We start from the raw sequence: 57671 nt of genomic DNA, 5'->3' as shown, positions 1-57671 counted from the left end.
TCCCGAGCAGCACTCGTATCGAGCTCATCGCATAACTCGACAAATCGGTCTCTTTCCTCGCCATTGATGCGAATGACCAATTGGCTGTCCTTCTTCACCTTCTTCTTTTTTTTCGTCTCTATTCGTTGTTCGCCCATCACGGCCTCACTTCCAAGAAAAGCGTAATGCACATCAAATGATTATGCAATGTATATACATTTATCGATATTCTAGGCGAGTTCCCACCCCACCTGCATGTTCAAAAGTTCACAAAGGGTTCAGCCGCCAAATATCTCACTTAAGATTAGATAAAATACTTATCAAGAAAAATCGAAACAATTCATCCAAAAGTAAAACACATATGTAAAAACAACCAATATTAATTTTATTTCAAATATTATGAATATAAAATTTCAGTTTAATTATCAAACAACGTCTAAAACGGTCATGAAATTTTAACGATGTAATACCTCTAATTGAAGATACAGAACTATATAATCAAGGGTTTCAGTCATGAAATTGCTAAGAACCAGAAGTGTGTCTTCAAAAATATTATCTTTAGTTGCCCTTGTAAGTTTAGCAACCATATCTGTTGCGGGCATTGGCATTTTACAGATGAACAACATCGGTAAAGAACTCACTGCAATTGCTACCGACAACATCCCGCTGACGAAGGCCGTAAGCTCTGTGACAACTCACCAGTTGCAACAGGCCATTCTCGTTGAACGTATGCTCAGACTTGCCGGTGTTCCCGGTGGGAGCGACCGATCTGAACTGGACAAGACGGAGCAGCAATTTGTCCAGCTCGCACATCAGGTCGATAGAGAACTTCAGGAAAGCGAGCATCTCGCCCAATCAGCGCTGGATCACGCGCAGACAGACACCGAACGCGAAAAATTCAAGACTGTTCTGTCCAAGCTGCAGTCCATCGAAACAGAGCACCTCACTTTTGAGGATCATGTGAAAGAGATCATCGCTTTGGTCGAGGCGAATGATTATCAAAACGCGTCGGCCCTGGCGGAAAAGGTCAAGGTCGAGGAAGACAATCTCGACCATGCCATGGTCGCCCTTATGGAGGACCTTGAAGCATTCACGGCAAATTCAACCACCGTGGCCCTTGAACATGAAAAAGACGGGGTAGTTCAACTGGCCATGGTCTCAGCCGTTTCGACTGTCCTGGGGGCGCTCATCGCCTTTCTATTCGCTCAACGTGGCATCTCCCGTCCGTTACGCTCGGTCGCCTCTGCACTCACCAGCCTGGCCGGCGGAGACACCAGTGTCTCGGTTAACGTCAAGAGCCGCGACGAGATCGGTGAAGTCGCAGTGGCTTTCGAGAAATTCAAACTCGCGATGATCGAGATCAATCGCCTGCGCAAAGAAGCCGAAGAGGAAGAAGAGCGCATCGCAAATGAAAAGCGCGAAATGACCCTGCGCATGGCAGATGAGCTCGAACGGACAGTGAAAGCCGTGTCCAATGAAATTTCGGGAGCAGTACACGAGCTTGAAGGCACCGCAAATTCCCTGTCTGCAAGTGCGGTCCAGACATCAGAACGCTCAAACACAGTCGCAGCAGCAGCGACTGAGGCCACCGTCAACATCCAGACAGTGGCAGCAGCAACCGAGGAATTGTCGAGCTCAGTCCAGGAGATCAGCCGACAGGTAACCCTGGCCATGGGCGAAACCTCAACCACCCGTGACAAAGCATCCTCCTCCTCCACGTCAGTGACCAGCTTGTCCGATGCTGCCCAGCGCATCGGCAATGTGGTCCAGTTGATCAACGAGATTGCGGAGCAGACCAACCTTCTGGCTCTCAATGCGACAATCGAAGCAGCCAGAGCCGGGGAAGCTGGCAAGGGATTTGCTGTCGTCGCATCTGAAGTCAAGGCTCTTGCGACACAGACCAGCAAGGCCACGGAAGACATCAGCGATCTTGTCAATCAGCTTCAAAGCGGATCAGAGGAAACGTTCAATTCGATCCAGGCTGTTGTCACCGCGATCACCAACATCGACCAACAAGTGACCGGGATTGCCTCTGCAGTTGAAGAGCAGAACGCTGTGACCGAGGAGATCGCCCGCAACACGAACGGCGTCGCCGCTGGCAGTGAGGAAATCACGATCAGCATTACGGACGTCAGCCACGCAGCCACCCAATCCAGTGCCAGCGCCGAACAGCTCATGTCGACCGTTAGCAACCTGTCCCATCAATCCGACACACTGAACGGGGAACTGGATCGCTTCCTGACCACCATCCGCGCTGCTTGACTGCATAACCTGCGAGCCACTGGAATGACTTTGTGCGGGCTGCAGTGGTTTCAGAGGCCGACGGGGTTAAACCTTAGCCAAGGCCAGCGGTTTCGCGTTCCCGTGCGCCGTGCAGACCGTCTCGCTCGACGATATAGACAGCGCGAGATCGTGGCTGGCTGAATGCCCCTCCCCTGCGCGTCTCAGGAGCGCGCACTCGCCTGCTGTTATGCCCGCGCCTTTTTGGCCAATTCAACAAGAACCGGGCGCAGTGTTGCCATACTGGTCAGCGGAGTATCGAACCAGAGCCGTGCTGCCCGATCTCCAGCCTGCAGATCCATACCTTCCGGATCGAGGGTCGCAAGTATCCAATTGCCTTCAGGTTGGTTCAAAAGCACTTGCGCATAGAGCTTGATCGCATCGCTGTGATCTTCATTCATATGCCCTACAGCACCTTCCTCTGAACCGGCCAGATCGCTCCAGCTTTCAGGTACCAGGATCAGATCGTTCGGCTTCAGCGCATAGGCCTTTCCGAAACCGCCGTTGAGACTGGCTCGTTCAACAGCCAGACGGAAGAAGGCAAAATCTCCGAAATCGACGTAGAGCGCTGCCTTGGGATGACGTGCCAGATACCGGCGTCGGACGCGCTCATGGCTGATGCTGCCCCGCTCCAGGCGCTCAGCCCGACAAAACAGCGTCACACGCGCATGAGCCAGAGGGTCACCTTTACCAGGCTCTCCTAGGAGCAGAGAACAACGTGGGTCTGCCAGAAGGGCTGAGGTGTGACCCGAAAGTGTTGAAATCAAAATGCACGGCGTTCCATCCATATCCGTAACCGCTGCAACGCGGCTTGCCAACGGATGCCCCGTCTCTGGCTCAAGCACAGCAATCGCACCGAAACGCGCAGTGCGCATAAGACCCTTGGCGAGTCGGCGGGCCTCATCGTCAGTTTCCCGAAGCACGTCCTTTTTCTTCTCGCCACCTGTTTCCACTGTCATGGCCATTCTCCTGCGCGCCGAATCTCAATCGCCTCTTGATATCCTGCCCAAGTGCGAAGTCAAACGCCTTGCCAGCAACCTGAACGCCAGATGAACGCGAACCTCAGAACCGGTTCAGCCCCTCTTTGGCATAGTCGCATCATCAGAACACGGGGCAGCGCCAAAGGGCCACAACCCAACAGTGACGTTTAGGAGCATGACATGACCAAGACCAAGCGCATTCTCGCAATTGCCCTTTCCGGCGTAATCCTCTTGCCGTCCATCACAATGGCTGAGGCAGGCCAGCGCAACGGATGGCGTGACCACCGCGGCGGACATCACCGGGACCACCGCCCGAACCGTGGCCATCACCAGAAGAAAAAGCACAACAATGATGTCGGCATTGCCGTTGCTGCAGGTGTCATCGGCCTTGCGGCTGGCGCAATTCTGCTCGGTGCTACAAGCGGGCCAAGCCGCGCTGCACCGCCGCGCACTTACTATCCGCCGGCACCCGCTGGAGGCTACTATCCACCAGCCCCGCATCGCGGAACCATTCACGGCGCAGGTTATGGCGCACAGCCATGGAGCCCGGCCTGGTATCGCTATTGCACAAACAAGTTCCGGTCTTTCAATCCAAACACCGGCACATACACCACTTACAGCGGCGTACAGAAGTTCTGTCAGTAGAAACAGGTAAAGCCAATCAACAGAGTTCCCAAAAAGGGCTGTCCAACCGGATGGCCCTTTTTGTCGGGGCCAGTTTTTTCTTCACCTCTCACAAAATCATTGGCAAATGCGATAAGTGCATGATTTGCCGTGGCAGCCACTGTCGAAGTGGAAATGAGATTTGTGATTGGGGTCCGCATCCGGCCCAAGAACAGTTGTAAACGCTTTGCAGGCACCGGCATGAATCTGCTTCAGAAAGATAGCCTCATCACTCTGCGTTCCCCAATCCTTGTCCACAGAGATTTCTCGCCCGTCAGCCAACACAAAGGCTGTTATATCCAGCGCTTTCCCCTTGGAATGCTCTGACAGTTTCCCCGTTGGAAGATTGTTCCGGCGGCGACAGACATAACCAGGGCCAACCCTTAAGCCAGACAAATTCGCGCCCATCACGCGTCGTGCGATTCTGGCTGCCGGTCCCGCCAGAAAATCAGACAGATCATCGGCAAACTCACAGCCCAACGTTGGCGGAGGAATGAAAGCAATTTCGTCTTTTCCTACCGTTCCAATCAAAGAGACTGCTTGCGAGAACCCACAGCCAGCGTCTCGGTTTCCCTTCAAAAAACCTTCAACGGTCGGCATGGGTTTAAACTTGGCATTGCGCAACGCACACACAGAAGCATCGACGGAAACCGGGGCCTCCACCTCTCCAGGAGCGTCCTGTGGCGGCAGAGCAGCCTTCCTCTGTGGCGGCAGTGATCGCTCCGGGGCGAGCGCTGCAATCGGCTTGGGCAAAGGGACCCCCACCTTGCCGGGCATCGCAGACAAGGTCCCTGCCCCCGAAACCAACAGGCAAACCGAAACCGTGAGCCATAGGAGAACCGCGTTACCGCGCCTGCTTGCCGCTTGAAGAGACATTGTTTTCTCCCGCTTTTATTCATGATAACCTGGACGAATCTGACATGAGAGGGATTTAGGTTTCATGACCCTGGAACTTTACACTGGCTACGTGATTGCAACCATGATCGTCTTGGCAATCCCGGGACCAACAATCATGCTGGTCGTCAGTTATGCCTTGGCTCAGGGGCGAAAATCAGCCTCAGCAAGTGTTCTGGGGGTTGGGTTCGGTGATGCGACAGCCGCCACAGTTTCGCTTTTGGGTCTGGGAGCTGTGCTGGCCACATCTGCCTTGCTGTTCAGCGCTTTGAAATGGGTGGGTGCTGTCTATCTGTTCTGGATCGGCTTCAAGATGTGGCGCAGCAGGCCCGGTGCGCTGGAGCCGCATCAGGTGAGTGAAGCCCCAGCCCGCAAAGTCTTCTTGCATGCCTATGTGGTGACGGCCCTGAACCCGAAAGGCATTATTTTCTTCATGGCCTTCCTGCCGCACTTCATCGCCCCCAACGCTCCCGTGACACCCCAACTGATCCTCCTCGGAGGCACGTTCGTCATTTTGGGAGTGCTGAATGCCGGCATTTATGCATTCGCCGCTTCCGAAGTCGGCAACCGCTTCCGCTCGCCTCGCGTGATGAAAATGACCAATCGGATTGGCGGAGGCTTCCTGATGGCCGCAGCAGCAATGACGGCAACCCTTCAAAGGAATTAAGCGCTCCTAGGCTTTTTAATCCGCCTGAAGGCCCCTTTATCGTCGGGTTTGGCATGCCCGGCCTTCGTTGGGGGGGATTGACTGGATATACGCAACTTTTCCAATGACCTCTTGGCTCCAGAAAGAGGCAGAGTCGCATAACGCTGAATCGCATCAGTCAGCTCGGCGGTGGTGCTTTGAAGGTGGCGCGCCCTCATCGTCAAAATGTGTTTGAACACATCATCCGCAACACCATTTGCCTTACAAAGGATCATCAGAGGCTTGTCAGATTTGCTGTAGATCAAACGGGACACTGCCGAAATGGGAAGATCGCTGACCTTCGCCAGGAGAATGCCAAGTTCAGCTGAGCGGTCAGACTTCGCAAAATAAGAGACAGCATCATCAAGACTCTTTTTTTGATTACAGACGTCTTCAATAATTTGCAGAGTTTCCTTACGACTTGCTTCAAGCCGACTGGCACGGGTCTTGACTTCCACGGCAGCGCGTTCAGCTAAAGCATCAGCCAGAACACTATCCCCGCCAAGGGAAGTCACACGATCCATGAGTTCGTCAGTCAGAAAGCCAGCCAGATTCCGGGCAGCCTCTTCTGGTATGTCGTTACGCTCCAGGAGAGCCGCCTGGATGTCCGGAGAAGCCCTAGCTTTTTCCACTAGCCGAGCGAATGTCAAGCTGGCCATGCGCGCGTTCTTATTGGTCGCAACCCGCGTCAAAACCTGGCGGTTGCCGCGATCAACAAGAATACTCGTGATCTTCTCGTCAAGAGAATCCCGTTGGGCAATCGCGTCCAGATGCTGTTGCGATCCAACTTCGGCAATGCCCTCCAGCTCCTTCGACCCCAGAACCGGCGAATTCATCAGCACATTTTCAGCAATCGAGAACTGGTCCGAAGCGAGCTTCGTTACAAGTTTTTTCGGAGCGGCGGGGTGTGTACCAACCTGGTTTGATAACGCCAGGCGCGTTTCCTCTTCCAATTGATCGAGGACGTTCATGACTATTTCGCCAAACATAACGCTGACCTGTTCAGCTTGCTCTTGCCCTGACGAAACGAACATTTCACTCAAAGCCAATACCAAGCTTTTTCGGCCACCTTTGCTAACATCTTTGGCAAGTTCAGCTAACTTGCTCAGGTTAAGCATGCTTTGCCCTTTCAAGAGCTATTTTCGATTATAGATACGTGCAGTAAGCCAAAGGCCATGACGTAACGTTAATGTGATCAATCACACGAATGTCACTTATAGGTAAAAATAACGATAATTGTTAAAGCAAATGAAGAATTACACTCACAAGTACGTGAGTAAACCGGATCGGTTTGCATGCGTTAAATTATTTAATTACTGAATAGGTTGAAAGCAGCAAGGCATTACAGTCGAAGAAAAAAATTCCCCATAAGCACGTAAAAACGATCTCGATGAGACGTTCTGTTTGCAGTGCAGCAACATTTTCCCTTCGCTTGACCAAATCAATCGCATATAATCTAAAATGTATCGGCACGGTTAACGGGAGGCTACCATGACCTTAACGCGCAACTTGAATATGATTGCCTTTCTCATCGCTTTTGCATTCCTCGGAGCCATTGTGCTTGGCGTCGTGTAAGCGTCAGGAGTCGGTAAAATGTGTATGACGAAGCTGAGAACAGCCTAAAGGATCACCATCCTTAGTGGCCCAAGTGTTTAAACGCATCTGAAAGTTTATATCGCGTCAGCACTCATTATAAAATTCAGCCGCAAGTTCCGGAATGCGTTTCTTTTCCATCTCGGTATAACAACTGCCCTAGGCGCATCGCCACGACTACAATCACAACCACAAGAGGCGCTGCGCAAACCGGCCTGATTTAGAATGGAGCTTTGCTCTTTAAAAGGCACAAACAGTTCACACAACATCTCTTTGACCGTCCTTGTACGGGTACTATCACTTTTGACAAGGAGAAATGAAATGACAACTGTTTGGGGCGTTGTGAATGCTGACGGCAACATCAAGTCCGGAAGCCAGGACCGTGACGGAAATAACAATTTTAAAATCGTGAAGGCAGCGACGGGGACCTATCAGATCCAGTTTAATAGCAGTTTTTCAGCCATCCCGGCGATTATTGGATCTCAAGTGTTATGGGGCAATTTAAACCAAAGCACATTGGACAACATTGTGTTCCCTGATCTCAATAAAGACGGCGCGACAGCCATCGTCGGCGACGCCAGTGGCAATCCAACAGACCGCCACTTCTCGTTTATCGCCAAAGGTCCAGACAACCGCTAGGGCTAGATCTCGATCACCCCGATACTTGGATATCTTGGTAGTAAAATATACACCCTGCCGGTGGGCCGCCCGGCAGGGCTTTGACTTTTGAGACTGTCGATAAAACGTATCAGGCTGCCTTGCTCACCAGCTCGCTGATCTCTTTTGACAGAGCGGCACGCTTTTCTGCCACATCCACCATCATAAGCTGGTCCGCAGCAACAACCGTTACATCTGTGATGCCAATGAAGCCAAGCACATGGTGCATATAGCTGGTCGCCAGATCGTAGTCAGAGCCGACAGGAACACCGCCAGAAGCGAAAACAAGATAGGCTTTCTTGCCCTCCAGCAAACCGACCGGCCCATTTTCAGAGTAGCGGAATGTTTCACGGGCGCGTGCGATCTGGTCGATCCACGCCTTCAGCGAAGCAGGAATGCCGAAATTATAGATCGGTACGGAGATGACGAGAACGTCAGCGGATTTGACTTCGCTGATGAGCGTATCAGACAGCTCCAATACGGCATTCTGTTCAGCAGAACGCTCAGACGGATCAGTCATATTCGCACCGATCCAGGCTTCGTCAACGAAAGGCAGCCCTGACGCAACATCCCGGCTGATCACATTGGAACCCGCAGCCGCGTCAACCAGGCGCTCGACCAATTCAGCAGAGAGATCGCGGGTCATTGACCCATCGCGCCGCGCGGAAGCATCGACTTTCAAAATTGTTTTACCAGAGGTCGTCATCATTCTCTCCAAGGTGATGGCCCGGCCGAAGCCGAGCCAATTTCACATGCAGGAAAGAGATAAGTTACACACAGCAGTGTAACTAGGTCTATGTTGGTGAACACTGTGTCGACCAACACCGAAGACCATCACCAATTCACCGTCATCAACAACCAGATCACTCGGCAGCGACAAGCCGGCGAGGATCATAGTTGAGGATCGGAGCCAGCCAGCGTTCCGCCAGTTCGACCGTCCAGCCCTTACGCGCCGCATAGTCTTCGATCTGATCCCGTTCGATTTTGCCAACCCCAAAGTAGTGACTTTCCGGGTGGGAGAAATACAGCCCGGAGACAGAGGAGCCTGGCAACATGGCAAAGCTTTCAGTCAAGCTGATGCCGGTTGCTTTCTCTGCGTCCAGCAGCTCGAACAACGTTGCTTTTTCAGTATGGTCCGGCTGAGCCGGATATCCAGGTGCCGGGCGAATGCCCTGATATTTTTCAGCAATCAGATCCGCACTGGAAAGGGCCTCATCCGCCGCATAGCCCCAAAGCTCCTTGCGTACGATCTGATGCAATCGCTCCGCAAAGGCTTCGGCAAGGCGGTCGGCAAGAGCCTGACTGAGGATCTTGTTGTAATCATCATCAGCCTTGGCATACCGCGCAGCCAATTCCGCTTCGCCGTGACCTGCCGTCACCGCAAAGCCGCCAATCCAGTCCTGAATGCCACTGGCTACCGGGGCCACGAAATCACCAAAGGCAACATTCGCACGCCCACCGGCGGTGCGGGTCATTTGCTGACGTAGACCATGCAGGACAGTTTTCTCAGTTGTGCGGCTTTCATCCGTGTAGAGGACGATATCCTCATCTCGTCCGGCAGCTGGCCAAAAACCTGCAACACCGCGCGCGGTCAAGAGCTTCTTCTCGACAATTTCATCGAGCATGCGGCGTGCATCGTCGTAAAGCGCTGTGGCCGCAGTGCCATATCGGCTGTCTGTCAGAACCTCCGGATAGCGGCCCTTGATTTCCCAGGTTGAAAAGAACGGTGTCCAGTCGATCACCGGCACCAGATCTTCCAGCGGGAAGTCCTCAAACACCTTCGTGCCCAGGAACGACGGTTTCACCGGAGGATGGGCTGCAAAATCAGCCGTCATGCGGTTGTTGCGCGCTTTCTCGATAGAGACACGCTGGCCACCACCGCGGCTTTTGGCATGCTCTTCAGCAATCTTGACGTATTCTTCGCGCACTTCCGCAAAATATGGCGCGCGCTGACCTTCACTCATCAAACGTGATGCCACCCCGACAGCACGTCCGGCATCTGTGACGTAGATTGCCTGCCCACGGTCGTAATTCGGATCGATTTTAACGGCTGTGTGAATTCGGCTTGTCGTCGCCCCGCCAATCAACAGCGGAACATCCAGACCCTCGCGTTCCAGCTCAGCCGCCACATGGCACATTTCATCAAGAGATGGTGTGATCAGGCCGGAGAGGCCAATGATGTCGACTTTCTCTTCCTTGGCCACTTCCAGAATTTTCGCAGCCGACACCATCACCCCAAGATCGATGACCTCGAAGTTGTTGCACTGAAGCACAACGCCAACGATGTTCTTGCCGATGTCATGGACATCGCCTTTCACCGTCGCCATCAGGATTTTCCCAGCGGAAGAATGTCCAGTCAGGCCTTGCTCTTCCTTTTCCTTCTCCATGAAGGGCATCAGGTGAGCCACGCCTTTTTTCATCACACGCGCCGACTTCACCACCTGTGGCAGGAACATCTGACCCGAGCCGAACAAATCGCCGACAACATTCATGCCGTCCATCAGCGGGCCTTCAATCACATGCAAAGGCCGGTCAAAGCTGAGACGCGCTTCTTCTGTATCCTCGACAACATAGTCGTCAATGCCATTGACCAGCGCATGTTCGAGACGCTTGGCGACATCCCATGTCCGCCACGTCAGATCGACAACTCGCTTATTGCCGCCGCCCGTCTTCCAGCGTTCCGCAGCTTCAAGTAGACGATCCGTCGCCTCGGCTGATCGGTTCAGAACCACATCTTCGCACAGATCACGCAACTCGGTTTCAAGCTTGTTGTAAACCGCAAGCTGACCGGCGTTGACGATGCCCATGTCCATGCCCTTGGCAATCGCATGGAACAGGAACACCGAGTGCATGGCTTCTCGCACGCCCTCATTGCCACGGAACGAGAACGACAGGTTGGACACACCGCCCGACACATGGGCATGCGGCAAGTTCTCACGGATCCAGCCCGTCGCCTCGATAAAGTCGTTGCCGTAATTATTGTGCTCTTCAATGCCGGTCGCAACCGCAAACACATTCGGATCAAAGATGATGTCTTCCGGCGGGAATCCAACAATCTCGGTCAAGATCTTGTAGGATCTTGCGCAAATCTCGGTCTTGCGCGCGTAGGTATCGGCCTGGCCCTGCTCATCAAAGGCCATGACGACAACGGCAGCACCATAGCGACGCACAAGCTTAGCCTGCGCGATGAACGCCTCTTCGCCTTCTTTCATCGAGATGGAGTTGACGATGCCCTTGCCCTGAATGCACTTCAGGCCCGCTTCGATCACAGTCCATTTGGAACTGTCGATCATGATCGGCACTCGGGCGATGTCAGGCTCTGCCGCAATCAGATTGAGGAAGATGACCATGGCTTCGTCGGAATCCAGAAGCCCCTCATCCATATTGATGTCGATGATCTGGGCGCCGTTCTCAACCTGATCGCGCGCCACCTCAAGAGCGGTGTTGTAATCACCTGTCTTGATCAGCTTGCGGAACCGGGCCGAGCCTGTGACGTTGGTGCGCTCGCCCACATTGACGAAATTCACCTCGGGCGTCAGCGTGAATGGCTCAAGACCGGACAGCCGCATATGCCTTGGCACATCCGGCAGAACGCGAGGAGCCAGACCTTTAACGGCTTCGGCGATCGCCTTGATGTGTGCTGGCGTCGTGCCGCAGCACCCCCCAACAACATTGACCAGTCCCGCTTCAGCAAATTCCCGGATCAACCCGGCCATATGCTCCGGGCTCTCGTCGTATTCACCGAACTCGTTTGGCAGACCCGCATTCGGATAGGCACAAACAAGCGTCGCCGCCACACGCGACAGCTCGGCAATATGGCCGCGCATTTCCCTGGCACCAAGGGCGCAGTTCAAGCCGATGGTCAAAGGCTCTGAATGGCAGACCGCATTCCAGAATGCTTCCGGCGTCTGGCCAGACAACGTCCGTCCGGACAGATCCGTAATCGTGCCGGAAATCATGACCGGCAGCTTGCGCCCGACTTCCTCAAAGACTTCGTCAATTGCGAACAGCGCGGCCTTTGCGTTCAGCGTATCAAAGATCGTCTCGACCAGAATGAGATCAGCACCACCAGCGATCAGGCCGCGTACAGCCTGGGCATAAGCGATCCGGAGATCATCAAAACTGACGGCACGATAGCCCGGATTGTTCACATCAGGCGAGATTGAAGCCGTTCTGTTGGTTGGACCAAGACCACCAGCGACATAGCGTTTGCGCGACGGATCCTGTGCTTCAACAATGTCGCAAGCCTCACGAGCCAGACGCGCGCTGACTTCATTCAGCTCATAGGCCAGCTCTTCCATGCCGTAATCGGCCTGGGCAATCGTCGTAGATGAAAATGTATTGGTCGCAACGATGTCTGCGCCCGCATTCAGATAATCGACGTGGATCTGCCGGATTGCATCTGGCTGGCTGAGGCTCAGAAGATCGTTGTTGCCCTTCACATCAGACGGCCAGTTCGAAAAGCGAGAGCCACGATAGGCTGCTTCATCGAACTTGAGCTGCTGGATCTCCGTGCCCATGGCCCCATCGAGGACCAGAATTCGGGAAGCCGCCGCCTCGTTCAGACGATCAAACGCATCACTCTTTTTCAATAGAATACCCTTCCGGACCAATCAGGCAGCTTGCTGTTCTGAAACGTGATTGCCCATACCAAGCATGTGGCAGATCGCATAGGTCAAATCAGCTCGGTTCATTGTGTAAAAATGGAAATCGGAGATGCCGCGATCAACAAGGTCCATGACCTGTTCGCAGGCAATCGCCGCGCCCACTAGCTTGCGCGTATCAGGGTCGTCTTTCAGACCCGCAAAGCGCCGAGCCAGCCAATCCGGGATGGATGTGCCGCACTTGGCTGAGAACGTCATGGTCTGCTCAAAGTTATGGATTGGCACGATGCCTGGAATAACAGGGATCGAGATCCCGGCTTTCGCCAGCTTTTCCAGATAGGCTTCGAACAGGTCATTGTCGAAGAAATACTGGGTGATGATCCGATCCGCACCCGCATCAACCTTACGCTTGAGGTTGTCGAGCTCCATCTGCCAGTCGCCACTTTCAGGATGACGTTCAGGATAGCCTGAGACAGAAATATCGAAGTCACCAATTGCCTTGATGCCCGCGACCAGATCAGACGCATAGGCATACCCCTCAGGATGCGGCTTGTAGATCGCCCCGATGCCTTCCAGAGGATCTCCGCGCAAAGCCACCAAATGGCGCACGCCCATATCCCAATACTCTTTGATGATATGATCAACGTCGGCCTTTGAGGCTCCAACGCATGTCAGATGAGCGGCAGGCAGAACATCTGTTTCTTCAAGGATCCGAGCCACCGTCTTGTGGGTCCGCTCCCGCGTTGAACCACCGGCCCCATAAGTCACGGAGACAAAAGAAGGCGCCAGTGGAGCCAGCCTTTCGACTGTGGACCAAAGAGATTCCGCCATCTTCTCGGATTTTGGAGGAAAGAACTCGAAGGATGCCGTGATTGGTCCGACAGCGGACTGGCGCGACAGGCGGTTGGTCAAAGTATCGGGCATGGTCAGGCAACCTCTCGTGTGGGGTCGGCTACCGGCAGGTCCGTCACGATACGAGGGTCCCGGGCAAGCCAGAGTGTCACTGTCAAATTGGTATCGTCGTCATTTTGCGGGGCAAGGTCCGTGACCTGCTCCATCTCCAGATCGAGTGCTTCAACCCAGCGCTTCATCTGGTCGTGGCCAAACCCCAGACGGCGATGGGCGTGTGTCTCGCGCAAGAACTCCAGTTCATGCGGCGCGAAATCGATGATCATGAGACGCCCACCGGGCCGCAGCGCCCGCGCTGCCTCAGCAAGGGCTCGGGCGGGATCGTCCAGGAAATGCAGAACCTGATGGATTGCCACAACGTCAAATGAGCGCGGCGGCACATTCAACGCGTAGATATCGCCGTGCCGCACCTGGGCATTGGTCAATCCACTGCGCGCCAGATTGGCCCGCGCAACAGTCAGCATGTCGTGAGATGCATCAACGCCCAGAGCCGAGACATAGCGATCTGATAGCAATTCGAGAAGACGACCTGTGCCGGTCCCAAGATCCAGGAAGCTCTGAAATGGCCGATCTCCCAGAGATGCCAGAAGCGCCTTTTCAACGTCGCTGTCGGCTGCATGCAGGGAACGTTCGGTGTCCCAGGTCTGAGCTTTCTGCGCGAAATAGGCTGCGGCCTCTTCGGCCTTGGTCTTTCTGATTGTCTGGAACCGTTCACGGTCCGCCGCCAGGACAGGATCCTCGGCGGAAATCCGTGCAACCAGATCACGAGCAAAATCAGCAGCAGGACCATCTGCAAGGCGATAATAAACCCACGAGCCTTCCGGGAAACGCAGGATCAACCCGGCTTCAGCCAGCAGTTTCAAATGGCGGGAAATGCGAGGTTGGCTCTGCCCCAGAATGGCTGTTGCATCTTTAACAGTCAGCTCACTCTCGGCAAGAAGGGCTATCAAACGCAAGCGAGTGGCCTCACCGACGGCGCGAAGGGCCCCCAATGTGCCATCTACAGATAGGTTTTGCCTGTTCGTCATGCTCGTTTGTTCCGACCAACTTACCACTTCACGATATAAAGATATCTTTATACGAAGAATTTTGACCGCACAAGCACTATCAGCAAATGACTGTAAATGTCGTCATTCTGCACTCATCAAAGCCATACAGGCATCAATATGAACTGAAGGGGGTTAGGGATCCGTTCTCAATTCCGGAATATTTTTCATAAAGCCCTCATCGGCAAGCCAGGCGACGAAAGCCCTCACCGCACGTCGTTTGCGCCCTCGCACCGGTAAAATCACCCCGAATCCATCTGCGATCGTCAGAAATCCAAAAGGCGCCAGTAACTTGCCCTCTTGGACATCCTGCTCAACCAAACGCCATTCTGCGATTACCGCCCCCAACCCGGCGATCGCAGCCTCAAGCGACAGGAAAGTATGAGGATAGCTGATGGTCTGTTCTGCACTGACCCTGATCCCGGCTTTGTCTTCCCAGGTCTTCCAGGTGCCCCGCGATATGTCTTGCACGAAACGGGTTGGAACGTGAAATCCATCGCCCTGTTCTGTCAGCTCCATGCCTGGAGCATGGACCAATCCGAATGCAACATCGCCAACCACCTCAATGTCCTCCCGCTCGCAGAAGTCCCACTGCAGGCGATCCCATGTCAGGATGGCGTCCATTTCCCCTTCAGGCAGCAACTCGCGCCCCGTCATGCGAAAGTTCACCTGCACACCGGGTTCTCTTTGGTAAAAGCGGGCAAGCCTCGGAACAAGCCAACGCATCGCGAAAGTGGCGCTGATGCCAATATTCAGCACAGGACTTTCAGCACGCGCCTTCATGTCGCCCCAGACGGTTTCCAATCCATCAAGGCTTTGACTGACAGCGGCGGCCAATTGCTGGCCCTCGGCGGTCAACGCAACACCAACCCCGTCTTTTTCAAAAAACGGCAAGCCCAGTTCATCGGTCAAATGGGCAATCTGTTTGCTAACCGCACTGTGGGTGCGGCCCAGTTCCTGGGCCGCCAGCTTCATCGAGCCAAGGCGTGCCGTCGCCTCAAAAGCGGGCAAGGACGTCAGTGGAGGCAGTCGGCGCATGGGATCTCCTGTCTGAGCGAAAAACTCACAAAGAATTTCCAATGGCTTTTAGATCGCCCAGATGACGAGAAAATATCAGTTCCATTTTCTCACGAATTGGCGCGTATTTCTCGTTAGCTTATCGCCTCGACAACAGGCATTTCTTGTTCAAACGACAAGGAGATCAAAATGCCAGCCAAGGTCCTGTTTTTCCCTCAAGCTCACCAAGCGGCCTCATCAGAGGCACCAGCCGGTTCTCCGTTCTGGCGCCAGCTTTCAGATTTTGCGGCAACGTCTCTCAACCGACTGCCAGCCAAAATCTGGTCGGCACCCTACAGCTATCTAATACTTTGGATAAAACGCTCCCAAACCCGGAGCCAATTGCATTCCGAACTCCTGAGCGAGCCGGACAGCGTCTTCGCGGATCTGAAATTGAACCGCGCAGATATCGAACGAGAAGCGGCAAAGCCATTTTGGCGCGCCTGACGTTCAAGACTTCCTGATTCCGGGTGACGGCACAGAGGCGCCGCCACCCAAGAGACTTTTAGTTTTCAGCGTTTTCCTCATCCTCAATCATGCCTGCTGCTGCAGCTCCGGCAACGGCATGTGAGGCGGCGGCAGCTGCGCCAGCAGCTGTTGGTGTTGCGGTTTCATCCCCATCCTGAGGCGCGACCCGAACCGTCACCTGCTTGTGCGCGAATTTGATGCCCGCTTCTTCGAAGCGTTCCTGCAGGCCGACGTAGACCACCTTGCGCACTTCGAACTGCTTGCCCGGTTTGGTCATGAATTTCACCCGCGCGATCATGGCGGAATCTTCCATGGACAAAATGCCCTGGGACTTCAGCGGCTGCAGGAACATTGGTCCATAATATTCATCATCCAGCAGCAACTGGCCAAATTTCTTGATGATCTTGCGCATCTTCTCCACGTCCGTGTCGTAGGTGACACGGAACGCCAGCTTCATAATCGCCCAGTCACGGGAGAAATTCTGCACATGCTGGATTTCTCCGAACGGGATCGTCGTCAGGGCGCCACGGTGGTGCCTCAACTGCATCGACCGGATCGAGATCTTCTCAACCACACCCTTGGCGCTGCCGATATCGATGTACTCACCTTTCCGGAAGGCATCATCCATCAGATAGAAAGCGCCTGAGAAAATGTCACGGATCAACGTCTGGGCACCGAAGCCGATGGCCAGACCGACAACACCGGCACCGGCGAAGAGTGGCGCAATATTGACGCCAATCTGCGACAGGCCAATCATGACAGAAATTGCCACAATACTGATCAGCAGGAAATTGCGGAGAATGGGCAGTAGGGTCGAAATCCGGCTTTCACCAGCCCCTCCAACCTCGGCCTCTTCGTCCTTATCCTCACCCGGCCCCTGTTTTCCAATCTGGCCGTCAATCGAGACCTCGACAGCTTTATAAGCCATGTAGCCGAAAAAGGCGATCAGCAGAACCTGGACAATACCGCCCAGAGTGGAATCATCATTGGCAAGAGGCGCGCCCCAAAGCCGCGCCAGAAGGGCGACGGCCCCAAACATCACAAGGATTGTTGCACCGTGATCCAACAGATGGCGGAAAGGAGATCGAAGGGCTTCACGCTCAGCTGCCTCAGCGCGTGCCTGAGCCTCGGTTCCCTCACTGTCGAGATCTTCGCCTTCCAGATTTTCTGCGCGCCGAATGTCGTCTGCAATCACGGCCTGTGCCGAAGACGTATCAAGCCTTGGCAGCAAGACACGGTCAATCAACAGAATGAGCAGGCCATATACAACCAGAGTGATCAAAAGCGTCTCAAGCGGAGCCACAACAAGGCCTGTGGCGTCCGGAAGACCAAGAAGAATGCGGACCGAGGAAATAGCCCAAGCGATCAGGAAATAAACAACAGCAACCAAATGCCAGGACTTTGAGATGACCCTGCGCCACAGCGGCGCGGCCTCGCCTGCCCTGCCCCGTATCAAGGCACCAAGAACATTCCGATAAACAATCGCAATTCCGCAAAGGATCAAGCAAGACAGCAGTGCGGCCCCAATCAACGCCAACTTATGCGCATTGACCGGCAGGCCGAGTTTTTCCATCCACTTGCACAAGGCAAGCACAATCGCCGACACAGCAATGCCAATGAGCATGCTCCGATACAGGCCCTTCGCATGATGATCGGCCATCGGGAAAAGACGGTGGCTTGGAGAATAAGGCGCAAGCAGGTTCAAGAACACGATCCTGAGAAACAGGAACAAAGTCATCACGCCCAGAATGACAAAAGCCGTCTGTTGCCCACTCTCAGACCCCAGCTTCAAGAACAGCAGCAACAGCCCAGAAACGCAGACGAACACCACAAGGCCTGCGGTCATTAAAATGGCTCTCAGGAACAGATATCCGACCTTGTCGGCGCGCTGATGCACCTCTTGTTCATAGAGATGCGCGAATTGACGCCTTCCCCAGGATAGAACCAGACTGTAGGCCGCAAGGCCAACCGCAATGGCGATCGCCACCACCATCAAGGTTGATGACAACCAATAAAGACCGCCGTTTGCGCCCTTGGATCGCAATGTCGTTTCGATTGCATCTCCAAGACCTGGTGCGTTCCCGACGATTTCTCTCATGACATCGCGGGCGAGAAGTGCGTTCCTGCCATATTTTTCTACTGAGGCTTCAGCCGCAACAGACGCCTCTTCGAGCGTTTCCCGCTGTGCAGCCTTCTCAGGTTCAGCTGTCTCAGCCGCCGGTGCTTCCTGTGAGCGCAAAAGACCAACAATGCCTTGCGCGTCAACAGGAGCGGGTGAGATCGTCAAACAGAGGAGCAGAACCAATTGCCCAAACGTTAGAAGTGCCATTCGATTGAACGTACCTTTGGTCCACTTCAAGTGACCAATCAAATTCTGCATTAGGTTTGACTCCCCAGCCATAATCAATTTTTCAAACTACCCCTACGTATTCAAAGTCGATACTTCTATGCAAGACAAAAACGGCGATCTGATAAACAGACCGCCGTTAAGTAGACAGGCATTTTGCAAAATTCCGGAGCGAAGATCAGTTCAAAACCACATGGTTCCAATGGGCCATGCGACGTTCAGCCTCTGCAACAGTCATCATGTTGAAGGTCTCGATGGCATGGAATCTGGCTTTCGCAGAAAGGCGCACGCGCCATGCACCGATGGACAGTAGCCCGCTGATCGTGATCGAGGACAGACCAGCTGCCTTGGCCATGACAAGGAACGGCTCAGGATCCTCCCGCACCATCCAGTGGCTGACTTCTTCCACACCACAATGCGCCATCCAGGCAAAAGCCGCGACGGCTTCCGCGAAGCGATCTTCGGTCACATACCGGCGCAATGCCATCTCATTGATCATGCCGCGTTTGGCCAGCCGCAGAACCCTGTTGCGAGCGGTTTCAAAATCATACCGCCCGAGCCAATACTCGTTGGTCAGCCGCTGGGCAGCGAGTTCAGCAGCTTCCGGCAACCGATCCGCATCTGCTTTACGGCCACGTGCCATCAACACCTTGCGCACCTCTTCACTCGCCAGGGTGACGAGCTGCTTGATATGATGTTCAGCAAGATCCTCACGTTCACTTAGCGATATCTGGATCGTCGCATCGCTTGCGGCGTAATCAATCAGGTTCGCCATGGAAGCATCAGAGAACACGGCTCCGGGATTACGTGCGACCTGCCGCTTGACCATCAGGTCTCCGCAAACAACCAAAACTTCCGTAACCTCTTCGGACAAGACTTCGCGCTTCGATATGGCAAGCCGATGAGTGTCACTCTTACCACCTGCAATGCGCACCAGATCCGCATCACGCAGCACAGTCGATCGCCTCAAGATAGGCTCAGCAATCTCGATATCATCTTCAGCTAACCTGCGGATGGTTTCTTCTGGCCCTCGGCGAAGACCTGCCATCTTCTCGGCAACAAAATGGCGAACCTCGGTTTCAACCATGCCCACAAGGCGCAGGAGAACACTGTCGTATATATCGACCTGTTCATCAGAGCATCGGTCTGAAGTATACGCAAAAAGCGTTGCTACATGCCGAGCCAGCTCCGCACTTCTGGAAGTATCGCCACCATGATTAAGGTTTCGAAAATTCACCAGTTCGGTTTTCAACACTTCCGACATCACTTGCCACCTGATTAAACCACTCTACCGAGCCAAAATGACCAAGAGTTTTAAAAAAGCCCAAAACGAAACCCAGAAGAATAAAATTACATTTTATTAAAATGTGCCGACAACCAGACGACATCAGCAATTCATTCTCATATCTTATTGATTTTTAATAACTAAACAAAAAAACAACGATCAAATTCAATGAGAAAATAATCAAAAATAGTTTTCACAATACGTAATTTTATCGATGAATTTCGCCCACAATAGGAAGCCACTGGCCAACGTCTCAGATCAAATGACCGCAGACAGCACACTGCATTCCCGCGACTGAATGCCTCCCAACAATTCAGGCTTCTCCTTCATTCAGGTTTTTACTGCGCGCTGAAACAAAAAGGGCGACCTCACGGCCGCCCTTTTGCAGATATTCAACATGTCTCTAGCGGTAATTAAACCAGATCAAAACGATCCGCATTCATCACCTTGGTCCAGGCCGCTACGAAATCGCGCACGAACTTCGCTTGCGCATCGCTTTGGGCATAGACCTCAGCAACAGCACGAAGCTGGGAGTTGGATCCGAACACCAGATCGACACGAGACCCGGTCCACTTCAGATCGCCGCTCTTGCGGTCCCGACCTTCAAAGGCGTCTTCAGCTTCACTGACGGGCTTCCACTCCGTGCTCATGTCGAGCAAGTTTACGAAGAAGTCGTTGGTCAGTGTCTCTGCCTTGTCGGTAAAGACGCCATCCTTTGAGCCGCCATGGTTCGCGCCAAGAACACGCATGCCACCGACCAGAACCGTCATTTGCGGTGCAGTCAGGCCCAGGAGCTGAGCCTTGTCGATCAGCAGTTCTTCAGCAGGCACTGTGAACTTCGTCTTCAGGAAGTTGCGGAAGCCGTCAGCTGCTGGCTCCAGCATGTCATAGGATTCAACGTCGGTCTGATCCTGTGTTGCATCCATTCGTCCCGCCGTGAAGGGAACTTCAATGTCGTGACCGGCAGCTTTAGCCGCCTTTTCAACACCAACAGAACCTGCCAGCACGATCAAATCGGCAAGAGACACCTTTTTGTCACCAGACTGAGCGCTGTTGAAAGCGGACTGAACGCCTTCCAGAGCTGCCAAAGCCTTGGCCAGTTTCGCAGGTTCATTGGCTTCCCAACTTTTCGCAGGGTTCAGGCGAACACGTGCACCATTTGCACCACCGCGCTTGTCGGACCCACGGAAGCTTGCAGCGGATGCCCAGGCCGTTGAGACGAGCTCGGAGACGGAAAGACCGGTTGCGGCAATCTTTGTCTTGAGATCCGCAATATCCGCAGCATCGACCAAGGCATGATCAACAGCTGGAATCGGATCCTGCCAGAGAAGATCTTCAGCCGGAACTTCGGAGCCTAGGTAACAAGCCTTCGGCCCCATGTCGCGGTGTGTCAGCTTGAACCATGCACGGGCGAAAGCATCGGCAAATTGGTCAGGATTTTCATAAAAGCGACGGGAGATTTCGCCGTAGACAGGATCAAAGCGAAGCGCCAGATCAGACGTCAGCATCGATGGAGCGTGGCTTTTGGATGCGTCATGGGCATCTGGAACCTTGCCATCGCCAGCGCCATTTTTCGGCGTCCACTGATGTGCACCAGCCGGGCTCTTCGTCAGTTCCCACTCATAACCGAACAGGTTTTCAAAGAAGTTGTTGCTCCATTTGGTCGGCGTCTCGGTCCAGGTCACTTCCAGACCGGAGGAAATCGTGTCACCGCCCTTGCCCGAGCCGAACTTGCTGGACCAGCCAAAACCCTGCTGCGCCAGACCGGCGGCTTCAGGATCTTCACCGACAAGCCCGGCATCGCCAGCACCATGGGTCTTGCCGAATGTATGACCACCGGCGATCAAGGCGACTGTTTCTTCATCGTTCATGGCCATCCGGCCAAAGGTGTCACGGATGTCGCGGGCCGATGCCAGAGGATCCGGCGTGCCATTCGGGCCTTCCGGGTTCACATAGATCAAGCCCATCTGCACGGCAGCCAGCGGGTTTTCAAGATCACGCTCGCCGCTGTAGCGCGTGTCATCTTCCAGCCAGACGTTTTCACCGCCCCAGAAGATGTCGACTTCAGGTTCCCAGATATCAGCACGACCACCGGCAAAGCCGAATGTCTTGAAACCCATGGATTCAAGAGCAACATTGCCGGTCAGGATCATCAGATCGGCCCAGGAAATCTTGTTGCCGTATTTCTGCTTGATCGGCCAGATGAGACGGCGCGCCTTGTCCAGATTGACGTTGTCCGGCCAGCTGTTGAGCGGCGCAAAACGCTGTGATCCGGAGGTTGAACCACCACGGCCATCTGCTGTGCGGTAAGTACCGGCACTATGCCAGGCCATACGAATGAAAAAGCCACCATAGTGACCGAAATCGGCAGGCCACCAATCCTGGCTGTCCGTCATCAGCGCGGTAAGGTCCGCCTTGACGGCAGCAAGGTCGAGCTTCTTGAACTCTTCTGCATAGTCAAAATCCTCGCCCATCGGATCGCTCAGGGGCGAATTCTGATGAAGAATATTGAGGTTGAGCTGGTTCGGCCACCAGTCACTGTTGGACTGCATGCTCACATTGGTCGCACCGTGCGCCACGGGGCACATGCCTGTCTTTTCAACTTTCGCGTCCATGTTTCTCTCCATTCATTCTGTATTTTCAAGAAGGTTCCTGTCGGAACCCACAGCCTCAGGGGATAATGGCTCCGCCACGTCCCTAACTCTCCCGGCCGAACACCGCCAAACGGCTGATCAGCACCATTGATTTGCAACTTGTATATGGGGGTTCACTCGATCAGGTCCAATTGTATTGATTCTAATCTGCGATCAGTTATTCTGATCGAGCCATGATTTCATTACGCCAGCTACGTTATCTCGAAGCCCTCGCAACCCACCTGCATTTCCGCAAGGCGGCAGACGCTGTCAATGTGTCCCAACCGGCCCTGTCCATGCAGATCAAGGATATGGAGGCAGAACTGGGCGTTCAGCTGGTGGAACGACAGCCCAATATGGTGCGCCTGACCCGAGAGGGCGAAGAAGTTGTCACCCGCGCCCGCAAAATCCTGACTGATGTGCGGGATTTGATGGACTATGCCAAACAGATGTCCTCGCCTTTGTCAGGGCCGTTGCGCCTTGGCATCATTCCCTCTATCGCGCCCTATTTGTTGCCCCGCATCCTGCCTGCGCTGGCCACGTCTCATCCAGAACTGCAGCTGACCATTCGGGAGACGCTCACCGAGCCGATGACCCAGGAGCTTTTGGCAGGCGATCTGGACGCAATCATCATCGCCCTGCCCGTCTTCAATGCCGGTCTGGCCAGCGAACCGCTTTTCACTGACCGATTCTTGCTGGCACGGCAGGCTGATCCTGATCTCGATCCGCGCAAACGGGTCAGGGCAAGCGACCTGAATGCGCAAAACATGCTGCTGTTGGAAGAAGGTCACTGCCTGCGGGATCAGGCTTTGAACTATTGCCAGGGCCTTCCAGCGCCGGGCAAAAATGCCCTTGGGGCCACATCCCTGGCCACCGTCATGCAAATGGTCGCGGCCGGTTATGGCGTGACGCTGCTGCCGGAAATCTGCGCCGAAGTGGAAGTGCGCGACGAACGGGTTCTGCTGCAGCGGTTTCAGGATCCTCAGCCAGCGCGCACCGTCGGTCTCGTCTGGCGCAAGTCCTCCCCTCGAAAACAGGACTTTGAGACCCTGCTGGAAACACTGAGAACAACCGTCAGCGAAGCGGGTTGCCGGATGGTTGGGTGAGCAGTCTTAGCCTAGGGTCCGTATCCAATTGTTAGGGTCTGAACCTTAAGCCGCCTGTTTGACGCGATACACACACCGCCGTCCGCCAGACAGCAGATGTTCCACGCGGGTGAGATCAATGCCTTCACCCAGCACCTGACGAAACAGGCTCATTTCCGAACGGCAAAATCCCTGACAAGCGGTGGCAGCCGCACAGATCGAACAATGGTTCTCGATCAACAGATAACCGCCCGTGTCCGCGTCCTGCTCCACACTGGCCATATAGCCTTCGCTGGAGCGGACATCAGCCAACGCCTGCAGCTTGTCCTTCAGGGCAACCTTGCCATCCAGCGCCTTTGAATAGGTCTGTAACGAATCCGCTTCCCGATGGGCAATCAGCCGCTCGATGCCTTCCTCGCCATAAAGCGACTTCAAGCCGTCCAGCAGGCCAACGATCAGGCCGGAATGATTATCCGGAAACCTGGCATGTCCCTGAGCCGTCAAGGACCAAACCCGCTTCGGCCGCCCGACCTCGCCCTTGATATCTTCAAAGTCAACCAGCCCTTCAGACAACAAACTGTCCAGATGCTGGCGGGCGGCAACAGAGGTCACGCCCTCCCGCTTGGCAAGGTTCGCCGCAGTTTGCGGGCTCGCGGTTTTCAAGGCGTTGAGCAGCCGGGTTTTGGTTCGATCAGACATGAGCCCTTTGTATCACGAAGTCTCAATTAAAAAAAGTTTTTGCTTTTCATATTGAATTCACCGCAAAAGCGATCATAATAAAAAAAGTATTTTCTTTCTTTAAGGAGGCAGCTTATGTTCACGCAGCCAAAGACACAGTCGCAATGCACGTCGTACCAGCACCGCCTTTTGGGCTATTTGGTTAGCTGGTACAGACGCCGCCGTTACCACTCATCCATGCGAAGAATTCCTGATGAATTGTTGAGTGACGTCATTGGGAACCGCGAGAAACTGTCGCGTGAGATGTCCAAGCGTCAGGACATCGACAGGAGACATGATTGGCTCAAGCGATGAACCGCTCTAAGCTATGACCATCAAAGTGAGGATCGACAAAGCAATGACCGGCACCAAGCGGCAGAAGAACCTGCGCAAGGCGCTGCGAGAAATTGCCCCGCGGGTGCCGATGATCGACGCTGAAGCGATTTTGGACACTGCCAGCGCCGGTCACCTGCGCCATCTGCCGCCGTCCATTGCCCTGTGGCAGGCCACCACCAGCCGCATTCGTCATGCGCATACGGACTATGATGCTCTTTTGAACGACGATTACGACCGAGATGCCGCCCGCTATTTCGTTCTGGACGACATGAACGAGATATTGGAGGACTGGGGCAGCACCAAACGGCTGGACGCTGAAGAAGACAGTCCCGGTAACCAAAGCTGAACAACAAACAGAGAGTCCGCCCGCGGCTTCAAAACCGGCTACTGCAGAAACCGGACTTTCTTGCAGATCGCCCGCATACCGATGATCACGCTGCGATTGCCCCGATCATTCATATGCAGCTGGACACCCACCATGGCAGTCGGAGTGCGGATGTTTCCATTACCCGTGCGCACCGATCCGCAATAAGACGATTGCGTTCCCCAGTCACTATCGGCAGAGCCTGAGTTGCTGCCAGGACAATTGTTCCGTTCAAAATGACCGACGGAGAACATCGAGGCTGGCCGGTTCTGCAGCGGGCAATAGGCCGGGTTTGCGCTGCTGAGGCAACGCCCGTCAATCCCCTCTAGTTCCACCCCCTTGACCTTGCCGCCACTGCCCCGGCAAACCTGAACGCTGCGCGCCACGTGCAATCTCGCCACCTCCACCTTTTTGGCGGTGCGCTGCGTACCCTGTCGGCGGTTCTGATTGTTGGAGCAGTCGAAAAAACCACTCGATCCGGCATAGGAAACCGACCCGTTCATGCTGTGATAACGAACCCGAACGTGGCAAGGCTCGTCGCTGCGTTCGCGCATTTCAATACTACCAACGCCTTCCTGACGCAGCCGAACCGGCGTGCCAGCAGGGTTGAACGGATTGATCGCATTCACATTGATTTTCAGATCCCGCGTAATAACCGAAGTCGATCCCGACACGCGCGACGCCAAAACTTCGCCCCCATAGAACTCATAGGCCTGTGCATTCGCCAGTGATGGTAAAGTGAGGAAACTTAAAAGAAAAACCGCTAAATAATAAACACATCCAAAGCGAACCATCACACCACCCTTAAATAGAAGAATAAAAAGACACACTCCTATTTACCGCAGCCATTAACCTGCCGCAACGACACCTAAGTATTACTCTCAAGCATCGGGCACGGCACACCAGGGCACCTTCCGATACGATGTACAGGCGGAATCCTGCTATCGTCGAGGTCGCCTGCCGACTTATTCGTCATCAATGGCTTGAGTGGGATATCGCAGGTGCAGGAACGCGTGCGGCGTTAGATCAGACACTCACCCCTCTGGCAAGCAAAGCTGAAGCTCAGCGCAAAGCCCTGACGTTATGCAGGATCGTAGATCCACTGCTCCGGAATAACAGCCGTCACGCTTTCGCCAGGCCGGACTGTGCCCGGCTTCTCAACATACCCGACCAGGCCGCGCAAACGCTTTGCAACCTTCGGGAACAGAAGATCCAGTCCCTCTCGCTCCGGCACCTGTTTGGCGATGGATTTGCCCGCCGACCGACAAGGTGCATTATCGCCATCGACCCGGATCACGACCCCGCCTTCAAACACCAGCCGTGTGCGCGGTGGAATAAGCGAGAAATTCGGAAAGCCGTCCAGCAGCAGATTGCCGCCTATCCACGCAGCTTCCAAAACATCCAGCTCCATCCGCTGCGCCACAAGCGCTAGCTCCGCCGGGCAAAGCAGTGACAGCTGCCGCTCATTACACATTTCCGTGCCACGCGGATACCAGGGCTCTCGACCGCCGGACTTGCGCGTGAACCCGCCGTGCCGATCCCCGTCAATCCCTTCGAACCCCAGATCCAGCGCATCACAAGGCAGTGTCGGAAAATCACCGGGCTTGGGCGTCTTGAGGACTGCAGACACTGACCCTGTCAGCTTGCGCGCGCGGGTCACAGCCAGCGCGTCGAGAGTATCGGTAATGGACGAAGTCATGAAAGGCCCTTTCGCAGGTCATCTTGGCCAAAGACTTACCCCAAGCCTTGCCGACAGACCAATCAAAGACGCTGATCAACCCATAACCAAGCGCGATGGGCAGCCCAGACCCGCGCAGAGAAAGCAAACGGCCCCAACCGTTGTCTTGAGCTAACGCTTGAGTGTAGCAGCTTAGAAAAAAACGGCGGGACAGCCGCACAGCCCCTCACCGTTCCAATTAACAGTAAATCTATTGTTCAATCCGCCACTGGTGCGGCTGCCTGAAGCAGGAATTTCTGACCATTGACCAATATAAACGGCTGCCCATTCGCATCCACCTGCACCTGTGCCTGTTGAGATGCTGGGCGGGTCACAGCAACAGGCGGGGCAGCGGCAGGAGCCTCCACAGCCGCCACCGATGCGACTTGCGGCGGTGCAACAGCTGTATCAGGTACAACAGTTGGAAAGACAACCAGAGTGGCACACAACTCCGCAAGGCGTAAAAACAGTCCAATGGCCCGCCGACTTGAAGTGGGTCGCGGGCAAGCAACCACCTGCGAAACCGACAAGTTAGGATCGTCAGGCCTCAAAGAAGGCGCGGCAGGCAGAAACACCTGCCGTTCCCTTGAGCAAACCGCATTTCGGAGCCCGAATGAAAACGGCGGACGGCATTTGATCGGCTGGCAATTGACCGCCTCGCGTCAAACCAGCTAACCAGACGCCGCCAGAAAAACAAAAAGCCCCGGGGTTTCCTCCGGGGCTTTTCCAAATCTCAAGGCGTAAAGCCCTTACCGCGTCAGCGGCTTGTACTTGATGCGGCGCGGGTCGGCGGCGTGGGCACCCAGGCGGCGGACCTTGTCTTTCTCATAGTCCTCGAAGTTGCCCTCGAACCATTCCACATGGCTGTCGCCTTCAAAGGCAAGCATGTGTGTGGCAAGGCGATCGAGGAACATGCGGTCATGGGAGATGACCACGGCGCAACCGGCGTAGTTTTCCAGCGCATCTTCCAGCGCTGCCAGCGTTTCCGTGTCCAGATCGTTGGTTGGCTCATCGAGCAGCAGCACGTTGGAGCCCTGCTTCAGAACCTTCGCCAGATGCACCCGGTTGCGCTGTCCACCGGACAGATCGCCGACTTTCGCCTGCTGGGAAGGACCCTTGAAGTTGAACGACGAGCAATAGGCCCGTGAGTTGATTTCCTTGTCGTCGAGGTAGATCACCTCGGCACCGCCGGAAATTTCCTCCCAGACATTGTTGTCCGGGTTCAGCGCATCACGGGACTGATCCACATAGCCCATGTGGACCGTTTCACCGACAATGACTTCACCGTCATCCGGCTTTTCCTGGCCGGTCAGCATCTTGAACAGGGTCGACTTACCAGCCCCGTTCGGGCCGATCACGCCAACAATGCCACCGCGTGGCAGCTTGAACGACAGATCATCGATCAGCAGGCGGTCTTCGAAGCCCTTGGAGACATTCTTGACCTCGATGACATTGGCCCCAAGGCGCTCGCCAACCGGGATCAGGATCTGCTCGATGGATGGCACCCGCTCTTCCTGAGCCGACAACAGATCATCAAACGCCTTGATACGCGCCTTGGACTTGGTCTGGCGACCCTTCGGCGACATGCCCATCCATTCACGCTCGCGGGCAATCGCCCGGTTGCGGGCCATGTCTTCCCGGCCTTCCTGGACCATACGCTTGGACTTCTTCTCCAGATAGGCGGAGTAATTGCCCTCGTAAGGAATGCCCGACCCACGGTCGAGTTCCAGGATCCAGCCGGTCACGTTGTCAAGGAAGTAGCGATCATGGGTGATGATCAGCACGGAGCCCTTGAACTCGCGCAAATGACGCTCAAGCCAGTGAACGGTCTCGGCATCAAGATGGTTGGTCGGCTCATCGAGCAACAGCAGGTCAGGCTCGGACAAGAGCAGCTGGCACAAGGCAATCCGGCGGCGCTCACCACCGGACAGGTTTTCCACTGAGGCATCTTCCGGCGGGCAGCGCAGGGCTTCCATCGCCATGTCGACCTTGCTGTCGAGGTTCCACAGATCTTCCGCATCGATGATATCCTGGAGCTTCGCGCCTTCGTCGGCGGTCTCCTCGGAGTAGTTCATCATCAGCTCATTATAGCGATCAACGATAGCCTGCTTGTGGGCCACGCCCTCCATGCAGTTTTCCTTGACCGTTTTGGTCTCATCCAGCTTCGGTTCCTGCGGCAGATAGCCGACCCGCGCACCTTCAGCCGCCCAGGCTTCACCCTGGAAGTCCGTGTCCAGACCGGCCATGATTTTCAAAAGGGTCGATTTACCTGCACCGTTCGGGCCCAGGATACCGATCTTGGCATCCGGATAGAACGACAGATGGACGTTATCGAGGACTTTCTTGCCCCCGGTGTAGGACTTCGACAGTCCGTGCATGTGATAGATGAACTGGCGCGCCATGGGGCTCCGCTTCTCCGGTCTCTGAATCAGGATAAGGAAATCTTTGACTGCGTTTTAGGCGAAGATACCGCTTGGGGCAATGGGGTAGAGATCGATACCATTCGCTAAAGAATAGATCGTCATTGGATCCATGTTTATTTGCCGTCCGAGACTTGATCCCGACAAATACTCACCCCAGCGTATTGAATTTTGTATTCCTTGTCACCGCATCCGCAATCACATGGTTTCCTGTTGTTCAGGTTGCGATATAATCCATACTTAAAATATGGTTTAAACTGATATTCTTTTAAATTAAGTGGTTTTATTTCTTTTGTATCAAAACAATTTTTTCCGTTTTTCGAATCTTCACTCAATTCTTTCCCTTTACAACTTAAAGATGCCTTAACTTTTACAGGGGCCTTATTACTATGTTGAAATTCTATTACTAGAACAACCTTCAGCCATTTCCCCTCATGTTTTGAGAGATCGGCAATTTCTTTTTCTGGATTGGATTCAGAAGACGTTTTAGAATAGTAAATCTCAGATTCAAGAAAATGACAATTAAGCCACAGTTTGCCGTTACGCAATTTCAAGATCACTAGGGGTGCACTTTCTTCAACTCCATTGTGAATTTGCCCAATGATATTAGAGACTTGACATCGATATAAATGAGAGCCGTCTGGGATGCGGAACCACCAGCTATATGTCATATGCTCATTATCTTTTGCCTCTTTCTTTTCTATCTCTGAAAGCTCGGACCTAGCGCGATTTTTGCCCACATCACTACCGCTTGACCAACTATCTTTCAAAGTGAACACTTCAACTTTATTATTATCCCCAACGTCATTAGGACACCATAGAACCTTCTGCAATTCTGCTGGACAGGAAATTTGACGATACTGGTTGTGTGGTTCACCCATCTGGGAATGCTGGAAGCCCCGAAAGTCTTCAGGGACTTTGCGTTTGACATTCTCGGGCAGGTGCGGGCAATTTTCATTATCACAAGCGACTATCTTGTCGCCATCATTCATACACATATTGACATCCTCTATAAAACTCACCGCAAGCCTGCAGGTTTAGGTCCAGACGCAGGCTCAGGCTCAGGCTCAGGCTCAGGCTCAGGCTCAGGCTCAGGTTATCTCCAATTTGGCCAAACCCAAGCAGAAGCAACACCCCAAAATATTCTTTTCCCAGATCGACTGTTTCAAAGGCGAAGAAAAACAGTCCTTTGGGTGCGAAGAAATAACTAATCCCCCAGCGAATGAACCTGCCGTATGCTCAAGTCGTTCCCATCACGCGGGGCCGAGTACGGACCGTCCGTTCGCGGTGGCGGGAACCGGGTTTCGAGGTGTCGGCTGGCGGTGTAACGGACCGCAGCTGGCATCGGTGACAGGCAAACCCTGACCGAGGCGATGGGATCTGGCATCGCCCCCATCAGGGACGCGCCTCATATCTGGCAAAGCGAAGGCCACACCCCACTTTCGCCGCGCAGAAAAGAGAAAGGCGCAAGAGCCTGTCATTTTGGGAAACGAAAACCGGGCAGGCGCGTCGCCTTGTCATCCCCAACTTCCCACTATTTTCGCCCGGCAAGTCCGGCGCGTCTGCCATCCCGCTCCTTGAGGGAGCGTTGAAGTAGCCAAAACGTCGAAGGGAAACCTTGCGGCGGGATTCGTGTTGCCGCCTCCAGGGAGCAGTCACCAAGGGCGACGCAAATGCACACCCGTACCGCAATCAGCCGACGCGCTCTTGCAGGCAGGGATACATGGTCCCTAAGGTGCCGCCGAAAACAAATACACCGGGGACTTTGCCCGGGAGGAACGGAGGAAACTGATCATGACATCCCAAACGAGCACCCCACGCAGCGCAGCAGACATCCTGCCAAAGGAAACAGGCGCAGTTCTTGTGGGCCGGGTCTGGTCCAACAGCGAGCAAGGCCCCTGCCCGGTTCTGGTCGATGGTGTCACCCTCAGAAATCTTGCCGGTCTCGCCCCGACCATGACACAGCTGCTCGACATGCCGGACCTGACCGCCCACCTGTCAGACCCTGCTTCCTTTCCGGCTCTTGGCGACATTGACGCCTTTCTGGATGGGTCAGCCGGCACCCTGCAGGCACCTTGCGACCTGCAGGCGATCAAGGCCGCAGGTGTGACCTTTGCCGACAGCATGCTGGAGCGGGTGATCGAGGAACAGGCCAAGGGCGATCCGAAACGGGCTGACGAAATCCGCGCCCGGCTGACCCCGGTGATCGGATCCAGCCTCAAGGGCGTCAAGGCAGGCTCGGAGCAGGCAGCCAAGGTCAAGACGCTTTTGCAGGAGATGGATCTGTGGTCCCAATATCTGGAAGTCGGCATCGGCCCGGACGCGGAAATCTTCACCAAGGCGCCTCCGATGGCCTCCGTTGGCGGCGGCGCCAAGGTTGGCATCCATCCGATTTCCAACTGGAACAACCCGGAGCCTGAAGTGGTTCTGGCCCTTCGCTCGGACGGAGAGATTGTCGGAGCAACGCTCGGCAATGATGTCAATCTGCGCGATGTGGAAGGCCGCTCTGCCCTCTTGCTTGGCAAGGCAAAGGACAACAACGCCTCCTGCTCCATTGGCCCTTTCATCCGGCTGGTCGATGACAGCTTTCCGGTCTCCGCCATCGGCGAACTGGATGTATCACTGACAGTCACCGGAACGGACGGGTTCGACATGTCCGGCGTCTCGCACATGAGCTCGATCAGCCGCTCGCCGTCAGATCTTGCCAGCCAGACGCTCAACGCCAATCATCAGTATCCAGATGGCGCAATGCTGTTCCTCGGCACCATGTTTGCGCCAACAAAGGATCGCCGTGGCGAGGGCATGGGCTTCACCCATGAAATTGGCGACCGGGTCGAGATTTCCTGTCCCCGCCTTGGCGCATTGGTCAATGTGGTAGATCGCACCGACAAGATAACACCCTGGACCTTCGGCACCACCGCCTTGATGAAGAACCTGGCTGGCCGGGATCTTCTCTGAATTTCTGAAACACCATCAACGGCGCAAAACAGCGCTGTTGATGGCTGAATGAGAGGGGAAACGAAGTGTTTGCGCCCATTTAAATAACAAGTTATATATCATGTAATCTTATGAGGAGTTCCATGGTAGAAGATGTCATCAAGGCCCTTGGCTACGCCACATTGGGCAGCCGGTTGCGACGACTGGGCGAACAGCTTCAAACGGATGCGCAAGAGCTGTCCGGCGCCCTCACCGGACAGGATCTGCCCTCGCCGCAGAACTCGGCTCTGGCAGCCTTGGTCCGCAACGGACCGCTCAGCATAGGCGACCTTTCAGCCAGCCTCGGGCAGAGCCAACCGGGTGTTACCCGGATGATCGGCAAGATGAAATCTGCCGACCTTGTGACCGCTCAAAGTGATCCGTCCGACGGGCGGATCAGCAAGATACATCTAACAGAACACGGCGCGGCGCGCATTGCCGAGTTGGAGCGTTTGCATTGGCCCGCCGTGGAACAAGCCGTGGCCGCGCTTTGCGAAGGCCTGCAAGGCTCGCTGCTGGAGCAGCTGTCCCAACTGGAAGACATTTTGGCCGAAAAGTCGCTGAAGCAGCGCGCCCTCGAAGCCAGCCCAAAAGGCATCGAACAAACACCTCTCACAACAAGGACACCGCAATGACTGATCCCCTCGCACGTGCGGTGTGGTCTTCGCTTACCAGCCATCACACCCGCTTTGCAACCGGAACGCCGTTGGCCCTGCGGTTCCACAAAGACGTATCGCCCTTTGCTGCCAGCAAAGATGACAGTCCTGAGAGCCTCAAAGCTCTGGCTAGTCTGGTTGGACCAGAAAACGATTCCATCTATCTGATGCAGGCAGACGCTATTGTTCTGCCTGACACGCTTGTTGCAGGCACATCGAGACCCGGCGTGATGCTGGTCAAACAAACCTCTCCAGTCCTGCCAGCCTCAGAGGAAACAATTGAAAAGCTGAGCGCCGAGGACAGCGCGCAAATGCGTGCCTTGGCAGCCTTGACCAAACCCGGTCCCTTTCTGGCCCGAACCCATGAGCTCAGCCAGTTCTGCGGTATCAAGCAAGATGGAAAATTGGTGGCCATGGCGGGGGAGCGCGTCAGACTACCGGGTTACTCGGAAATCAGCGGCGTCTGCACCCATCCGGATTATCGCGGCCGTGGCTATGCGGCAAAATTGTCAGCCTTCATCGCCGAGCAGATCACAGCCAGAGGAGAAACCCCGTTTCTCCATTCATGGGCTGATAATGACGGGGCAATTAGCCTTTACAGAAAGCTCGGCTTCGAGATCAACCGGGACGTCAATGTCGCCGTCGTCAGCCGCGCCGACGCACCATGATTTAGCGATCCTTGAGGCCGTACCACCAGTAAGCCCCTTGCAGATACAGCTGACGGAACGCCGGAAACGGGAACTTGCGGAACGGCTTTGAAAGCGCGGCTGGAAGATCTGCTTGAGTGATCCGACCCAATGCCAGATCGGCCACTTTCTCGCCGGACAGCGAAGACATGGCGACACCGCTGCCGTGATAGGCCATGGAGGCAAACACGCCCTCCATCTCCGGCACAGGCCCAACAAAAGCTGACAGGTCGCGGGCCATACAAATATGCCCGTGCCAGCGATGCTCGGCCTCCACATGGGCCCAGGCCGGGAACATCCGATCAAAATCGGCCCTGCCACGGCGCTGCATCGCATCGAGTGATGCAGGCGTTTCGAAAATGCCGCCACGGGTGCCGAACAGGAAACGCTTGTCCGGCATCAACCGAAAATAATGCAGCAAAGTGCGCGTATCCGCCGCCATCAGGTCGCTGGTCCAACCCTGCTCATTCAGCTCGGCATCACTCAACGGGCGCGTGACAAGAACGGACGACATGACCGGCATCAAACGGCCACCGAGCCAGTTCGGCGTTTTTTCATCGGAATAGCCATTGCTCGCAAGGATCACCTTGTTCGCACGCACACTTCCATGGCGGGTGTTCAAACGCCAACCGCCTGCATCTTTCTCAAAACGGTCAACCGAAGTATGTGCATAGATACGCGCACCCGCTTCACGTACTTTCCCGGCAAGCCCCTGAACATATTTCATCGGGTTCAAGGCAAAACCAAAGGGCACATGCATCGCACCGTGAAACTCAGGCCCGCGTATTCCGCGTGCGCTCATTTCGTCTGGCGACAGAACCTTTGCGCCAATCCCGAATGTCCCCCTCAAATACTCAGCGTAGCCGGCAAATCCGGCATAGTCCTTGGGACGATGGGCAAGATAGATTTCGCCCTCAGAATGGCGGTCAACATCGAGATTCCAGCGGTCCAGGCGATCGCTGACGGTCTCCATCGCCTCGATCTGATAGGCAACAAACCGCTTGGCCTCATCCAGACCGAACCGTTTGATCAACTGAGTTTCCGACAGCTTGGTGCCACCAAAACAGCAAAACCCGCCGTTGCGACCCGAAGCACCCCAGCCAACCCGGTTGGCCTCCAGAACGCAGACTGAGACACCAGCCTCTGCCAGTCTCAACGCTGCGGAAAGCCCCGTAAATCCGGCACCGACAATGGCAACGTCAAACCTGGCGTCCCCGACCAACTGCCGGTCTTCCTTGATGATTCCGACCGAAGCTTCCCAATAGCTGCCGATAGAAATCCCTTCACGTTTGCCAGGACGTGTCATCGCTCAAATTCCCAATTTATCGCGCAGGGCATACCAGGTCATGGCCAGCACCAGCAGAGGATGCCGCAACTTGTCACCACCGGGGAAAGAAGGAACCTTGATCCGCTCAAAGGCATCAAAGCGCTCTGCTGAACCACCAATCGCTTCTGCCAGAACCTTGCCCGCAAAAGTCGCCATGGCCACACCGTGGCCCGAGTAACCGGAGGCACTCAGCACATTTGGATGGATCTTCGCAAAATAGGGCATCCGTTTGGGCGTAATCGCCAAAGTGCCACCCCAACCATAATCAATCCGAACATCCTTCAACTGAGGAAAGATCTCCGCCATAGGCTTTCGGACAAAGGACTTGATGTCGTCCGGAAACTGATAGCCATAGGTTTCACCGCCGCCAAACAACATCCGGCTGTCTGCCGAGAGGCGAAAATAATTGATGACGAACTTGCTGTCAGCAACGGCGACATTGTCACGGATCAGCGCCTTTGCATCAGCATCTGAAAGCGGCTCAGTCGCGACAATGAAATTGTTGATCGGCAACACATGGGCAGCCGTTTTCTTGTCCAGCTTCCCCAGATAGCCATTGCACCCCAAGATGAGATGCTTGGCCCGCACCTCGCCCTTGTCCGTTTTCACCGTCACGGTTTGACCGGGCTCATAGGACAGCACTTTGGTGTTTTCAAAAACCCTTACACCCTTTGCAACACCAGCACCGGCAAGGCCCAGCGCAAGGTTCAACGGATGCAGATGCCCGGACCCCATATCAAGGGATCCGCCGTGATAGGCGGGACTGCCGACCATCTGACGCACTTCCGTTTCATCTACGAAGCGAACCTTGTCATAGCCGTAGACTGTGTTCAGGTGCTCAACATAGTCTCTTGTTTCGGGCACATAATCCTTGCGGTGGTCCGCGTGCAAAACGCCCGGCCTATAATCACAAGCGATCTCATGGTCGCGGATCAAGTCAAGCGTGACATCCATGGAGTCCAGCGCCAGATCCCAAAGCACCTTGGCCTGATCCAGCCCATGCCGCCTTTCCAGCACCGTCTGCTCAACCCGCTGGCCAGTGCCGACCTGACCTCCGTTCCGCCCTGACGCGCCCCAGCCCACCCGGTGAGCTTCAAGCAGCACAACATCAAAGCCGCGCTCAGCCAGATGCAACGCGCTCGACAGGCCCGTGAAGCCACCACCGATGATGCAAACATCACAGGAAACATCTGCTGAAAGCGCCGGATGATCCGTCTGCCGGTTTGCCGTCGCAGCATAATAGGAGGGTGCATGAACACCTTGAACATCGTTGGCTGTCAGCAGATCAAGGGAAGAAAGCATGAAGTTCGGAAACCTTATCCGGGCTCTGGTAAAATCGCAGCGATAGCTGCCAAGGCTGTGACATTCCACCTGTTTTCCAGCTTTGGCAAGTTGAAAAACATATTCCTTTGTCTTCTGTATTAGACGGCTAAACAGGTGACGTTTGGGGATCTGCAGCATAGCTGGAATGCATTTTTCCCCAAATACATTCCACTACACAAAACGACTGTTTGAATAGGATTATTTCGAGAATCAGTCATCTGCCTAATTCAGAATTTGGCATTTCAGCAGCGCGACCAGCCACGCCACAAACTGGAAACGTAAATGGTGAGCTGACCGAGGCCGTGAACACGCATTCAATACGCCCACCAACAGCGACGTGCATCCAGCAACAAGATCAGCTAGAACAGACCAACATTTCAAACGAGGCTCATCCATGATCTCAGATTCTGATCACCCGTTCTTTCGCCCCTTGTGGCGGCGCATAGCCATTGTCGTCTTCTGCGCCTGCTGGGCAGCATTTGAATTTTACAACGGCAACGAGACCTGGGGCTGGATCACGCTGGCGATTGCAGCTTATGCCGTCTGGACCTTCCTGATTGACTTCAAACAACCAAAGGACGCCAGCGCATCGGAAACACCCGCGCCAGAATCCGAAGACAAGACCTGAAGCAAGGTTCAAACAACCTCAAACCAGGTTGTCATACCTGCTGCTGCATGTTCAAGCATGTGACAGTGCAAGAGCCATTTGCCAGGATTGTCAGCAACGAAGGCGATGGTTGTTGTCTCCCCGGGACCAATCAGGAACGTGTCGCGCCACGTCCCCGTGTCGTCAACGAGGGCAAGAGTTTGCGCGACAATACGGAAGTGATGGCCGTGGGTATGCATGGCATGAGCAAAGGCGGTGTTGTTGACGACCTGCAGCAGGATCGTCTCGCCTTTGCGCACTTTGAAAAAAGGCGTTTCCGGCAGCCCAGCCACCCCATTCAGCCCCCAGAGTTGACCGGTTTCGCGCATAATCTCGCGGGTCAAGGGTTGACCCTTGTAGGACAGCGCGCCCATCTGCCCCATAGCACCACCGGTCATATCCAGCGTCAGCGTCGTTGCGGCATCAAGGTCCGGCTCAGGCAGCGCATTGACCGGAAGAGATGGTACTGGCGCCTGTCTATTAGTCCCGGCAGTTACCTTGAGAAGCGCGAAGTCAAAGGGATCTCCACCGGAGACCTCCCTCAAAGCCATACGCGCTCCAGGCTCAGGGACCAGCAAGAGATCCACCCTCTGTCCCGGTCCGATCAGAAAGCCACCAGAGGGAGCCTCCTTAGGCACCTCGAAGGCTTGGCCATCATAGGCAAGCACCTTCGCCCCGAGGCTGGCAAGATCAAGTTGGAGGATACGCGCATTCGATGCATTCACCAGCCGTATGCGATGAGCCTCGCCTGCAACCAGAGTATATTCGGGTAGGCTGCCCCCGTTCACAGTCAACCAGTTCCCAAGGCGTCCTGCATGGGACCAGTCCATCAGCGAGCCTAAACTCTCCAGATCCAGTATCCCCTGATCGTCCAGCCGCCAGTCGTCCATAATCAGCGTGAGATCGTGATCCATATCGAAAGCCGGATCGTCTTCCTCAATGATCAGCGGGCCGTAGAGCCCCCGCACCACCTGATTCCAGCTCTTGTTGTGTGCATGATACCAATAGGTCCCAGCGTCCGGTGCAACGAAATCATATTCGAAGATCTCGCCGGGTGGCACAGCTTTCTGAGTCAGGCCGGAAACACCATCCATCGTATTGTCGATCCGGATCCCGTGCCAGTGGATGGATGTTGGTTCCTCAAGCTTGTTGATCAACCGAACCTTGATCCGTTCGCCTCGTTTCGCCCGAATTTCCGGCCCCGGCGCGGTGCAATTGTAGGTCCATAGCAACGAGGCAGGCGCGTCATCCTTGTAGAGCTTCTGCTCACTTGGCTCTGCTGTGATTTCGAGGAAACCGTCCGCTGCAAGGGCAAATGATGCCCGGGGCAAAGCCAGACCGACCATGGACGCCCCCGTGCCAGCCAATACGCCACGCCTGGAAATATCCATGACCTCAGTCCTTCTTGATCCGGAACTTCTGGTGGCAGGCAGAACAGGTCTTGCCAACTGCGGCAAACGCCTGGCGAACAGACAGCACGCCATCCGCGCCCAAACTTGCCAGCCCATTGCCTGACATGTCTTTCAGGACGGCTGCGCTGTTTTTCAGATCATCAGCCTGAGCCTTGAACGTCTCCCAGTCCTGCCAGATGTCCGGCTTTGCCTCGCTGGGCTTCATCAGACTTCCCTCTGGGAAAAGTTTGGTCAGCTCCGTCCCGCCATGAAGCTCCATGTAGGCAGCAGCCTTGCGAACGGCCTCCGCATCGTAAGGCGTCTTGCTGCGGACCATGCCGCCAATTGTTTTCATCGACCTGGCCATCTCACTCATCGCGTCCATACGCTGCTTGACGATGCCCGTCGCCCCGCCATGAGCTGACACGTCCTTCACAACGAGACTGCTACTGGCAATCAGGCCAAAAATGCCTGCACACATCCAAATCCTGATATTCATGTTCTCCCCCAAACGTCAAACGCCAATCTGCTACCTAGCAATGGCTTCAGAAAATCCCATTGGCCTTTTGCAGGGCCCGGACATAGGCGATAATCTTGACGACATCCTCCTGTGTCACGCCTTCCACCTTCGGCATGTCGCCGAATGGCCAGTGATGGGCCCGAACACCCTGCAAGGCAGCAATGACAAAAGCGCCATCGCTATGGTGGCTCGGTTCATAGATCCGATGCACAAGCGGCGGCGCGACGCCTTCTCGTCCTGCCGCATTTGCGCCGTGACAACTCGCACAATTGCCGTTGAACAAACCCTTTCCCGCCTTTGCCTCACCCTGAAGTTTGGGAACCTCCACCTTCACAAGCGGCGTGCCGAAGTCTTCTGTTGTTTCAGGCTGAGCCTCGATGAAGCGCCACAACAGTCCGGTGAGCAGCATCAACGCAGCAATCCCTGCAGGAATTTTACTCTTCATGCGCCCTCGCCAGGTCATCCATGATCGGGCAATCAGGCCGCTCATCGCCATGGCAATTTTGCGCCAGAGCACTGAGTGTATCCTTGAGGCCTTCAAGCTCCACAATCTTGCGATCCACTTCGGCAATCTTCGCCTTCGCGATTGCCTTCACATCCGCACTTGCCCGGTTCTCGTCATCATAGAGCGACAACAGAAGCCGACATTCATCGATGGTGAACCCGAGACTGCGCGAACGCTGCAAAAACCGCAGCCGATGCACATCGATTTCGGAATAATCCCTGTATCCATTCTCTGCCCGCGCCGGCCGGATCAGGTCGATATCCTCATAATAGCGGATCGTCTTGGCCGGAAGGCTGGACTGTTTTGAAGCTGTCCCAATGTTCATGCCAGGCTCCTCACAGTTTCAGGCGGCGAAGCCGCAGGGCATTGCCTATGACAGACACAGAAGACAGGCTCATGGCTGCGGCCGCAAGCATTGGCGACAACAACATCCCCGTCAAAGGATACAGCACCCCGGCCGCAATTGGCACACCGGCGGAATTGTAGATGAAGGCAAAAAACAGGTTTTGCCGAATGTTCCCAAGCGTTGCCACCGCAAGACGGCGCGCCCGCAAGATGCCTGAAAGATCCCCTTTCAAAAGCGTAATGCCTGCGCATTCGACCGCCACATCAGCACCTGTTCCCATGGCAATCCCGACATCGGCTGCGGCAAGCGCTGGCGCATCATTGACCCCGTCGCCCGCCATCGCAACAAAGCGGCCTGCTGCATGGAGTTCGTCAACCAGCGCCTTCTTGTCTTCCGGCAACACCCCGGCCCGCAGCTCACCTATGCCAAGCTCCCTTGCAACCGCCTTTGCAGTCCGCTCCGTATCTCCCGTCGCCATGATGATGCGCAGGCCCGCGCCTTGAATCTGACGAATGGTCTCGGCGGCATTGTCCTTGATCCGGTCAACGACGGCGACCAACCCCGCCAGCTTGCCATCCTGCGCCAGGAACATCACCGTCTTGCCGTCCTCTGCCAGCCCCTCGGCTTTGGAGGCCAGCGCTGAGAGATCAACACCAAGGTCAATCATGAGACGTCCGTTGCCCAGCCCAATTGCCTTGCCGTCCAGAATCCCGGTCACACCCTTGCCGGTGATCGCCTCAAAGTCTTCAACAGCGGCTGCCTTCACACCGCGCTCCGTTGCGCCAGCCACGATCGCATCGGCAAGCGGATGCTCAGATCCGGTTTCCAGACTTGCAGCCAGTGCCAGAAGGTCTGCTTCGCTGAAGCCTTGCAGAGGCACCACATCACTGAGGACTGGCCTTCCCTCAGTCAGGGTTCCGGTCTTGTCGACGATCAGCGTATCGACCCGCGACATGCGTTCCAGAGCGGCAGCGTCCTTGATCAAGACTCCCGCCTGCGCACCTCGGCCCGTCGCCGTCATGATGGACATGGGCGTGGCAAGACCCAGCGCACAGGGACAAGCGATCACCAGAACGGAGACCGCTGATACCACGGCAAAGACATAGGACGGCTCTGGCCCGACCGCCAACCAGGCCAGAAAAGCCAGCACGGCAACTCCGACGACAGCCGGAACGAAATAGGAGGCGACCCGATCCGCAAGGCTCTGGATCGGCGCGCGGGAGCGCTGTGCCGCTGCGACCATCTCGACGATCTGCGACAGAACCGTGTCGTCGCCAACCTTGACCGCTTCCATCACCAAGGTGCCTTTTTTGTTGATCGTGCCACCGGTCAAGCCATCCCACTGGGTCTTTTCAACCGGAACAGCTTCGCCGGTAATCAAGCTTTCATCCGCGGAAGACCGGCCATCCAGCACCAAACCGTCGACCGGAATACTTTCACCCGGACGCACTCTCAATCTGTCCCCGGCCAGAATATTCTCCAGCGGTGCGTCATATTCATCGCCGTCAGGTGTGATCCGCCGGGCGGTCTTTGGCGCAAGGTTCATCAGTGCGCGGATCGCATCGCCGGTCTGTTCCCGCGCCCTAAGCTCAAGCACCTGCCCAAGAAAAACCAGCGCGACGATCACAACCGCAGCTTCGAAATACACCGGCACATGACCGGCTTCACTGCGAAACAGCTCCGGGAAAACCGCAGGGAAGAAGGCCGCCACCGTGCTGTAGAGATAGCCTGCTCCGACGCCCAGCATGATCAGCGTCCACATATTGTAATTCCGCGTTTTCAGCGAGGTCCAGCCACGCTGGAAAAACGGCGCAGCGGCCCACAGAACCACCGGCGTCGCCAGAAGGAACTCCACGAAGACAGACGTGGTTTCACCCAAAAGCTGGCGAACCGGAAGCCCAATCATCGGCCCCATCGTCAAGAAAAGCAGGGGAATGGTGGCAAGGGCACTCACCCAAAAGCGGCGGGTGAAGTCGATCAATTCATGGTTTGGCTCATCAGACGCCCCGCTCATGGGCTCCAGAGCCATGCCGCAGACCGGACAGGTTCCCGGTCCCTCCTGGACAACCTCCGGATCCATCGGACAGGTGAAAAGGGCATTGGCTGCCGCTGGCTGCGGTTTGCGCTTGTTGTTGCCAGACAGAAAGAAATACGGATCAGCCTCAAGGCGGTCGTGGCACTTCTGGCTGCAGAAATGATAGTCCTCACCCTTGTAGGTCAGGCTTGGCTTGCCCTTGCCCAGCATCACCGTCATGCCGCAAACAGGATCGATGACACTCGCGCCCGGCGAAGCGGCCTCTGCCGCGTGCCCACCGCAGCAAGCGGTATGCGTTTCAGTCTCTGCGCTGATCTCTTCGCCGTTCATGATCGATCCCTGTGAGCAACTTACAGGGAACAGATAGGGCTTCCATCTACTGGAAGGTCAAGACGCAAAAACCCTTAGCCAACGCTTCAGGCACTCAGACGCCCATCAAGAGCGATAGTGTCTCAACAAAACCGGGTTTCGCTCCAATTCGCACTTTATTTCGTTGACTGCCCAGCGACATCGGCAACCAAAACAGCCTGCCCTGTCCGCGCCGATTGCTGAGCTGCCATCCCCATCAGGACCGCCATCTGACCGTCGTTCAAGGACACCTCCGGGACAGCCTTCTGGCCTCGCACGAGCTGCAAGAACCCTTCGTGCTGATAGAAGGTCGAGCCGTTGTGATCGCCAGCCTCCAAAAGCGCCGGATCAACCGGAATGTCGACAACCTGCGGTCCTCGGGGACTGCGAGGACTGATGATGACCTGAGGCACCGGCGGTTCGCCGAGATGCTCCGGCCAGAGACGCCCAGGCCCCGGAACAAAGGCTTCGATTTTACCAGATGGGCCAACAGCGGAAATTTCTTCCTGATAGCGAGAGCCTTCCGCGAACATGCAAAGCTCAAGCAGAGCACGGGCTCCATTTTCAAAATCAACGATGACATAGCCATTGTCGAGAATGTCCGGCGTTTCGCCGTCATAGGTTTCGTTCAAGTGGTTCACCGATTGCGCAGCCGACGCCATGACCCGCACAGGCTCCGACTTCAAGGCAAAGCGCATCAGATCAAAGAAGTGACAGCACTTTTCGACCAAGGTGCCCCCGGTGTAACGATTGAACCGGTTCCAGTTGCCCACCTTCTCAAGAAATGGAAACCGATGCTCCCGAATTGACAGCATTCGGATGCCACCCGTTGCCTCAACGGCCTGTTGAAGCAGTGCTGCGACCGGCGGCATATAACGGTATTCCATCGCCACCCAGACCGGTGCCGGATAGGTCGCCTTGAACACCTCGATACGAGCCAGGTCCTCAAGATCTGTAAACAGCGGCTTTTCGACCAGAATGGGCAAAGGGCGCTTGGCCCGGATCTCCTCCATCTGGGCAACATGGCAAAAATTCGGACTGACAATTACGAGACAGTCCAGATCTTCAACGTCCAGCAAGGCGTCGATGGAACTCACAAACACAGCGTCCGGCGCGAATTCGCGAGCGCGGCGCGCCATCTCTGCATCCGGCTCAAAAATAGCGCTGACACGGGTGTCCGCCAACAAGGCAATATTCCTGAGGTGTTCCTGCCCCATCATCCCACAGCCGATAATGCCGTAGCTTACCATTCCGGACATTCTTCATTCCTTATTTCAGGCGCTGCACGTAGAGCGCCTTATCCGTGTCGAACCAGGTTTTCGAAAACTCGATTGGCGTTGCAGCATCCGCCCAGCTCATCCGCTCGACATAGCCAACCAGCTCGCCAGACGGCTTGGAGAACATCTCCGACGTCCACGCGGGAACCGCACCAATGCCGACCCGATCCTCCGCCCTGGAAATCCAGAAGCCGAGCTGCTTTTGATAATAATGATAGAGCGACTCTGACAGCTCGTCCTGAACGACCTTGCCAACCGAACCATCCAGCCAGATCTCCTCAAGGGCAATCACCGTGTCATTCAGATAGCGCACGCGCCTGATACGAGATGCCATGTCAGAGGATCCGAATGGCGCCAGATCATCAGGCTTTTCAAGATACGTGACATCCAGAACATCCGCCCTCGGCAATCCGCCCCCCGCCAGAAGCTCCAACCGGAACATGGCATAGACACTGTCAAACTGCGCCTTCTGACGAATGTAGTTTCCAGAACCCTGAACCCGCTCCAACAGACCCTTGTCGACCAGCACAGCCAGCGCCTTGCGCAAGGTTCCGACAGAGGTTCCAAGATCCGCCGCCATCTCCCGTTCCGGCGGCAGACGCTCACCATCCATCAAACGACCGGCGGCAATATCGCGGATCAGCAGCTCACTGATCTGGATGTAGACCGGAAGCGCATTTGAATTTTGAGAAGCCCTCGTCATGGGATGCGCCAACCTGTGCTCTGTAAAATTGATACATCATTGATTTACATCAACGCTCCTGCTACGCAAGGAAAAAGCGACAAGGCTTTTAGGGAGTTCACGCATGACAATTGTCCCGGTGACATCAGCTGATCTGGACGCTGCCGAAGTATCCTGGTTTTCAGCGCTCTGCTCTGACGACTATCAGTTTCTCGGCGCGCCGGAAGGCCATTTGCGATCCTCATGGGACCATTGTTCGGACATCGTGAAAACGGCGGAACAGCAAGGCTTCCGCAATATTCTGTGCCCCTCGTCCTATCAGGTCGGCCAAGACACGCTCTCCTTTGTTGCCGGATGTGCTCCGATCACCGAAACGATCAACATGCTGGCCGCTGTCAGATGCGGAGAAATGCAGCCAATCATGCTGGCGCGAACCCTTGCGACCCTCGATCACATGCTGAAAGGTCGCCTGACCGTCAACATCATCAGCTCGGATTTTCCCGGCGAAAAGGCCGAGAGCAGCTATCGCTACCAGCGCTCCCGTGAAGTTGTTCAGATCCTCAAGCAGGCCTGGACCCAGGACGAAATCAACCACGACGGCGATATCTATCAATTCTCCGGACTGACCACCGACCCGGTTCGCCCCTATCAGACCGGTGGGCCGCTGCTTTATTTTGGTGGCTATTCACCGGACGCGCTGGAACTGTGCGGCGAGCATTGCGACGTCTATCTGATGTGGCCGGAAAAGGAAGACGATCTGGCCGGACGCATGAAGGCGGTCAATGCAGTTGCCCAGCGTTATGAGCGTACCCTCGACTACGGTCTGCGTGTCCACATGATCGTTCGGGATTCAGAAAAAGAAGCTCAGGAATACGCCGATTACATCGTCTCCAAACTGAACGACGACTATGGCCGGGCCATTCGCGAGCGCGCCCTTGACGCAGGCTCTCTGGGCGTCAGCCATCAGGCCAAGAACCGCGACATCGCTGATGAGTATGGCTACATCGAGCCGAACCTGTGGACCGGCGTTGGCCGGGCCCGCTCTGGCTGCGGTGCCGCCCTCGTCGGTTCGACAGATCAGGTCATGTCGAAGATCGAAGCCTATCAGAAAATGGGCATTCGGGCTTTCATCTTCTCTGGCTATCCGCATATTGAGGAAGCGGAGCACTTCGGCTCCCGCGTCCTGCCCCATTTGAAGACCTGTTCTTTGCCACATGAATATGGCCGCGTACCGGCCCAAACGCCAGCCACCCCGCTCGGAAACGGAGTTCGCCTCTAATGCAACGCATCCCTCTTTCTCCGGCCCTTGAACTGAGCCGCCTTGTCTACGGCATGTGGCGCATCGGCGACGATAGCGACAGCTCACCGGTCCATGTGGAAGCCAAGATCCAGAGCTGCCTGGATCAGGGCATCACCAGCTTCGATCAGGCAGATATTTATGGCGGCTATCAGGCTGAAGCCATTTTGGGCGGCGCACTGAAAGCAAACCCGTCCTTGCGCAACCGCATGGAAATCATCACCAAATGCGACATCGTCGCGCCGATGGGGCGCTATGCCTCGGCCAAGGCAAAGCATTACGATACATCCCGCACGCATATCGAACAATCGGTCGAAACGTCTCTCAAGGACATGGCAATCGAACACATAGATCTGTTGCTGATCCACCGTCCGGATCCATTGATGGACCATAACGAGACAGGCGCAACACTCGACGGACTGGTCAAAAGCGGCAAGGTGGGCAGCGTTGGCGTTTCCAATTTCCGTCCCTGGGACTGGGAATTGCTCCAATCCGCCATGACGACGCCGCTGGTCACCAACCAGATCGAGATCAGCCTTGGCGAAATTTCGCCTTTCACCAACGGTGATCTGGCCTTCCACCAGCGCCTGGGAACCAAACTCATGGCATGGTCGCCGCTGGGCGGCGGCTCACTCATCAAGGCGGGCGGCCAGCTCGGCTCAGTGATGGACGAGCTCGCTGCGGACAATGGCGTTGATCGCTCAGCCATCGCCGTTGCCTTCCTGCTGGCGCACCCGGCGAAACTGATCCCGGTCATGGGCACCAACAATCTGGAGCGGATCGGACGTATTTCCGACGCCCTCAAGGTCCAGATGGATCGGGAAAGCTGGTATCGGCTTTATGAAGCTGCCCTTGGAACCGAGGTGCCTTGATGAACATGCAAAACAGCAACATGCCTGTCAGCTTCGCGCCGGACACTGAAAACACCCGCCTGTTGCGCGATGCATTCGGGCGGTTTGCCACGGGCGTGACGGTGGTCACCACAGCCTCGGAAGATGGACCTGTCGGCATCACCGCCAACAGCTTTTCTTCTGTCTCGCTGGATCCGCCTCTGGTGCTTTGGGCCCCGGATAAAGCCTCGAGGCGCTTTCCCTACTTTGAAGCTGCAGACCATTACGCCATTCACGTCCTCAGCAATGAGCAGGCGGAACTCTGCCAGGACTTTGCCAAAAACGCCCATGCATTCGAGGCACTTGACCATAAGATCGGCGACAATGGTGTGCCATTGATCGAAAATTGCCTCGCCCGATTTGAGTGCAGCCGCGTTGCGGCCTATGAAGGCGGAGACCACCTGATTGTTCTGGGCCGGGTCGTAAAAGCCGAAATGCGCGACGGCGATGCCCTGACCTTCTTCGCTGGGAAACTCGGCCAGGTTGCCAATCAAGACAAGAGCGACAGCTAAGATCATACGGTCAGAGCCTTTGCTCGGCTCTGACATCAACCGCCACATCAAGAAAGCTGCGGATCAAACGCAGTTCCCGTTTGTCCACCGGGACGGTGATGCAATCCCGATACTGCTCGGGCATCTCCTCGACCGGAATGGACACCAGCTTGTCTGACGGAAACAGGCTGTTTTCCAGTAGAAAACCGATGCCCAGACCATGAAGAATGGCTTCCTTGACCATCGGAAAGGTTGTCGTGCGTATGATCCGGCGAAAGACGAGACCATGTTCAGCGATTTTGGATCTGGCGATCTTTTGTGTGAGCGATCCGTCTTCCGGCAAGATCAGTGTTTCGGATTGCAAGTCCCGCATTGAAATCCGCTTGCGCCCGGCCAGAGGATGATCGGCCCGCATATGCGCCATATAGACCGTTCGCCGGAGAACCTGCGTAAACAGCCCATCGCTTTCTTCCGGCTCTGTGACAATGGCAATGTCCACCTGCCGGTCAGCCAGCAAGGACATCGCACTGGTCCAATTATAGAGTGTAAAGTCGATCTGAACCTTCGGGAACAGCTCGCCAAAGCGCGACAGGATCGGCATGGCCGGCCGGGGAGCATTTGCGATGACCCGAATATGACCATCGGTCAAAGAGCTGTAATCATTAATTTTTTCGGTAACCAGCTGATCCAGTGTCGCCAATCGGTCTGTGATGGCAAAGAGCTCGTTCCCGGCGCGGGTCATTTCCAGACCATTTCGTCGGCGCACGAAAAGCTGCGTGCCCATCAGCTTCTCCAGTTTGGCAACATGCTGCGTCACCGAAGACTGGGTAACATCAAGGCGCTGCGCAGCACGAGAGAAGCTTCGCTCTCTGGCGACATAGGTAAAGGCAGTGATCTGATACGGGCTGGGCTTGGAGTTCATGACAGATCCATGTTGATCTCTTCAAAAAACTCTAACCAGCATTAGCAACACTAATATTACGTCACAGGCACTTTAATTAGCCTCCATATGATGCCCCCAGAATTCATGGGGAACCGCATCATGTCAGCGATCAGTTTGCAGGCCATCAAGAAATCTTTCGGCAAGACGAATGTCTTGGCAGGGATTGATCTGGATATCAGGGATGGCGAATTTCTGACCCTTGTTGGTCCGTCGGGTTGCGGAAAATCGACCCTCTTACGGATCCTTGCAGGCCTTGAGGCTCCAAGTTCCGGGTCTGTCATGATCGGCGGCAAAACCGTCAATGCGGTTCGCCCGGCAGACAGGAACCTTGCCATGGTGTTCCAGTCCTACGCGCTCTACCCGCATCTGACGATTGCGCAGAACATGATGACCCCTCTGCGCCTGAGGGATCTGAGCTTCACCGAACGCCTGCCGATCATCGGGCCAATGCTTGCCCGCGAGAAATACCGAAAGCTACAACATCAGGTGCAAGAGACCGCCAAAGTCCTGCGGATCGATCCTTTGCTCGACCGCAAGCCTGGTCAATTGTCCGGTGGCCAACGCCAGCGCGCGGCCCTTGGCCGTGCCATGGTGCGCAAGCCGATTGCCTTCCTCATGGATGAGCCCCTGTCCAACCTGGATGCAGCCCTGCGCATTCACATGCGCTCGGAACTTGCCGAATTACACCGCTCCCTCGGCACCACATTTGTCTATGTCACTCACGATCAGGCCGAAGCCCTGACCATGTCGACACGTATGGCGGTGATGATGGATGGCCATATCCTTCAGCTTGGCCCACCGGACGAAGTCTACAACAATCCAAACCACATCCGCGTTGCCGAATTTGTCGGCTCGCCGAAGATCAATCTGCTGCCAGGCGAATTGGACACCAGCGGTTATGTGAGATTTGGCGATACCGTCCTGTCCCGCATCTCTGCACCTGGCTCAGCGATTTCAGTCACAATAGGCCTGCGCGCAGAACATCTCGCCCTGGTCGAGCCTTCAGACGCATCCGCATTGCAGGGCCGTGTGGCTTACAAGGAAAACCTCGGCTCAGACCTCTTCCTGCATGCCACCATGAAAGACGGCGCGCAGCGGGTCGTGATCAGGGCAACACCTCAGGAAGCAGCAACCGTTTCTGTCGGAAATGACATCAGCTTTGCCCGAAAACGCGGTGAGGCCATGGTCTTCGGTCAGGACGGCAACCGCATCGGACTGGCAGACATCGTGCCAGATTCAATGTCGGAGGTCGCATGATGTCCGATGCCAAAGCCCATTGGTGGTTCGTCGGCCCGGCCCTGATCCTGATGTTTCTCATTCTGTTGATGCCCATTGCCATCGCCACAGTCATGAGCTTCACCAATTACAGCCTTGGGAACCCAGGCGCGGACTGGGTCGGGATCGACAACTACGTCAAGATCTTCACCCGCTCCACCTACGCCAAAATGTTCGGGGCGACGTTCCGATATGTCTTCGTGGTGGTGCCTTTGTCTGTCGGCCTTGGACTTGGCGCTGCGCTGCTGATCAACTCCACACGGCGCTTTGGCGATTTCTACAAGACCATCTACTTTCTGCCGGTGATGGCCGCCCTGATTGCCATGGCCATCGTCTGGGAGTTCGCCTTGCACCCGACAATCGGTATCATCAACAGCACGCTGGAAACCGGTTGCGGGACCTTCCTAGAAAGCTGGGACTGGTACGCCAATGGCTGCGAACGCTCATTTCCGCTCTGGCTGACAGACCGGGATTATGCCATCTGGACGGTCGCCTTCATTGGCGTCTGGCAGGGCTTCGGCTTCAACATGGTGCTTTATCTGGCAGGCCTGACCTCGGTCCCCCGCGAGCTTTATCATGCTGCAGAAATGGATGGGGCAAGGACAAGCTGGGAACGCTTTCGCCTGGTCACATGGCCCATGCTCGGCCCGACCACCGTCTTCGTCGTGACGATCACCTTCATCCGCTCGTTTCAGGTCTTCGACACGGTGGAAGCGTTTTATCCCCAAGGCGGCGGCCCTTCGAAATCCGTCTACGTGATGATGTTCGCCATCTACGAAAAAGCGATTCAGCAGAATCTCATGGGCATTGGCGCCGCGATCACAGTCGTCTTCCTCGCCTTTGTCATGTTCCTCACCATTGTCCAGCGCTGGCTGGTTGAACGACGGGTACACTACGCATGAGCGATCTTTCCCTCTCGTCTGCCCAGACCGTCACAAGTCTGCCGACCTATCGGTTCTCAGTGACCGAAACCCTCAAACATGTGGTGCTGATCGTTGGTGCGCTGATCGTGCTTCTGCCGTTCTACGTCATGCTTAGCTACAGCCTGAAAAGCCCTGCAGAGATCATGCAGAATACCGGTGGTTTCTTTGGCGCCCAGGAGCTCTTTCGCGACGAATATTGCATCAAGCTCGGCAATGCCGACGCTGACTGCATGGTGACGCCGTGGATCTACAACTACACCACCGCCTTTCAAAAAGCGCCGCTGCTGCGCTACCTGTTGAACGGCGTCGTCGTGACTGCCTCGATCTTCTTCATTCAGGTAATCATCGCCCTGCCCTGCGCCTATGCCCTTGCAAAGCTGCGCTTCTGGGGCCGGGAAGCGGTCTTCGGCCTGGTGCTCTTCTGCCTGCTGATCCCGGTCCATGCCATCGCCTTGCCGCTTTACATCATGCTGGCAAAGCTCGGCCTGACCAATTCCTACGCAGCGCTGGTCATTCCCTGGAGCATTTCCGTCTTCGGCATATTTCTGATGCGGCAATTTTTCATGACCGTGCCGGATGACCTGATCGATGCAGCGCGCATGGATGGCATGAACGAGTTTTCCATCATCTGGAATGTCATGCTGCCCACAGCGGTTCCGGCCCTGCTCGCCTTTGCCATCTTCTCGATTGTCGCTCACTGGAATGATTATTTCTGGCCACGCATCGTGATCACCGGCAACCGGGATCTGTTCACCCCTCCGCTCGGCTTGCGCGAATTCAAGGGCGATGCGGACGGCGACAATTTCGGCCCCATGATGGCCACCGCAACCATCATTGTGGCGCCCCTGATCCTCGCCTTTCTGATCGCACAGCGGCGCTTCATCGAGGGCATCACCCTGTCAGGTATGAAATAGCGGCCAGCTCTCAAGCAAGACCACAAGTTAAAGGGGCCGCACAGAGGCGACCCCATCACCGAAATCCCGAGAGGGATCATTTGAAAACGGCCGCGTTTGGCGACCTGACCGTTTTCAAGGCAACACCACGGAGAGTTCCATGAAAAAGTGCCTCACTGCAATAGCGTTTCTTCTGGCCGCCGGTACGGCGCACGCGGAAGACAAGACAATCACAGTCGAATTCGCCTACCCTTACAGCCACCTGTTCGACGTGACCTATGAGAAGATCCTGCCTCTCTTCCACGAGAAATATCCGAACATCGAAATCAAGATGCGCGCCGCCTATGAATCCTATGAAGACGCATCCAACACCATCTTGCGTGAAGCTGTTGCCGGTGAATTGCCGGATGTCACCATGCAGGGCCTGAACCGTCAGGCAATTCTGGTCGACAAGGGCATTGCCAAGCCGCTTGAGCCTTTCATTGTCCGCGAGGAAGACTTCGCCAAGGATGGCTATCATGATGCCATGCTGAAGCTCGGCACCTTCAACAAGCAAGTCTACGGCCTGCCGTTTTCCGTTTCCCTGCCAGTTGGCTACTACAACATGGACATGATGGCCAAGGCCGGCATCACCTCTGTTGATCAGCTGCCAAAGACCTGGGACGAAGTCATCTCGACCTGCGGCAAGTTGCGCGAAGCTGGCGTCAAGAACCCGATGTTCTGGGGCTGGAACATCACCGGCAACTGGTTCCTCCAGGCCTTGATGTGGTCGCAGGACAAGCCAACCATGGAAGGCGATCACTTCCAGATCGACACCGCCGAAGGCCTGACATCCCTGGAAACCATGAAGTCTCTTTTCCGCGGCTGTGACATGCAGAACCTTGAGTGGAAGTCAGCTCTTGCGTCCTTCTCCGCCGGTGAAATCGGCATGATGTTCTGGTCCACCTCCGCGCTGGGGGCCGTTGAACGCTCCAAGGGTGAATTCGACCTGAAGACCAATGAGTTCCCGGGCTTGACCGCCTCTGGTCCCAAGGGCCTTCCTGCCGGTGGCAATGCCGCCATGCTCGTCTCCACCAGCACAGACCCGGCTGAACTGGATGCAGCCTGGAAATGGCTGAAGTTCATCACCTCCGGTCAGGGCGCAGCAGAAGTTGCCCGCACAACCGGCTACATGCCGCCAAACAAGGCCGCCAACGAAGTCATCCTTGCCGACTTCTACAAGAACAACCCGAACAAGGAGACAGCCGTACGCCAGCTGCCGCTGCTGCGCGACTGGCAGGCTTATCCTGGTGACAACGGCCTAGCCATAACACAGGTCATCTACGACGGCATCGAAGGCATTGTCACCGGCGAGTACGACGACATGCCAGAGCTTCAGACGCAGCTTTCCGAAGAGGTTCAGGACTTGCTGCCTTCCGGCAACTAGCCCCCCTGTCCTGACGCAACGCCGCCCGACATGTCGGGCGGCGTTTGTTTGAAAACCACACCACAATGAAAAACGGGCCCCTGATGAAACTCCTGCAACTCACCGACATCCACCTGACAAAACCGGGCCAGACAATTGCGGATCGCGAACCGACCGACAATTTCAACAAGGCCCTTACCCATGCCCTCACCCATCACCCGGATGCCGATGCACTCATCATCACCGGCGATTTGTCAGATTGGGGCGATCTGGATGATTATCTCCGCCTGAAAGACATCCTTGCAGATGTGCCGATCCCCGTTCATCTGTGCATCGGCAATCATGACGAGCGCGATGTGTTCCTGTCGGTCTTTCCCGAGCTGGCAGATGAGAAGGGCTTCGTCCAGTCCAGCTTCGACCTGCCTCTTGGCACCGGTTTGATCCTCGATACCTGGGGACCGGAAACCCACGCCGGACATTTTTGCCAAAAACGCCTGAACTCCCTGGACGCTTCCTTATCCGCTCTTGAAGGGCCGGTGTGGCTCTTCATGCATCACAATCCGGTTCCGATCCGCATCGCGCCGATGGACAAGATCATGCTGCTCGATGCAGAGCCCTTTGCGGAAGTCATCGCACGACACAAGGACAAAATCGCCCATATCTTCCATGGCCATTGCCATCTGCCCCTGTCCGGCTCCCTGCACGGTGTTCCCTTCAGCGCCCCGCGCGGCACCAACCACGCAGCCTGGCCCGGCTTTGACAACAACACGGTCCTCAGCGGTGCCGACCTTCCCGAAAGCTACGCTGTCATCTTCGCAGAGCCTGACAGCGTCATGGTCCACATGGTTGAATATGGCTATCAGGGAAAAATCCGCGGTGAAGCAACTCCGGATTACGCCGACTGGGACCGGCTGACCATGGTGCGGTAAAACCCAGGATCGAGAGGCATCCTGTCAGGATCAACACTCCATGAGGCTTCTCGATCCCCCCGGACCTCGGGAAAAACACCTTCCCCGCCGCCGGAAGAATTCCATCAACGCCCGGCCCAACACAATGATATCGAAGGCAAATTAGAGCTCTCCCCATCCATTGGCCCCGTGGCTCAGCGCACGTTGACTAAAGAGCGGTCAGCAGGCAAGTAGCAGACCCATGTCCCATTGAGACGAGGCCGGATCCAATAAGACAATCAACAAAACGGGCCCGATCGAAGAACAAAAAACAGTTTTCCCGAACCAGATTGGATCTCGGCCTCAAAGCCTCTTGCCGCACCAAGAGGCTTTGGTGTAGGTAGCCATACGAGCATATGAATTCGCGCATGATGAATGGCATTAGCCCTCGTCAACGCAAAGGGCCTGTAGCTCAACTGGTTAGAGCCGTCCGCTCATAACGGATTGGTTGGGGGTTCGAGTCCCTCCGGGCCCACCACTCCTCTTTTGAGGTCTTGATTTTTCAGCATTTTTTCCTCTTTCTGCCCCACCCAATTTGCCTTCGAAGAAAAGTGGGACATTTTGTGCGTTGGATAGGTGTTCATTTAGTCGTTTAAAACCTTCATCAGACGTATGCTTAATATTCGCTGATTTTGTGTAATGGCGTGCCATCTTGGGGTCAGTCCATCCGAAAATGGCCATGAGTTGGGTTTCTGTCGCTCCCGACTCTGCTAAAATAGTTGCGATGGCTTTGCGCAGACCGTGAGAAGAACAATCAGAAAGTTCGGCTTCATCGCACCACTGGCGCATCTTGTTCCCGAATCCATTTCCCGAGAATGGCTTGCCGTATTCTGTCAGTAGAAACGTGTCTTCTCCATGTGGAGTACACACAAGCGCTTCTCGAAGTTCCATTGTGATAGGCAGGCTGACCGGGGCAACGGTCCGCTTACCGGAGCCTTTCTGCGGAACGAATTCGATGCGGTCATTCCTGATGCTTCTAGGGCCAAGCTTCACAACGTCGGAGCGTCGCGCACCCAAGTTCAGCAGAAGCTCAAACGCAAGACGCGCCTTTGAACCAAGGGGATGTTTTGAGCGAAAGACATCCAACTCGCTCTCTGTCCAAGTGTGGTACCCCTCTGAACGATTGATTTTCGATACACCTTTTGCCGGGTTGCTGGTCAAAGGAAACCGCAGCATGATGTCTTCATTGTCTATCGCCCAATTGAATAAAGTCCGTAGATATTTGACGAGCTTGTCAGCAGCACCCGGAGTATCGCTGCGCTTCATTTGGCTGGCTTCAACGTCCGATTTTCTCAACTTCTGAAACGGAAGATGTCCGACCACGGCGCAGTACCTTCCCAAGACGCTGAACTTGTCTTTTCGCGTTGCTTTGTCATACTCAAGGAAAGTCTTTGAACGCTGATATTGCATGAACAGCCAGCCAATTGAGCCAGGCTTCCATTCAGCAAGCCGCTTTTCTGTAGGGCGCTCAGCCTCGCCTGCCATCACACGATGATACTCAGAAGTAAAAGCTTCGGTGATGTTTCCATTCTCATCGAGAAACAAAGATTTCATCCGGAACTTGGGCATCCCCGGCCGCCTGAGATAGATCCGGACGTTTCCATGTCGATCCACGTCAGCCGTGCAATACTTAAAGGGTATCTTCTTTCGATTAGCCGACGGCATGGTCAAACGGGTTCTCGGTGTTTGCATGTTCTATTGCCAAAGCCGTTTCTTTTAGAGTGTGCAGACAGCCACGGATTTTTTCTGGGTCCCAGCGCCGCAATCCACCGATCTTATAACCCCTCGACATCCAGCCCAGTTCGACCCACTTGTCGAAAGTTGAAGGAGATATGTCGCACATTTCCGCAGCTGTGGAACGGCTGACAGCAAGTTTGAAAGCGGGGCGAAGACGTTGAATATGGGACATGGTCAGCTCATCAATCTTCTTAAACGGTAGCAGCTAAAGGCAGCTTCTCTTCAGAAATAGGCTCAACAGTGTTGTTCGAAATAAACTCCTCAATTGCGCCCTTAGGGATGAAGATCCCGCCGCCAATTTTGACGTACCGCAACTCACGGTTCTCGATCAGTTTCCGAATGCGACTTTGAGGCCAGTCCGTCCGATCTGCGAGTTCTTTCACCGTTTCCAATTCAAGAGCCATTGTATCCAATTTTCTCCTCTGGTATGAAATGAGCCAACTTCGGCACCGGCTGAAGTCAACTTCCTATACTAAGTGCAAATTTTTATACCAAGGTCAACCCAATGGTGTCTAAAATCGGCAAACGATTAGCAGTTGTTCGTGAAAATGCTGGATTTTTGCAAATCCCGTTTGCGGAGAAACTCGGTGTTTCACAAAGCTCTTACAAAAACTACGAGCGAGGTGCATCGCCTGTACCCGCCTCTCTAATTGCTAAGGTTTGCGAGGACTATGACATATCGCCTGCGTGGCTTCTTTTGGGAGAAGGGCAGATAAAAAGCGAAATGAATGGCAAGTTGGTTGAAGGTGTCGTGCTTACTATCGAAAAATTTGCAGAAGTGAATAATTTGGAGCCGCCCCTTGATAAGAAAGCGAAAATTATTCGATTTGTCTATGAAGAGATCGTATCTGGAAGAGATTTCAAAGATAAAGACGTCAAGAGATTATTCAACACTGTCATGTGAGAATTACATGAAAAATAAAAATGCCGAAGAGATTTCTGAAGTACTTCTACCAAAATTGAACAAAATGTTTTCTGAAGCACTTCAAAACGAAAATGAACACAATTTTTTGAGCGGACTTTCTATCTATCGTAAAAAACGACGGATTCGGAGTGAAGAGGAAATAGTCGATTTCTGGAGACGAAACGTACTTGGAAGTAAGATTACCTCACTAATCGCTTTCACTTCACCAATTCTCGCGTCCTATTTATTGCTTGCTGGTATTGTCACTCAGGAGACTATGTGCTGGACAGCCCTGGGAGGGCTAGCCATTTACGGTTTTTACCAGCTGTGGCTGATTCAAGGTCTTGAGCGCCTTCTTGGCGGTTGGAAAGCTTCGTCCTCCAGGCATGCTCGAGAGTCTGGCGAAACTTATTTGAAATTTGTGAATGCGACCGATGTTGCTCTCCCTCCGAAGGAGCGAGAACGCCAGCAAAGACAGCATTCTTGCCGCTGACGTGCCGCAGTTTCCCGCCGATTTTGAGCTTTGAGCTTCTTCGAGAATATTCACATTGAATTGTACGTCAAATTGACGTACGTTGCCATCTCAATAAGGCGAGCGCCCCGGATAGGGCCAGAACACAGGAGAGAGACATGTTAGGGATCACTGACCATGCCTCTGCGGTGCCGGAAAGAAATGATGCAAGGCTGAATATTCGCACCAAAGCCTCCATCAAGGAAGCTATTGAGAAAGCTGCCGAGCTCTCAGGAATGGACCTGAGCACCTTTACGACCAACGCAGCTTATCTGCGGGCCAAGGACGTCATAGCGGTGCATGAACGGACCTTCTTAGAGCCTGTTGACCACACAGCGTTCTTTGACGCGCTAGATCGTCCGGCTGCGCCAACGCAAAAGCTCTTGGCCGCTGCAAAGCATCATAAGGAGATGGTTGCCGCAAGTGAGTGACATAACGCAACCTCTTAAATTCGAGCCGTTCGATCCTGAAGTGCATGATCGAGCGGCTTTTTCTTGCGGCCTGGATCAGGTCGATAATTATTTCAAGCGCACATCGAACAAGCTTCAAAAGGCTGGAAACGTCCGCGTATCGGTGCTCCTTGACGCAACCGAAACGCTGCTGGGCTTTTATGCCGTAAATGCTCATTCGGTGGATTACACAGACCTGCCGAAGAAATACGCACGCAGTCGCCCTAGCCATGGATCTATCCCGGCTGCCTATATCTCGATGATTGGCGTAGATCATAGATATCAGGGAAATGGCCTCGAAGGCGTGATCCTCATTGAAGCGCTGAAGAAGCTTGCCAGAGCGTCCGAGACACTCGGGATTGCCGTTGTGCTGCTGGACGTCCTGGATTGCGGAAATGAGGAGGCAACAAACCGGCGGCTCGCCTTGTACACCGGATACGGTTTCACACCCTTGCAAGGCTCCCCGCTCCGCCTGTTCATGCCAATTCAGGATGCGCAGGCTTTGTTGGCGGTTTAGATCTAGGCTGCTCGAAATCGGCGTGCAGACGCAGTTAATTTCGGAGCACAGGAGAGATCCAGTCGTCGCACAATATATGTCCGCTTAGCTCCTCCATTTCGGACGTACAATAGTCATCGGCCGGATCCTTGAAGCTGACGTTTATCGCACTGCCACAAATTCACAGGATGGGCGGGAAGCGGACTTTCTATGCAAATGTCACGAAGGTCTGCTCATACTCTCAGGAGATGTAGAAAAACCAAACGTTTGTTCTTACAGTCGGCAGTTCCGCCCGGTTTCCCTTTGCGTCTCGGTGCGCTTTGCGGACCATTGGCACAACCAACCGTATGATCTCAAGCTTCTCTGAGGCGGGATATCTCATTCGTCGGCGCCCCCATCTATTACCCGGCAGGTGATGCACGCATCACCGAGAGGGCCCCAGCACGCTTTTTTTGAGCAGACGAAGTTCGAGAGTCTGTTCGGCAACCACCTCCTTGAGGTCTCGTGCCTCCCGACGTAGATCCTGCACTTCACCTGTGTTGGCTTCCCGGGCAGTATCGCCAGCCAGCCGCTTGCGACCAGCTTCCATGAACTCCTTCGGCCAACTGTAGTTCTGGCTCTGGGCGATACCTTCCTGGCGGCACAGCTCGGCTATGCTGTCTTCGCCGCAAAGGCCAGCCAGCACAATCCGGATCTTGTCTTCTGAGGAGTATCTCTTCCGCGTCTTACGGCGGATATCCTTCACCGTGCGATCTGCTGAATCACGGTGACGCTCGTTCTTCTGTCTCATGCTTCACTCCTGAATAGTGAAGATGAGCCAAATTCTCTCCCTTATGCAATCAGACTATCTGGACCCATAGGCGCTGACGGGGAACACACTCATACAAGCAGCTCCAACTTGTCCATTAGTTTGAAATCAAGAGTTTTTCACTATTAAGGCGCCTAGCGGTAATCCCCCCTAAAATTAGTGGTGTTCAAAAGTAGAATTTTCTCGGCAAGATATCTGAGGAGATTTTTGATGAAGAACGGACGATACAGCGACGCACAGATCATGGCGGTGTTGAGGCAGGCGGA

At 55.0% G+C, this 57671-nt stretch carries 53 protein-coding genes, 1 tRNA gene and 2 pseudogenes (1 of these 56 running past the window's edge); 24 read left to right on the top strand and 32 right to left on the bottom strand.

All coding sequences use genetic code 11. From position 1 onward, the window contains the following. Positions 1–140, bottom strand: partial view of a hypothetical protein gene (locus tag V6575_RS11245; RefSeq protein WP_422785564.1) — the 5' portion only. Its footprint begins 52 nt before the window's first position; only the first 140 of its 192 coding nucleotides appear in the window; it begins with the start codon at positions 138–140; the stop codon falls past the left edge of the window. A 352-nt stretch (positions 141–492) separates the two neighbouring features. Here V6575_RS11245 and V6575_RS11240 point away from each other — a divergent pair, with 352 nt between their 5' ends. Continuing rightward, on the top strand, positions 493–2241 hold the full coding sequence (locus V6575_RS11240) for a methyl-accepting chemotaxis protein (RefSeq protein ID WP_340274426.1): 1749 nt from the start codon (positions 493–495) through the stop codon (positions 2239–2241). 206 nt (positions 2242–2447) lie between these two features. On the opposite strand, the gene V6575_RS11235 is transcribed toward V6575_RS11240, so the two are convergent. Beyond that, a complete protein-coding gene (locus tag V6575_RS11235; protein WP_340274425.1) occupies positions 2448–3218 on the bottom strand; it encodes a HugZ family pyridoxamine 5'-phosphate oxidase in 771 nt (256 codons plus the stop codon). A 201-nt stretch (positions 3219–3419) separates the two neighbouring features. Here V6575_RS11235 and V6575_RS11230 point away from each other — a divergent pair, with 201 nt between their 5' ends. Then, a complete protein-coding gene (locus V6575_RS11230) occupies positions 3420–3884 on the top strand; it encodes a BA14K family protein (protein WP_340274424.1) in 465 nt (154 codons plus the stop codon). Positions 3885–3980: 96 nt separating this feature from the next. Here the strand turns inward: V6575_RS11230 and V6575_RS11225 are convergent, their stop codons facing one another. Further along, positions 3981–4778 (bottom strand): extensin-like domain-containing protein, encoded by a 798-nt coding sequence (locus tag V6575_RS11225; RefSeq protein WP_340274423.1) that lies wholly within the window; start codon positions 4776–4778, stop codon positions 3981–3983. Positions 4779–4842: 64 nt separating this feature from the next. Here V6575_RS11225 and V6575_RS11220 point away from each other — a divergent pair, with 64 nt between their 5' ends. Beyond that, entirely contained in the window at positions 4843–5463 is a 621-nt protein-coding gene (locus V6575_RS11220) for a LysE family translocator (RefSeq protein WP_340274422.1), read from the top strand. On the opposite strand, the gene V6575_RS11215 is transcribed toward V6575_RS11220, so the two are convergent. Continuing rightward, positions 5460–6452, bottom strand: coding sequence for a DUF2336 domain-containing protein (locus V6575_RS11215; protein WP_340274421.1), 993 nt, complete (start codon positions 6450–6452; stop codon positions 5460–5462). The two genes, V6575_RS11220 and V6575_RS11215, sit on opposite strands and share 4 nt — an antisense overlap. A 943-nt stretch (positions 6453–7395) precedes the next feature. Here V6575_RS11215 and V6575_RS11210 point away from each other — a divergent pair. Continuing rightward, positions 7396–7713, top strand: a complete 318-nt coding sequence (locus V6575_RS11210; protein WP_340274419.1) for a hypothetical protein — start codon at positions 7396–7398, stop codon at positions 7711–7713. A 109-nt stretch (positions 7714–7822) separates the two neighbouring features. On the opposite strand, the gene V6575_RS11205 is transcribed toward V6575_RS11210, so the two are convergent. The 5 genes from V6575_RS11205 to V6575_RS11185 form a co-directional block, all read right to left on the bottom strand. After that, positions 7823–8440 (bottom strand): FMN-dependent NADH-azoreductase, encoded by a 618-nt coding sequence (locus V6575_RS11205; RefSeq protein WP_340274418.1) that lies wholly within the window; start codon positions 8438–8440, stop codon positions 7823–7825. A gap of 154 nt (positions 8441–8594) precedes the next feature. Further along, the gene (metH, locus tag V6575_RS11200) at positions 8595–12323 is read right to left on the bottom strand and encodes a methionine synthase (RefSeq protein WP_340274417.1); all 3729 of its coding nucleotides are present in this window, start codon (positions 12321–12323) and stop codon (positions 8595–8597) included. A 21-nt stretch (positions 12324–12344) separates the two neighbouring features. Beyond that, entirely contained in the window at positions 12345–13259 is a 915-nt protein-coding gene (metF, locus tag V6575_RS11195) for a methylenetetrahydrofolate reductase [NAD(P)H] (RefSeq protein ID WP_340274416.1), read from the bottom strand. Between the two features lie 2 nt (positions 13260–13261). Continuing rightward, on the bottom strand, positions 13262–14272 hold the full coding sequence (locus V6575_RS11190) for an ArsR/SmtB family transcription factor (RefSeq protein ID WP_340274415.1): 1011 nt from the start codon (positions 14270–14272) through the stop codon (positions 13262–13264). A gap of 153 nt (positions 14273–14425) precedes the next feature. Continuing rightward, complete coding sequence (locus V6575_RS11185; protein WP_340274414.1) at positions 14426–15328, bottom strand: LysR substrate-binding domain-containing protein; 903 nt, start codon at positions 15326–15328, stop codon at positions 14426–14428. Positions 15329–15496: 168 nt separating this feature from the next. Here V6575_RS11185 and V6575_RS11180 point away from each other — a divergent pair, with 168 nt between their 5' ends. Next, positions 15497–15793: a DUF1127 domain-containing protein gene (locus tag V6575_RS11180; protein WP_340274413.1), complete on the top strand. Its 297-nt coding sequence runs from the start codon at positions 15497–15499 to the stop codon at positions 15791–15793. A gap of 58 nt (positions 15794–15851) precedes the next feature. On the opposite strand, the gene V6575_RS11175 is transcribed toward V6575_RS11180, so the two are convergent. From V6575_RS11175 to katG, 3 genes are all read right to left on the bottom strand, one after another. Then, positions 15852–18194: a mechanosensitive ion channel family protein gene (locus V6575_RS11175; protein ID WP_340274412.1), complete on the bottom strand. Its 2343-nt coding sequence runs from the start codon at positions 18192–18194 to the stop codon at positions 15852–15854. 145 nt (positions 18195–18339) lie between these two features. After that, positions 18340–19425 carry a DUF2336 domain-containing protein gene (locus V6575_RS11170; RefSeq protein WP_340274411.1) on the bottom strand — a complete coding sequence of 362 codons (1086 nt, stop codon included), beginning with the start codon at positions 19423–19425 and terminating at the stop codon, positions 18340–18342. A 434-nt stretch (positions 19426–19859) separates the two neighbouring features. Continuing rightward, positions 19860–22061: a catalase/peroxidase HPI gene (gene katG, locus V6575_RS11165; RefSeq protein WP_340274410.1), complete on the bottom strand. Its 2202-nt coding sequence runs from the start codon at positions 22059–22061 to the stop codon at positions 19860–19862. A 212-nt stretch (positions 22062–22273) separates the two neighbouring features. Between katG and V6575_RS11160 the strand changes: the two genes are divergently transcribed. Further along, positions 22274–23185, top strand: a complete 912-nt coding sequence (locus V6575_RS11160) for a LysR substrate-binding domain-containing protein (protein WP_340274409.1) — start codon at positions 22274–22276, stop codon at positions 23183–23185. Between the two features lie 45 nt (positions 23186–23230). Here V6575_RS11160 and V6575_RS11155 read toward each other — a convergent pair whose 3' ends face one another. Further along, complete coding sequence (locus V6575_RS11155) at positions 23231–23863, bottom strand: helix-turn-helix transcriptional regulator (RefSeq protein WP_340274408.1); 633 nt, start codon at positions 23861–23863, stop codon at positions 23231–23233. A 376-nt stretch (positions 23864–24239) separates the two neighbouring features. On the opposite strand from V6575_RS11155, the gene V6575_RS11150 reads away from it, so the two are divergent. Then, on the top strand, positions 24240–24563 hold the full coding sequence (locus V6575_RS11150; RefSeq protein ID WP_340274407.1) for a DUF2293 domain-containing protein: 324 nt from the start codon (positions 24240–24242) through the stop codon (positions 24561–24563). A 38-nt stretch (positions 24564–24601) separates the two neighbouring features. Here the strand turns inward: V6575_RS11150 and V6575_RS11145 are convergent, their stop codons facing one another. The 5 genes from V6575_RS11145 to V6575_RS11125 all read right to left on the bottom strand — a co-directional run bounded on the left by V6575_RS11145 (position 24602) and on the right by V6575_RS11125 (position 29710). Beyond that, positions 24602–25255 carry a hypothetical protein gene (locus V6575_RS11145; protein ID WP_340274406.1) on the bottom strand — a complete coding sequence of 218 codons (654 nt, stop codon included), beginning with the start codon at positions 25253–25255 and terminating at the stop codon, positions 24602–24604. A 407-nt stretch (positions 25256–25662) separates the two neighbouring features. Continuing rightward, on the bottom strand, positions 25663–26280 hold the full coding sequence (locus V6575_RS11140; protein WP_340274405.1) for an MOSC domain-containing protein: 618 nt from the start codon (positions 26278–26280) through the stop codon (positions 25663–25665). A gap of 236 nt (positions 26281–26516) precedes the next feature. After that, positions 26517–26873, bottom strand: coding sequence for a hypothetical protein (locus V6575_RS11135; RefSeq protein WP_340274404.1), 357 nt, complete (start codon positions 26871–26873; stop codon positions 26517–26519). Positions 26874–27047: 174 nt separating this feature from the next. Continuing rightward, on the bottom strand, positions 27048–28700 hold the full coding sequence (gene ettA, locus V6575_RS11130; protein WP_340274403.1) for an energy-dependent translational throttle protein EttA: 1653 nt from the start codon (positions 28698–28700) through the stop codon (positions 27048–27050). 134 nt (positions 28701–28834) lie between these two features. Next, entirely contained in the window at positions 28835–29710 is an 876-nt protein-coding gene (locus V6575_RS11125) for a heparin lyase I family protein (protein ID WP_340274402.1), read from the bottom strand. Positions 29711–30512: 802 nt separating this feature from the next. Here V6575_RS11125 and V6575_RS11120 point away from each other — a divergent pair. The 3 genes from V6575_RS11120 to V6575_RS11110 all read left to right on the top strand — a co-directional run bounded on the left by V6575_RS11120 (position 30513) and on the right by V6575_RS11110 (position 33018). Next, positions 30513–31676, top strand: a complete 1164-nt coding sequence (locus V6575_RS11120; protein ID WP_340274401.1) for a fumarylacetoacetate hydrolase family protein — start codon at positions 30513–30515, stop codon at positions 31674–31676. A gap of 122 nt (positions 31677–31798) precedes the next feature. Further along, on the top strand, positions 31799–32329 hold the full coding sequence (locus tag V6575_RS11115; RefSeq protein ID WP_340274400.1) for a MarR family winged helix-turn-helix transcriptional regulator: 531 nt from the start codon (positions 31799–31801) through the stop codon (positions 32327–32329). Further along, positions 32326–33018 (top strand): GNAT family N-acetyltransferase, encoded by a 693-nt coding sequence (locus tag V6575_RS11110; protein WP_340274399.1) that lies wholly within the window; start codon positions 32326–32328, stop codon positions 33016–33018. Before V6575_RS11115 ends, V6575_RS11110 begins: the two co-directional genes overlap by 4 nt. Position 33019: 1 nt before the next feature. Here the strand turns inward: V6575_RS11110 and V6575_RS11105 are convergent, their stop codons facing one another. Both V6575_RS11105 and V6575_RS11100 read right to left on the bottom strand, forming a co-directional pair. Next, entirely contained in the window at positions 33020–34342 is a 1323-nt protein-coding gene (locus tag V6575_RS11105) for an NAD(P)/FAD-dependent oxidoreductase (protein ID WP_340274398.1), read from the bottom strand. Between the two features lie 3 nt (positions 34343–34345). Next, positions 34346–35665, bottom strand: coding sequence for an NAD(P)/FAD-dependent oxidoreductase (locus V6575_RS11100; RefSeq protein ID WP_340274397.1), 1320 nt, complete (start codon positions 35663–35665; stop codon positions 34346–34348). A gap of 415 nt (positions 35666–36080) precedes the next feature. On the opposite strand from V6575_RS11100, the gene V6575_RS11095 reads away from it, so the two are divergent. Further along, positions 36081–36314, top strand: a complete 234-nt coding sequence (locus tag V6575_RS11095; protein ID WP_340274395.1) for a DUF3329 domain-containing protein — start codon at positions 36081–36083, stop codon at positions 36312–36314. A gap of 8 nt (positions 36315–36322) precedes the next feature. On the opposite strand, the gene V6575_RS11090 is transcribed toward V6575_RS11095, so the two are convergent. The 7 genes from V6575_RS11090 to V6575_RS11060 form a co-directional block, all read right to left on the bottom strand. Further along, a complete protein-coding gene (locus tag V6575_RS11090) occupies positions 36323–37723 on the bottom strand; it encodes a multicopper oxidase family protein (RefSeq protein WP_340274394.1) in 1401 nt (466 codons plus the stop codon). 4 nt (positions 37724–37727) lie between these two features. Beyond that, on the bottom strand, positions 37728–38222 hold the full coding sequence (locus V6575_RS11085; protein WP_340274393.1) for a c-type cytochrome: 495 nt from the start codon (positions 38220–38222) through the stop codon (positions 37728–37730). A 46-nt stretch (positions 38223–38268) separates the two neighbouring features. After that, positions 38269–38688, bottom strand: coding sequence for a c-type cytochrome (locus V6575_RS11080; RefSeq protein ID WP_340274391.1), 420 nt, complete (start codon positions 38686–38688; stop codon positions 38269–38271). Beyond that, a complete protein-coding gene (gene cueR, locus V6575_RS11075) occupies positions 38678–39073 on the bottom strand; it encodes a Cu(I)-responsive transcriptional regulator (RefSeq protein WP_340274390.1) in 396 nt (131 codons plus the stop codon). Before cueR ends, V6575_RS11080 begins: the two co-directional genes overlap by 11 nt. Before the next feature lie 10 nt (positions 39074–39083). Next, positions 39084–41459, bottom strand: coding sequence for a heavy metal translocating P-type ATPase (locus V6575_RS11070; protein WP_340274389.1), 2376 nt, complete (start codon positions 41457–41459; stop codon positions 39084–39086). 155 nt (positions 41460–41614) lie between these two features. After that, the gene (locus V6575_RS11065; RefSeq protein WP_340274388.1) at positions 41615–42736 is read right to left on the bottom strand and encodes a Gfo/Idh/MocA family protein; all 1122 of its coding nucleotides are present in this window, start codon (positions 42734–42736) and stop codon (positions 41615–41617) included. A 10-nt stretch (positions 42737–42746) separates the two neighbouring features. Beyond that, positions 42747–43457: a GntR family transcriptional regulator gene (locus V6575_RS11060; protein WP_340274387.1), complete on the bottom strand. Its 711-nt coding sequence runs from the start codon at positions 43455–43457 to the stop codon at positions 42747–42749. 103 nt (positions 43458–43560) lie between these two features. Between V6575_RS11060 and V6575_RS11055 the strand changes: the two genes are divergently transcribed. From V6575_RS11055 to V6575_RS11045, 3 genes are read left to right on the top strand one after another with little or no spacing between them, the layout of a single operon-like run. Then, the gene (locus tag V6575_RS11055; protein ID WP_340274386.1) at positions 43561–44715 is read left to right on the top strand and encodes an LLM class flavin-dependent oxidoreductase; all 1155 of its coding nucleotides are present in this window, start codon (positions 43561–43563) and stop codon (positions 44713–44715) included. Further along, on the top strand, positions 44715–45605 hold the full coding sequence (locus V6575_RS11050; RefSeq protein WP_340274385.1) for an aldo/keto reductase: 891 nt from the start codon (positions 44715–44717) through the stop codon (positions 45603–45605). Before V6575_RS11055 ends, V6575_RS11050 begins: the two co-directional genes overlap by 1 nt. After that, the gene (locus V6575_RS11045) at positions 45605–46135 is read left to right on the top strand and encodes a flavin reductase family protein (protein ID WP_340274384.1); all 531 of its coding nucleotides are present in this window, start codon (positions 45605–45607) and stop codon (positions 46133–46135) included. The genes V6575_RS11050 and V6575_RS11045 overlap by 1 nt, the downstream gene beginning before the upstream one ends. A gap of 10 nt (positions 46136–46145) precedes the next feature. Here the strand turns inward: V6575_RS11045 and V6575_RS11040 are convergent, their stop codons facing one another. Next, on the bottom strand, positions 46146–47036 hold the full coding sequence (locus tag V6575_RS11040) for a LysR family transcriptional regulator (RefSeq protein WP_340274383.1): 891 nt from the start codon (positions 47034–47036) through the stop codon (positions 46146–46148). A gap of 120 nt (positions 47037–47156) precedes the next feature. Here V6575_RS11040 and V6575_RS11035 point away from each other — a divergent pair, with 120 nt between their 5' ends. From V6575_RS11035 to V6575_RS11010, 6 genes are all read left to right on the top strand, one after another. Beyond that, on the top strand, positions 47157–48314 hold the full coding sequence (locus V6575_RS11035; protein ID WP_340274382.1) for an ABC transporter ATP-binding protein: 1158 nt from the start codon (positions 47157–47159) through the stop codon (positions 48312–48314). Then, the gene (locus V6575_RS11030) at positions 48311–49234 is read left to right on the top strand and encodes a carbohydrate ABC transporter permease (RefSeq protein ID WP_340274381.1); all 924 of its coding nucleotides are present in this window, start codon (positions 48311–48313) and stop codon (positions 49232–49234) included. Before V6575_RS11035 ends, V6575_RS11030 begins: the two co-directional genes overlap by 4 nt. Then, the gene (locus V6575_RS11025) at positions 49231–50169 is read left to right on the top strand and encodes a carbohydrate ABC transporter permease (protein ID WP_340274380.1); all 939 of its coding nucleotides are present in this window, start codon (positions 49231–49233) and stop codon (positions 50167–50169) included. Before V6575_RS11030 ends, V6575_RS11025 begins: the two co-directional genes overlap by 4 nt. 139 nt (positions 50170–50308) lie before the next feature. Then, complete coding sequence (locus V6575_RS11020) at positions 50309–51574, top strand: extracellular solute-binding protein (protein WP_340274379.1); 1266 nt, start codon at positions 50309–50311, stop codon at positions 51572–51574. A gap of 83 nt (positions 51575–51657) precedes the next feature. Next, complete coding sequence (locus tag V6575_RS11015) at positions 51658–52482, top strand: metallophosphoesterase (protein ID WP_340274378.1); 825 nt, start codon at positions 51658–51660, stop codon at positions 52480–52482. Positions 52483–52901: 419 nt separating this feature from the next. Then, positions 52902–52978, top strand: a tRNA-Ile gene (locus tag V6575_RS11010). Between the two features lie 158 nt (positions 52979–53136). Here the strand turns inward: V6575_RS11010 and V6575_RS11005 are convergent. The 3 genes and pseudogenes from V6575_RS11005 to V6575_RS10995 all read right to left on the bottom strand — a co-directional run. Next, positions 53137–53676, bottom strand: a pseudogene (locus V6575_RS11005) (tyrosine-type recombinase/integrase); the annotation flags it as partial. Positions 53677–54151: 475 nt separating this feature from the next. Continuing rightward, the gene (locus V6575_RS11000; protein WP_340274377.1) at positions 54152–54409 is read right to left on the bottom strand and encodes a DNA-binding protein; all 258 of its coding nucleotides are present in this window, start codon (positions 54407–54409) and stop codon (positions 54152–54154) included. A gap of 19 nt (positions 54410–54428) precedes the next feature. Further along, entirely contained in the window at positions 54429–54641 is a 213-nt protein-coding gene (locus V6575_RS10995; RefSeq protein WP_340274376.1) for a helix-turn-helix domain-containing protein, read from the bottom strand. A 101-nt stretch (positions 54642–54742) separates the two neighbouring features. Here V6575_RS10995 and V6575_RS10990 point away from each other — a divergent pair, with 101 nt between their 5' ends. The 4 genes from V6575_RS10990 to V6575_RS10975 all read left to right on the top strand — a co-directional run bounded on the left by V6575_RS10990 (position 54743) and on the right by V6575_RS10975 (position 56618). Continuing rightward, positions 54743–55141, top strand: a complete 399-nt coding sequence (locus tag V6575_RS10990; protein ID WP_340274375.1) for a helix-turn-helix domain-containing protein — start codon at positions 54743–54745, stop codon at positions 55139–55141. A gap of 7 nt (positions 55142–55148) precedes the next feature. After that, positions 55149–55634, top strand: coding sequence for a hypothetical protein (locus V6575_RS10985; RefSeq protein ID WP_340274374.1), 486 nt, complete (start codon positions 55149–55151; stop codon positions 55632–55634). A 137-nt stretch (positions 55635–55771) separates the two neighbouring features. Then, complete coding sequence (locus V6575_RS10980; RefSeq protein WP_340274373.1) at positions 55772–56083, top strand: type II toxin-antitoxin system TacA family antitoxin; 312 nt, start codon at positions 55772–55774, stop codon at positions 56081–56083. Further along, positions 56076–56618: a GNAT family N-acetyltransferase gene (locus tag V6575_RS10975; RefSeq protein WP_340274372.1), complete on the top strand. Its 543-nt coding sequence runs from the start codon at positions 56076–56078 to the stop codon at positions 56616–56618. Before V6575_RS10980 ends, V6575_RS10975 begins: the two co-directional genes overlap by 8 nt. A gap of 316 nt (positions 56619–56934) precedes the next feature. On the opposite strand, the pseudogene V6575_RS10970 reads toward V6575_RS10975, so the two are convergent. Continuing rightward, positions 56935–57387: pseudogene (locus V6575_RS10970) on the bottom strand (transposase); the annotation flags it as partial. Between the last annotated feature and the right edge of the window lie 284 nt (positions 57388–57671).

The sequence above is a fragment of the Roseibium algae genome (assembly GCF_037783265.1).
In the GTDB taxonomy this organism is placed as follows: domain Bacteria; phylum Pseudomonadota; class Alphaproteobacteria; order Rhizobiales; family Stappiaceae; genus Roseibium; species Roseibium algae.
The sequence above is the reverse complement of the archived record's forward strand: the minus strand, read 5'-3'. Positions and strand labels throughout refer to the sequence as shown.

Coding starts and splice junctions, on each gene's coding strand:
- V6575_RS11240 (WP_340274426.1), top strand. CDS start 493: ATGAAATTGCTAAGAACCAGAAGTGTGTCTTCAAAAATATTATCTTTA.
- V6575_RS11235 (WP_340274425.1), bottom strand. CDS start 3,218: ATGACAGTGGAAACAGGTGGCGAGAAGAAAAAGGACGTGCTTCGGGAA.
- V6575_RS11230 (WP_340274424.1), top strand. CDS start 3,420: ATGACCAAGACCAAGCGCATTCTCGCAATTGCCCTTTCCGGCGTAATC.
- V6575_RS11225 (WP_340274423.1), bottom strand. CDS start 4,778: ATGTCTCTTCAAGCGGCAAGCAGGCGCGGTAACGCGGTTCTCCTATGG.
- V6575_RS11220 (WP_340274422.1), top strand. CDS start 4,843: ATGACCCTGGAACTTTACACTGGCTACGTGATTGCAACCATGATCGTC.
- V6575_RS11215 (WP_340274421.1), bottom strand. CDS start 6,452: ATGAACGTCCTCGATCAATTGGAAGAGGAAACGCGCCTGGCGTTATCA.
- V6575_RS11210 (WP_340274419.1), top strand. CDS start 7,396: ATGACAACTGTTTGGGGCGTTGTGAATGCTGACGGCAACATCAAGTCC.
- V6575_RS11205 (WP_340274418.1), bottom strand. CDS start 8,440: ATGATGACGACCTCTGGTAAAACAATTTTGAAAGTCGATGCTTCCGCG.
- metF (WP_340274416.1), bottom strand. CDS start 13,259: ATGCCCGATACTTTGACCAACCGCCTGTCGCGCCAGTCCGCTGTCGGA.
- V6575_RS11190 (WP_340274415.1), bottom strand. CDS start 14,272: ATGACGAACAGGCAAAACCTATCTGTAGATGGCACATTGGGGGCCCTT.
- V6575_RS11185 (WP_340274414.1), bottom strand. CDS start 15,328: ATGCGCCGACTGCCTCCACTGACGTCCTTGCCCGCTTTTGAGGCGACG.
- V6575_RS11180 (WP_340274413.1), top strand. CDS start 15,497: ATGCCAGCCAAGGTCCTGTTTTTCCCTCAAGCTCACCAAGCGGCCTCA.
- V6575_RS11175 (WP_340274412.1), bottom strand. CDS start 18,194: ATGCAGAATTTGATTGGTCACTTGAAGTGGACCAAAGGTACGTTCAAT.
- V6575_RS11170 (WP_340274411.1), bottom strand. CDS start 19,425: ATGTCGGAAGTGTTGAAAACCGAACTGGTGAATTTTCGAAACCTTAAT.
- katG (WP_340274410.1), bottom strand. CDS start 22,061: ATGGACGCGAAAGTTGAAAAGACAGGCATGTGCCCCGTGGCGCACGGT.
- V6575_RS11160 (WP_340274409.1), top strand. CDS start 22,274: ATGATTTCATTACGCCAGCTACGTTATCTCGAAGCCCTCGCAACCCAC.
- V6575_RS11155 (WP_340274408.1), bottom strand. CDS start 23,863: ATGTCTGATCGAACCAAAACCCGGCTGCTCAACGCCTTGAAAACCGCG.
- V6575_RS11150 (WP_340274407.1), top strand. CDS start 24,240: ATGACCGGCACCAAGCGGCAGAAGAACCTGCGCAAGGCGCTGCGAGAA.
- V6575_RS11140 (WP_340274405.1), bottom strand. CDS start 26,280: ATGACTTCGTCCATTACCGATACTCTCGACGCGCTGGCTGTGACCCGC.
- ettA (WP_340274403.1), bottom strand. CDS start 28,700: ATGGCGCGCCAGTTCATCTATCACATGCACGGACTGTCGAAGTCCTAC.
- V6575_RS11125 (WP_340274402.1), bottom strand. CDS start 29,710: ATGAATGATGGCGACAAGATAGTCGCTTGTGATAATGAAAATTGCCCG.
- V6575_RS11120 (WP_340274401.1), top strand. CDS start 30,513: ATGACATCCCAAACGAGCACCCCACGCAGCGCAGCAGACATCCTGCCA.
- V6575_RS11115 (WP_340274400.1), top strand. CDS start 31,799: ATGGTAGAAGATGTCATCAAGGCCCTTGGCTACGCCACATTGGGCAGC.
- V6575_RS11110 (WP_340274399.1), top strand. CDS start 32,326: ATGACTGATCCCCTCGCACGTGCGGTGTGGTCTTCGCTTACCAGCCAT.
- V6575_RS11105 (WP_340274398.1), bottom strand. CDS start 34,342: ATGACACGTCCTGGCAAACGTGAAGGGATTTCTATCGGCAGCTATTGG.
- V6575_RS11100 (WP_340274397.1), bottom strand. CDS start 35,665: ATGCTTTCTTCCCTTGATCTGCTGACAGCCAACGATGTTCAAGGTGTT.
- V6575_RS11095 (WP_340274395.1), top strand. CDS start 36,081: ATGATCTCAGATTCTGATCACCCGTTCTTTCGCCCCTTGTGGCGGCGC.
- V6575_RS11090 (WP_340274394.1), bottom strand. CDS start 37,723: ATGGATATTTCCAGGCGTGGCGTATTGGCTGGCACGGGGGCGTCCATG.
- V6575_RS11085 (WP_340274393.1), bottom strand. CDS start 38,222: ATGAATATCAGGATTTGGATGTGTGCAGGCATTTTTGGCCTGATTGCC.
- V6575_RS11080 (WP_340274391.1), bottom strand. CDS start 38,688: ATGAAGAGTAAAATTCCTGCAGGGATTGCTGCGTTGATGCTGCTCACC.
- cueR (WP_340274390.1), bottom strand. CDS start 39,073: ATGAACATTGGGACAGCTTCAAAACAGTCCAGCCTTCCGGCCAAGACG.
- V6575_RS11070 (WP_340274389.1), bottom strand. CDS start 41,459: ATGAACGGCGAAGAGATCAGCGCAGAGACTGAAACGCATACCGCTTGC.
- V6575_RS11065 (WP_340274388.1), bottom strand. CDS start 42,736: ATGTCCGGAATGGTAAGCTACGGCATTATCGGCTGTGGGATGATGGGG.
- V6575_RS11060 (WP_340274387.1), bottom strand. CDS start 43,457: ATGACGAGGGCTTCTCAAAATTCAAATGCGCTTCCGGTCTACATCCAG.
- V6575_RS11055 (WP_340274386.1), top strand. CDS start 43,561: ATGACAATTGTCCCGGTGACATCAGCTGATCTGGACGCTGCCGAAGTA.
- V6575_RS11050 (WP_340274385.1), top strand. CDS start 44,715: ATGCAACGCATCCCTCTTTCTCCGGCCCTTGAACTGAGCCGCCTTGTC.
- V6575_RS11045 (WP_340274384.1), top strand. CDS start 45,605: ATGAACATGCAAAACAGCAACATGCCTGTCAGCTTCGCGCCGGACACT.
- V6575_RS11040 (WP_340274383.1), bottom strand. CDS start 47,036: ATGAACTCCAAGCCCAGCCCGTATCAGATCACTGCCTTTACCTATGTC.
- V6575_RS11035 (WP_340274382.1), top strand. CDS start 47,157: ATGTCAGCGATCAGTTTGCAGGCCATCAAGAAATCTTTCGGCAAGACG.
- V6575_RS11030 (WP_340274381.1), top strand. CDS start 48,311: ATGATGTCCGATGCCAAAGCCCATTGGTGGTTCGTCGGCCCGGCCCTG.
- V6575_RS11025 (WP_340274380.1), top strand. CDS start 49,231: ATGAGCGATCTTTCCCTCTCGTCTGCCCAGACCGTCACAAGTCTGCCG.
- V6575_RS11020 (WP_340274379.1), top strand. CDS start 50,309: ATGAAAAAGTGCCTCACTGCAATAGCGTTTCTTCTGGCCGCCGGTACG.
- V6575_RS11015 (WP_340274378.1), top strand. CDS start 51,658: ATGAAACTCCTGCAACTCACCGACATCCACCTGACAAAACCGGGCCAG.
- V6575_RS11000 (WP_340274377.1), bottom strand. CDS start 54,409: ATGTCCCATATTCAACGTCTTCGCCCCGCTTTCAAACTTGCTGTCAGC.
- V6575_RS10995 (WP_340274376.1), bottom strand. CDS start 54,641: ATGGCTCTTGAATTGGAAACGGTGAAAGAACTCGCAGATCGGACGGAC.
- V6575_RS10990 (WP_340274375.1), top strand. CDS start 54,743: ATGGTGTCTAAAATCGGCAAACGATTAGCAGTTGTTCGTGAAAATGCT.
- V6575_RS10985 (WP_340274374.1), top strand. CDS start 55,149: ATGAAAAATAAAAATGCCGAAGAGATTTCTGAAGTACTTCTACCAAAA.
- V6575_RS10980 (WP_340274373.1), top strand. CDS start 55,772: ATGTTAGGGATCACTGACCATGCCTCTGCGGTGCCGGAAAGAAATGAT.